Origin of the sequence: Gordonia amicalis NBRC 100051 = JCM 11271 (assembly GCF_000332995.1) — a bacterium.
Classification (GTDB): domain Bacteria; phylum Actinomycetota; class Actinomycetes; order Mycobacteriales; family Mycobacteriaceae; genus Gordonia; species Gordonia amicalis.
Genome location: NZ_BANS01000040.1, coordinates 1 through 56464, shown reverse-complemented (window position 1 = coordinate 56464; position 56464 = coordinate 1). Strand labels below are relative to the sequence as shown.

The 56464-nt window shown below is 67.2% G+C and carries 52 protein-coding genes and 4 pseudogenes (1 of these 56 cut by a window edge); 28 read left to right on the top strand and 28 right to left on the bottom strand.

The annotated features are described in order from the left end of the window. Window positions 1–272 carry the beginning of a siderophore-interacting protein gene (locus tag GOAMI_RS18145; protein ID WP_006438039.1) on the bottom strand. 613 nt of this gene lie to the left of the window's left edge, so only the first 272 of its 885 coding nucleotides appear in the window; its start codon is at window positions 270–272; the stop codon falls past the left edge of the window. Window positions 273–378: 106 nt separating this feature from the next. Here GOAMI_RS18145 and GOAMI_RS18140 point away from each other — a divergent pair, with 106 nt between their 5' ends. Together GOAMI_RS18140 and GOAMI_RS18135 are read left to right on the top strand one after the other, a co-directional pair. Beyond that, on the top strand, window positions 379–1452 hold the full coding sequence (locus GOAMI_RS18140) for an enoyl-CoA hydratase/isomerase family protein (protein ID WP_006438038.1): 1074 nt from the start codon (window positions 379–381) through the stop codon (window positions 1450–1452). A gap of 30 nt (window positions 1453–1482) precedes the next feature. Next, on the top strand, window positions 1483–2259 hold the full coding sequence (locus GOAMI_RS18135) for an enoyl-CoA hydratase (RefSeq protein WP_006438037.1): 777 nt from the start codon (window positions 1483–1485) through the stop codon (window positions 2257–2259). 92 nt (window positions 2260–2351) lie between these two features. Here the strand turns inward: GOAMI_RS18135 and GOAMI_RS18130 are convergent, their stop codons facing one another. After that, complete coding sequence (locus GOAMI_RS18130) at window positions 2352–3242, bottom strand: LysR substrate-binding domain-containing protein (protein ID WP_006438036.1); 891 nt, start codon at window positions 3240–3242, stop codon at window positions 2352–2354. Between the two features lie 90 nt (window positions 3243–3332). Between GOAMI_RS18130 and GOAMI_RS18125 the strand changes: the two genes are divergently transcribed. The 4 genes from GOAMI_RS18125 to GOAMI_RS18110 are packed head-to-tail and all read left to right on the top strand — an operon-like array spanning window position 3333 to window position 6822. Further along, complete coding sequence (locus tag GOAMI_RS18125; RefSeq protein WP_006438035.1) at window positions 3333–4568, top strand: acetyl-CoA C-acetyltransferase; 1236 nt, start codon at window positions 3333–3335, stop codon at window positions 4566–4568. Then, window positions 4565–5350, top strand: a complete 786-nt coding sequence (gene pcaD / locus GOAMI_RS18120) for a 3-oxoadipate enol-lactonase (RefSeq protein WP_006438034.1) — start codon at window positions 4565–4567, stop codon at window positions 5348–5350. Before GOAMI_RS18125 ends, pcaD begins: the two co-directional genes overlap by 4 nt. Further along, window positions 5347–6153 carry a CoA transferase subunit A gene (locus GOAMI_RS18115; protein WP_006438033.1) on the top strand — a complete coding sequence of 269 codons (807 nt, stop codon included), beginning with the start codon at window positions 5347–5349 and terminating at the stop codon, window positions 6151–6153. Before pcaD ends, GOAMI_RS18115 begins: the two co-directional genes overlap by 4 nt. Window positions 6154–6168: 15 nt before the next feature. After that, the gene (locus tag GOAMI_RS18110) at window positions 6169–6822 is read left to right on the top strand and encodes a 3-oxoacid CoA-transferase subunit B (RefSeq protein WP_006438032.1); all 654 of its coding nucleotides are present in this window, start codon (window positions 6169–6171) and stop codon (window positions 6820–6822) included. 12 nt (window positions 6823–6834) lie between these two features. On the opposite strand, the gene GOAMI_RS18105 is transcribed toward GOAMI_RS18110, so the two are convergent. The 4 genes and pseudogenes from GOAMI_RS18105 to benA form a co-directional block, all read right to left on the bottom strand. After that, the gene (locus GOAMI_RS18105) at window positions 6835–9540 is read right to left on the bottom strand and encodes a helix-turn-helix transcriptional regulator (RefSeq protein WP_040004959.1); all 2706 of its coding nucleotides are present in this window, start codon (window positions 9538–9540) and stop codon (window positions 6835–6837) included. Between the two features lie 72 nt (window positions 9541–9612). Beyond that, window positions 9613–12432 carry a benzoate 1,2-dioxygenase electron transfer component BenC gene (benC, locus tag GOAMI_RS18100; RefSeq protein ID WP_006438030.1) on the bottom strand — a complete coding sequence of 940 codons (2820 nt, stop codon included), beginning with the start codon at window positions 12430–12432 and terminating at the stop codon, window positions 9613–9615. A 61-nt stretch (window positions 12433–12493) separates the two neighbouring features. Further along, on the bottom strand, window positions 12494–13051 hold the full coding sequence (benB, locus tag GOAMI_RS18095) for a benzoate 1,2-dioxygenase small subunit (protein WP_006438029.1): 558 nt from the start codon (window positions 13049–13051) through the stop codon (window positions 12494–12496). Window positions 13052–13082: 31 nt separating this feature from the next. Beyond that, a pseudogene (benA, locus tag GOAMI_RS18090) lies at window positions 13083–14473 on the bottom strand (benzoate 1,2-dioxygenase large subunit). Between the two features lie 226 nt (window positions 14474–14699). On the opposite strand from benA, the gene GOAMI_RS18085 reads away from it, so the two are divergent. From GOAMI_RS18085 to catC, 4 genes are all read left to right on the top strand, one after another. Then, window positions 14700–15632, top strand: coding sequence for a LysR family transcriptional regulator (locus tag GOAMI_RS18085; protein WP_006438026.1), 933 nt, complete (start codon window positions 14700–14702; stop codon window positions 15630–15632). Beyond that, a complete protein-coding gene (locus tag GOAMI_RS18080) occupies window positions 15629–16732 on the top strand; it encodes a mandelate racemase/muconate lactonizing enzyme family protein (RefSeq protein WP_006438025.1) in 1104 nt (367 codons plus the stop codon). The genes GOAMI_RS18085 and GOAMI_RS18080 overlap by 4 nt, the downstream gene beginning before the upstream one ends. 62 nt (window positions 16733–16794) lie before the next feature. Further along, on the top strand, window positions 16795–17661 hold the full coding sequence (gene catA / locus GOAMI_RS18075) for a catechol 1,2-dioxygenase (RefSeq protein WP_006438024.1): 867 nt from the start codon (window positions 16795–16797) through the stop codon (window positions 17659–17661). Continuing rightward, window positions 17661–17942, top strand: coding sequence for a muconolactone Delta-isomerase (gene catC / locus GOAMI_RS18070; protein ID WP_006438023.1), 282 nt, complete (start codon window positions 17661–17663; stop codon window positions 17940–17942). Before catA ends, catC begins: the two co-directional genes overlap by 1 nt. 74 nt (window positions 17943–18016) lie before the next feature. Here the strand turns inward: catC and GOAMI_RS18065 are convergent, their stop codons facing one another. Together GOAMI_RS18065 and GOAMI_RS18060 are read right to left on the bottom strand one after the other, a co-directional pair. Beyond that, a complete protein-coding gene (locus GOAMI_RS18065; protein ID WP_006438022.1) occupies window positions 18017–18892 on the bottom strand; it encodes an alpha/beta fold hydrolase in 876 nt (291 codons plus the stop codon). A 22-nt stretch (window positions 18893–18914) separates the two neighbouring features. Continuing rightward, window positions 18915–20075, bottom strand: a complete 1161-nt coding sequence (locus GOAMI_RS18060; protein ID WP_006438021.1) for a metallophosphoesterase — start codon at window positions 20073–20075, stop codon at window positions 18915–18917. Between the two features lie 32 nt (window positions 20076–20107). On the opposite strand from GOAMI_RS18060, the gene GOAMI_RS18055 reads away from it, so the two are divergent. Further along, the gene (locus GOAMI_RS18055; protein WP_006438020.1) at window positions 20108–20950 is read left to right on the top strand and encodes a sulfurtransferase; all 843 of its coding nucleotides are present in this window, start codon (window positions 20108–20110) and stop codon (window positions 20948–20950) included. 26 nt (window positions 20951–20976) lie between these two features. Here the strand turns inward: GOAMI_RS18055 and GOAMI_RS18050 are convergent, their stop codons facing one another. The 3 genes and pseudogenes from GOAMI_RS18050 to GOAMI_RS18040 form a co-directional block, all read right to left on the bottom strand. After that, on the bottom strand, window positions 20977–22017 hold the full coding sequence (locus tag GOAMI_RS18050; RefSeq protein WP_006438019.1) for a spirocyclase AveC family protein: 1041 nt from the start codon (window positions 22015–22017) through the stop codon (window positions 20977–20979). A 35-nt stretch (window positions 22018–22052) separates the two neighbouring features. Next, on the bottom strand, window positions 22053–22241 hold the full coding sequence (locus GOAMI_RS18045; RefSeq protein ID WP_006438018.1) for a ferredoxin: 189 nt from the start codon (window positions 22239–22241) through the stop codon (window positions 22053–22055). Beyond that, a pseudogene (locus GOAMI_RS18040) lies at window positions 22238–23720 on the bottom strand (aldehyde dehydrogenase family protein). Before GOAMI_RS18040 ends, GOAMI_RS18045 begins: the two are co-directional and overlap by 4 nt. Before the next feature lie 162 nt (window positions 23721–23882). Here GOAMI_RS18040 and GOAMI_RS18035 point away from each other — a divergent pair. From GOAMI_RS18035 to GOAMI_RS18000, 8 genes are read left to right on the top strand one after another with little or no spacing between them, the layout of a single operon-like run. Then, window positions 23883–24689 carry a FadR/GntR family transcriptional regulator gene (locus GOAMI_RS18035; RefSeq protein ID WP_006438015.1) on the top strand — a complete coding sequence of 269 codons (807 nt, stop codon included), beginning with the start codon at window positions 23883–23885 and terminating at the stop codon, window positions 24687–24689. A 41-nt stretch (window positions 24690–24730) separates the two neighbouring features. Continuing rightward, window positions 24731–25981: a class I adenylate-forming enzyme family protein gene (locus GOAMI_RS18030; protein ID WP_247603117.1), complete on the top strand. Its 1251-nt coding sequence runs from the start codon at window positions 24731–24733 to the stop codon at window positions 25979–25981. 25 nt (window positions 25982–26006) lie between these two features. Continuing rightward, window positions 26007–26324, top strand: a complete 318-nt coding sequence (locus GOAMI_RS18025; RefSeq protein ID WP_006438013.1) for a hypothetical protein — start codon at window positions 26007–26009, stop codon at window positions 26322–26324. Window positions 26325–26344: 20 nt separating this feature from the next. After that, complete coding sequence (locus GOAMI_RS18020; protein WP_006438011.1) at window positions 26345–27373, top strand: MCE family protein; 1029 nt, start codon at window positions 26345–26347, stop codon at window positions 27371–27373. Then, window positions 27370–28476, top strand: coding sequence for an MCE family protein (locus GOAMI_RS18015; protein ID WP_247603118.1), 1107 nt, complete (start codon window positions 27370–27372; stop codon window positions 28474–28476). Before GOAMI_RS18020 ends, GOAMI_RS18015 begins: the two co-directional genes overlap by 4 nt. Then, complete coding sequence (locus GOAMI_RS18010) at window positions 28473–29591, top strand: MlaD family protein (RefSeq protein ID WP_006438009.1); 1119 nt, start codon at window positions 28473–28475, stop codon at window positions 29589–29591. The genes GOAMI_RS18015 and GOAMI_RS18010 overlap by 4 nt, the downstream gene beginning before the upstream one ends. Beyond that, window positions 29588–30376, top strand: coding sequence for an MlaD family protein (locus GOAMI_RS18005; protein ID WP_040004958.1), 789 nt, complete (start codon window positions 29588–29590; stop codon window positions 30374–30376). Before GOAMI_RS18010 ends, GOAMI_RS18005 begins: the two co-directional genes overlap by 4 nt. 31 nt (window positions 30377–30407) lie before the next feature. Beyond that, window positions 30408–31142, top strand: a complete 735-nt coding sequence (locus GOAMI_RS18000; protein ID WP_006438007.1) for an Rv1363c family protein — start codon at window positions 30408–30410, stop codon at window positions 31140–31142. A gap of 12 nt (window positions 31143–31154) precedes the next feature. On the opposite strand, the gene GOAMI_RS17995 is transcribed toward GOAMI_RS18000, so the two are convergent. Both GOAMI_RS17995 and GOAMI_RS17990 read right to left on the bottom strand, forming a co-directional pair. Further along, on the bottom strand, window positions 31155–31472 hold the full coding sequence (locus GOAMI_RS17995) for a hypothetical protein (protein WP_006438006.1): 318 nt from the start codon (window positions 31470–31472) through the stop codon (window positions 31155–31157). A gap of 288 nt (window positions 31473–31760) precedes the next feature. Further along, window positions 31761–33014 (bottom strand): HNH endonuclease, encoded by a 1254-nt coding sequence (locus GOAMI_RS17990; protein ID WP_006438005.1) that lies wholly within the window; start codon window positions 33012–33014, stop codon window positions 31761–31763. Window positions 33015–33278: 264 nt separating this feature from the next. Between GOAMI_RS17990 and GOAMI_RS17985 the strand changes: the two genes are divergently transcribed. The 5 genes from GOAMI_RS17985 to GOAMI_RS17970 all read left to right on the top strand — a co-directional run bounded on the left by GOAMI_RS17985 (window position 33279) and on the right by GOAMI_RS17970 (window position 37354). Next, a complete protein-coding gene (locus tag GOAMI_RS17985; RefSeq protein ID WP_006438004.1) occupies window positions 33279–34352 on the top strand; it encodes an ADP-ribosylglycohydrolase family protein in 1074 nt (357 codons plus the stop codon). Between the two features lie 253 nt (window positions 34353–34605). After that, the gene (locus tag GOAMI_RS17980; RefSeq protein WP_006438003.1) at window positions 34606–35901 is read left to right on the top strand and encodes a hypothetical protein; all 1296 of its coding nucleotides are present in this window, start codon (window positions 34606–34608) and stop codon (window positions 35899–35901) included. A gap of 79 nt (window positions 35902–35980) precedes the next feature. Next, on the top strand, window positions 35981–36274 hold the full coding sequence (locus GOAMI_RS23585; protein WP_006438002.1) for a TspO-related membrane protein: 294 nt from the start codon (window positions 35981–35983) through the stop codon (window positions 36272–36274). Window positions 36275–36438: 164 nt separating this feature from the next. After that, a complete protein-coding gene (locus tag GOAMI_RS23580; protein ID WP_006438001.1) occupies window positions 36439–36759 on the top strand; it encodes a hypothetical protein in 321 nt (106 codons plus the stop codon). Between the two features lie 97 nt (window positions 36760–36856). Then, the gene (locus GOAMI_RS17970; RefSeq protein WP_006438000.1) at window positions 36857–37354 is read left to right on the top strand and encodes an NADPH-dependent FMN reductase; all 498 of its coding nucleotides are present in this window, start codon (window positions 36857–36859) and stop codon (window positions 37352–37354) included. 18 nt (window positions 37355–37372) lie between these two features. Here the strand turns inward: GOAMI_RS17970 and GOAMI_RS17965 are convergent, their stop codons facing one another. The 8 genes from GOAMI_RS17965 to GOAMI_RS17930 all read right to left on the bottom strand — a co-directional run bounded on the left by GOAMI_RS17965 (window position 37373) and on the right by GOAMI_RS17930 (window position 47533). Continuing rightward, a complete protein-coding gene (locus tag GOAMI_RS17965) occupies window positions 37373–38173 on the bottom strand; it encodes an SDR family NAD(P)-dependent oxidoreductase (protein ID WP_006437999.1) in 801 nt (266 codons plus the stop codon). Window positions 38174–38226: 53 nt separating this feature from the next. Continuing rightward, window positions 38227–38958 (bottom strand): mycothiol-dependent nitroreductase Rv2466c family protein, encoded by a 732-nt coding sequence (locus GOAMI_RS17960; protein WP_006437998.1) that lies wholly within the window; start codon window positions 38956–38958, stop codon window positions 38227–38229. 81 nt (window positions 38959–39039) lie between these two features. After that, entirely contained in the window at window positions 39040–41280 is a 2241-nt protein-coding gene (locus GOAMI_RS17955; RefSeq protein WP_006437997.1) for an NADP-dependent isocitrate dehydrogenase, read from the bottom strand. A 221-nt stretch (window positions 41281–41501) separates the two neighbouring features. After that, complete coding sequence (locus tag GOAMI_RS17950) at window positions 41502–43163, bottom strand: SulP family inorganic anion transporter (RefSeq protein WP_006437996.1); 1662 nt, start codon at window positions 43161–43163, stop codon at window positions 41502–41504. Continuing rightward, window positions 43160–43525 carry an ArsR/SmtB family transcription factor gene (locus GOAMI_RS17945; protein WP_006437995.1) on the bottom strand — a complete coding sequence of 122 codons (366 nt, stop codon included), beginning with the start codon at window positions 43523–43525 and terminating at the stop codon, window positions 43160–43162. Before GOAMI_RS17945 ends, GOAMI_RS17950 begins: the two co-directional genes overlap by 4 nt. A gap of 152 nt (window positions 43526–43677) precedes the next feature. Then, a complete protein-coding gene (gene katG / locus GOAMI_RS17940) occupies window positions 43678–45903 on the bottom strand; it encodes a catalase/peroxidase HPI (RefSeq protein WP_006437994.1) in 2226 nt (741 codons plus the stop codon). Window positions 45904–45952: 49 nt separating this feature from the next. Continuing rightward, window positions 45953–46384, bottom strand: coding sequence for a Fur family transcriptional regulator (locus GOAMI_RS17935; RefSeq protein ID WP_157228340.1), 432 nt, complete (start codon window positions 46382–46384; stop codon window positions 45953–45955). 87 nt (window positions 46385–46471) lie between these two features. Beyond that, entirely contained in the window at window positions 46472–47533 is a 1062-nt protein-coding gene (locus GOAMI_RS17930) for an MBL fold metallo-hydrolase (RefSeq protein ID WP_006437992.1), read from the bottom strand. A 154-nt stretch (window positions 47534–47687) separates the two neighbouring features. Here GOAMI_RS17930 and GOAMI_RS17925 point away from each other — a divergent pair, with 154 nt between their 5' ends. Next, the gene (locus tag GOAMI_RS17925) at window positions 47688–48431 is read left to right on the top strand and encodes an alpha/beta fold hydrolase (RefSeq protein WP_006437991.1); all 744 of its coding nucleotides are present in this window, start codon (window positions 47688–47690) and stop codon (window positions 48429–48431) included. Between the two features lie 20 nt (window positions 48432–48451). Here the strand turns inward: GOAMI_RS17925 and GOAMI_RS17920 are convergent, their stop codons facing one another. From GOAMI_RS17920 to GOAMI_RS17900, 5 genes are all read right to left on the bottom strand, one after another. Continuing rightward, complete coding sequence (locus tag GOAMI_RS17920) at window positions 48452–48922, bottom strand: cupin domain-containing protein (protein WP_006437990.1); 471 nt, start codon at window positions 48920–48922, stop codon at window positions 48452–48454. Between the two features lie 157 nt (window positions 48923–49079). Further along, window positions 49080–49913, bottom strand: coding sequence for an oxygenase MpaB family protein (locus tag GOAMI_RS17915; protein ID WP_247603119.1), 834 nt, complete (start codon window positions 49911–49913; stop codon window positions 49080–49082). A gap of 186 nt (window positions 49914–50099) precedes the next feature. Continuing rightward, window positions 50100–51116 carry a hypothetical protein gene (locus GOAMI_RS17910; RefSeq protein WP_006437988.1) on the bottom strand — a complete coding sequence of 339 codons (1017 nt, stop codon included), beginning with the start codon at window positions 51114–51116 and terminating at the stop codon, window positions 50100–50102. 254 nt (window positions 51117–51370) lie between these two features. Further along, window positions 51371–52216 (bottom strand): 3-hydroxybutyryl-CoA dehydrogenase, encoded by an 846-nt coding sequence (locus tag GOAMI_RS17905; RefSeq protein ID WP_006437987.1) that lies wholly within the window; start codon window positions 52214–52216, stop codon window positions 51371–51373. Window positions 52217–52391: 175 nt separating this feature from the next. Next, window positions 52392–53288 carry an MBL fold metallo-hydrolase gene (locus GOAMI_RS17900; protein WP_006437986.1) on the bottom strand — a complete coding sequence of 299 codons (897 nt, stop codon included), beginning with the start codon at window positions 53286–53288 and terminating at the stop codon, window positions 52392–52394. A gap of 332 nt (window positions 53289–53620) precedes the next feature. Here GOAMI_RS17900 and GOAMI_RS17890 point away from each other — a divergent pair, with 332 nt between their 5' ends. Then, window positions 53621–54394 carry a DUF427 domain-containing protein gene (locus GOAMI_RS17890; RefSeq protein ID WP_006437985.1) on the top strand — a complete coding sequence of 258 codons (774 nt, stop codon included), beginning with the start codon at window positions 53621–53623 and terminating at the stop codon, window positions 54392–54394. 1 nt (window position 54395) lies between these two features. Here the strand turns inward: GOAMI_RS17890 and GOAMI_RS17885 are convergent, their stop codons facing one another. Together GOAMI_RS17885 and GOAMI_RS17880 are read right to left on the bottom strand one after the other, a co-directional pair. Further along, window positions 54396–54995 (bottom strand): mycothiol-dependent nitroreductase Rv2466c family protein, encoded by a 600-nt coding sequence (locus tag GOAMI_RS17885; protein WP_006437984.1) that lies wholly within the window; start codon window positions 54993–54995, stop codon window positions 54396–54398. A gap of 43 nt (window positions 54996–55038) precedes the next feature. Then, window positions 55039–55643: pseudogene (locus tag GOAMI_RS17880) on the bottom strand (cytochrome P450); the annotation flags it as partial. Between GOAMI_RS17880 and GOAMI_RS23820 the strand changes: the two are divergent. Next, window positions 55612–55821 (top strand): annotated as a pseudogene (locus tag GOAMI_RS23820) (hypothetical protein); the annotation flags it as partial. The pseudogenes GOAMI_RS17880 and GOAMI_RS23820 overlap by 32 nt on opposite strands. Window positions 55822–55861: 40 nt before the next feature. Continuing rightward, window positions 55862–56431 carry a WS/DGAT domain-containing protein gene (locus tag GOAMI_RS22360; protein ID WP_081598268.1) on the top strand — a complete coding sequence of 190 codons (570 nt, stop codon included), beginning with the start codon at window positions 55862–55864 and terminating at the stop codon, window positions 56429–56431. The last annotated feature ends 33 nt before the right edge of the window (window positions 56432–56464 follow it).

The following is a 56464-nucleotide window of genomic DNA, read 5'->3' as shown; positions in this document are numbered from 1 at the left end:
ACGACGACGGTGCCGGCCGTGGGGTCGGATGCGCGGATCGAGTAGTTGCGCCCGGCCGGTGCGGGATCGGTGTCGTAGTAGGCCCAGGTCCCGTCCCGGCACTCCATGTCCGGGGTCGAGCGGTGCGACTCGAAGGGGAAGTAGATGCCCACCGCCTCGTCGGCGACGCCGGGCAGTCCCAGGCCGGTCAGGTCATCGACGTCGAACGTCAGACGGCGCAGGTTGGGCGTCAGGTCGTCGACCCCGCGGACGCATGCTCTCGAGTAGCCCATGAGGCCACCCTAACCTCATAACGGACGGGCACCCGGGGTCTGGCCTCTGTTACTAGGATATGCAACCATCTGAGGAGGCCTGTCGGTGTGGAGAGGAGTTTCGGTCGTGTCGGAACAATCAGTGCTGGTCCCGTCTGTCCTGACGGAGGAGAACGGGTCGGCGCGGTCGCTGATCCTCAACCGTCCGAAGTCGATCAACGCGATCGACCACGAGATGGTCACCGAGATCGCGGAACGCCTCGACGCCTGGTCCGGTGACGACGCCGTCGAGGCCGTCGTTCTCTACGGTGCCGGCGAGCGCGGCCTGTGTGCGGGTGGCGACATCGTCGCGATCCATCGCGACGCCTCCGCTCTCAGCGGGAACCCGGACTCGACCGATGTCGACGCGGAGAACTCGCCGTCGGCGAAGTTCTGGTTCGACGAGTACCGCCTCAACGCCGCGATCTCCCGCTACCCGAAGAGCTACGTCGCGATCATGGACGGCATCGTCATGGGCGGCGGTGTCGGCGTCTCCGCACACGGCAACATCCGCATCGTGACCGACCGCACCCGCCTCGCCATGCCCGAGGTCGGCATCGGATTCGTCCCCGATGTCGGTGGCACACATCTGCTCTCGCGTGTTCCCGACGGGCTCGGCCTCTACGCCGGCCTCACCGCGGCTCACCTCCGCGGCGCCGACGCACTGGCCATGGGACTCGCCGACCACTTCGTCCCCTCGGACTCGCTGCCCGCGTTCATCGAGGTCATCGGGACCTCCGGGGTCGACGCGGCGATCAAGCAGTACGCCACCGACGCTCCCGCGTCGGAGCTCGCCGCGCAGCGTGACTGGATCGCCGAAGCCTTTGCTGCCGAAACGATCTCGGAGATCATCGACCGTTGCCGCGCCGTCGGCACCGAGGCGGCGGCCAAGACTGCCGACACTATCGCGGCCAAGAGCCCCACCGCACTCGCGGTCACGCTGCGCTCGCTGCGCGAGGCCGCGGCCGACGCGACCCTGGAGGACACGTTGGTGCGCGAATACCGCGTATCCCTCCGGTGCCTCCTGCATCCCGACATGGCCGAGGGCATCCGCGCACAGGTCATCGACAAGGACCGCAACCCGAGTTGGGCAGAATTCTCGGAGGCGGGCGTCGACGCGTTCTTCGCGCCGCTGCCGCACGACCTGACGTTCCCTGCCTGACCGACCACCACAACCGGAAGAAGGAAACACGTGACCGAATACCAGACCATCCTCGTCGAACGCCGCGGCCGGGTCGGCATCATCACCCTCAACCGACCGAAGGCGCTCAACGCCCTCAACTCCGAGCTCATGAACGAAGTCGTCGGCGTCGTGAAGGAACTCGACGTCGACCAGGGCATCGGTGCCATCGTGATCACCGGCTCGGAGAAGGCCTTCGCCGCCGGCGCCGACATCAAGGAGATGTCCTCCAAGACCTACGCCGACGTCGTCAACGAGCAGTTCTTCGGCGCCTGGGACGAGCTGGCGCGTGCGCGCACCCCGATCATCGCCGCGGTCACCGGCTACGCTCTCGGCGGCGGCTGTGAGCTCGCGATGCTGTGCGACACCATCATCGCCGGCGACAACGCCGTCTTCGGTCAGCCGGAGATCAACCTCGGTGTCATCCCCGGCATCGGCGGCTCGCAGCGCCTGACCCGCGCCGTCGGCAAGGCCAAGGCGATGGACATGGTCCTGACCGGTCGTCAGATGAAGGTCGACGAGGCCGAGCGTGCGGGCCTGGTCTCGCGTGTGGTGCCCAAGGAGGACGCCCTGGCCACCGCGATCGAGGTGGCCGAGGTCATCGCCTCCAAGTCGCTCATCGCGTCCGCGCTCGCCAAGGACGCGGTCAACCGCGCCTTCGAGTCGAGCCTGGCCGAGGGTGTCCACGCCGAGCGGGTCCTGTTCTACTCGACCTTCGCCACCGACGATCAGACCGAGGGCATGGCCGCCTTCGTCGAGAAGCGGGATCCGAACTTCACGCACCGCTGATCTCTGAAACACCGGCAAACCCACCCCTTTTTCGGCATTTCCACCCCCTTCGCGGGTGGTGGATCTGCCGAAAAGGGGTGGGTTTGTGGGTTTCAGGAGAGGCTGCGCAGGACCGCCACGGCCCGGTCGACCAGCGGGGTGCGCCGCGCGGCCGCATATGCCGCCACCAGGTCGACGTGGGCGATCGGTGCGGCCAACGGCCGGTAGACGACGCCGGCCACTCCGAGTGCGGAGGTCGGCTCGGGCACGATGGCCACTCCGAGCCCGGCCGCGACCAGCGTCACCAGCGTCGACGTCTCCTCGACCTCGTGACGGATTCGCGGCACGAAGCCCGCGCGCTCCGCTGCAGCGGCGAGAACCCCGCTGAGGACCGATCTTCCGCCGCCCACATGGGAGATGAAGTCCTCGCCGCGGAGTGCGGCGAGTTCCACGAACTGCTCCTCGGGGGTGTCGGCGAGCGGATGGTCGGCGGGGAGTGCGACGATCAGCCGGTCCTTCCGGATCGATTCGACGATGAGACCGTGTGTCTCCACGGGCATGCGCAGCAACGCCAGGTCGATGTCGCCCGACGCCAGCGCGCCGATCTGTTCGGGTGCCAGCATCTCGCCGCGGACGCTCACGTCCACGTCGGGCAACTCGTCGCGCAGCGCGCGCACGAAGCGGGGCAGCAGTGAGTAGGTCGCCGACCCCACGCAGCCGATCGCCAGATTGCCCTGCCGGCCGTCGGCGATGCGCTGTGCGCGACGGGCCGCGGCATCCACGGAGTCGAGGATCGCCTCGACCTGACGCAGATAGTCCTCACCCGCGGCGGTCAGCTCGACGCGGCGCGTCGACCGGACCAGCAGGGGGACCCCGAGTTCGTCCTCGAGTTGCCGGATCTGCTGGGACAGCGGCGGCTGGGCGATGTGGAGCCGTTGGGCCGCACGGCCGAAGTGCAGTTCCTCGGCGACCGCGCGGAAGTACCGCAGGTGGCGTAGTTCCATGCACCCACTCTACCGATTGATATGTGTGAGATATCAAAACTCGACAAATGGATACTTCTCCATATCGCTGCAGGTCCTTACGCTGGTGGCATGGCATCCTCTGGCACCTCGGACACCGACATCGTGATCTGTTCGCCCCTGCGTACGCCCGTCGGCCGCATGGGCGGAGCGCTGTCCACCGTGCCGGTGACCCGATTGGCGACCGATCTGCTGCGGGAACTGACCGCGCGCACCGGGCTGGGTGAGGGAGACATCGACGACGTGATCCTCGGGCAGGGTTACGCGAGCGGGGAGTCGCCGGCGATCGGCCGGATCGCCGCTCTCGATGCCGGGCTCGGTGTCGGCGTCCCGGGCATGCAGGTCGACCGCCGGTGCGGATCGGGTCTGCAGGCCGTCCTCACCGCCGCGTCCTCGGTGGCGACCGGCGGAGCGCGACTCGTGGTCGCCGGCGGCGCCGAATCGATGTCGACGGTCGAACACTACGCACTCGGACTCCGCTCGGGGATCAAGCAGGGCGGCGTCGAGTTGATGGACCGGCTCGACCGCGGTCGTCTCACCGCCGGTGGGGAATCCCACCCCGTCCCCGGCGGGATGATCGAGACCGCCGAGAACCTCCGCGCGAAGTACGGCATCTCCCGTGCCGACCAGGACGAGTACGCCGCACGGTCGCACCACCGTGCCGTCGCCGCCCATGAGGAAGGCCGCTTCGCCGACGAACTCGTCCCGGTCGCGATTCCCGGACGCCGCGGGAAACCCGCCACGGTCGTCGACCGGGATGAGCATCCGCGCGCCGACACCACCGCGGACTCGCTCGCGAAGCTGCGTCCCATCCGGCTCAAGGTCGACGCGGAGTCCACGGTCACCGCCGGTAATGCCTCCGGCCAGAACGACGGCGCGGCGATGTGTGTCGTGACCACGCGTGCACACGCACGACGCAGCGGTCTGGACCCCCTTCTCGCACTGCGCTCCTGGGCGGTCACCGGGTGCGCGCCGGAGACCATGGGTCTCGGTCCGGTCAGTGCGACCGCCGTCGTGCTCGCACGGGCCGGGCTGACCCTCGACGACATCGACCTGATCGAACTCAACGAGGCCTTTGCCGCGCAGGTCCTCGCCTGCCTGGACGAGTGGAAGATCGACGCGAGCGATGAACGCCTGAACCCCAACGGTTCCGGCATCTCCCTGGGGCATCCGATCGGTGCCACCGGTGCGCGAATCCTGGCCACCGCCGCCCATGAGGCGCGCCGTCGTGAGGCGCGCCACGTCCTGGAGACCATGTGCATCGGCGGCGGCCAGGGACTCGCCGCGATCTTCGAGGCGACCCGATGAGCGGGCGCGAGACCGGCGCGGTCGAGGTGCACGCCGTCGTCACCGGTCGCGAGGACGGCCCCGCGGTGATCCTGTCGAACTCGCTGGGTTCGACGCACCGGATGTGGGACGCGCAGCTCGCCGCACTCGAGGACCGCTTCCGCGTCGTCCGGTACGACACCCGCGGGCACGGCGAATCCCCGGTTCCGCAGGGCCCCTACACGATCGACGATCTGGCCGATGACGTCATCGGGCTACTCGACCGCCTCGAGATCGATCGTGCCCACCTGGTGGGCCTGTCACTCGGCGGCATGACCATGATGCGCGTCGCCGCTCGGAACCCCGAACGGGTACGACGTCTCGCCGTCCTCTGCACCGGCGCGCAACTCCCCCCGGCACAGGCCTGGCTCGATCGGGCCGCCACCGTGCGGGAGAACGGAACCGGGGTCGTAGCCGAATCCGTCGTCCAGCGCTGGTTCACGCCGGAACACCTGAGTACCTACGGCAGTTCGCGGAAGTTCCACGAGGACATGGTGGCCGCGACCCCGGCCGAGGGGTATGCCGCGTGCTGCGAGGTGATCGCGGCCATGGATCTGCGGGACGACCTGCCGTCCATCGTCGCGCCGACTCTCGCCATCGCCGGCGCCGACGACCCGGCCACCCCACCGGCGAAACTCGAAGAGATCGCCGACAACGTGCAGCAGGGCCGTCTGCTCGTGGTGCCGGACTCGGCGCACCTGGCCAACGCTCAGCAGCCCGACATCATCAACCCCGCGCTGATCGAACACCTGGAGCAGCCATGACCATCGACGAGACCGCCGCCACCGGTGCGGTGAGCAAACTGGCCGCGTCGCCGGCGGACGCGGTCGCCGACATCCCCGACGGCGCGAGCCTCGCAGTCGGCGGTTTCGGCCTGGCCGGCATCCCCGGGTTCCTGATCGACGCCCTCCTCGAGCAGGGTGCGAAGAACCTGACGATCGTCTCCAACAACTGCGGTGTCGACGGCGCCGGCCTCGGTCTGCTGCTCGAGGCCCGCCGGATCGACAAGGTGATCGCCTCCTATATCGGCGAGAACAAGGAGTTCGGCCGCCAGTTCCTCGCGGGCGAGGTCACCGTGGAACTCACCCCGCAGGGCACTCTGGCCGAGCGCATGCGCGCCGGCGGCAGCGGAATCGGTGCGTTCTTCACCCCGACCGGCGTGGGCACCCTCGTCGCGGAGGGGGGTCTGCCGTGGCGGTACAACCCCGACGGTTCGGTGGCCGAAGCGTCCCCGCCCAAGGAGGTCCGCACCTTCAACGGGGTGGACATGGTCCTCGAAGAAGCCATCGTCACCGACTACGCCCTGATCCGCGCGGCGGTCGTCGACACCGCCGGCAACTGCCGATTCCACGCGGCCGCACGCAACTTCAACCCGCCCGCGGCGATGTCGGGGCGGATCACCATCGTCGAGGCGGAACGGGTCGTAGAGGTCGGCGAGCTCGGTCCCGACGAGATCCACCTGCCGGGGATCTTCGTGAAGCGGATCGTCGAGCTGACCCCCGAGCAGGCCGCTCGCAAGGGCATCGAGAAGCGCACCATCCGCGAGCGTCCCGTCGCGGCGCACTGAGCCAGGAGAATTCAGATGACTTGGACCCGTACCGAGATGGCCGCCCGCGCGGCCCGGGAACTGACCCGCGGTGACTACGTCAACCTGGGGATCGGTCTGCCGACGATGATCCCCGACCAGTTGCCGGACGACTCGGGGATCTACCTGCACGCCGAGAACGGCATCCTCGGCGTCGGCCCCTTCCCGTACGACGACGAGGTCGATCCCGACCTGATCAACGCGGGCAAGCAGACCGTGTCGGTGTTGCCGGGGGCGTCGTACTTCGACTCGGCGACCAGCTTCGCGATGATCCGCGGCGGCCACGTGGACGTCGCCGTCCTCGGCGGCATGCAGGTCGCGATGAACGGCGACCTCGCGAACTGGATGGTTCCCGGCGCACTCGTCAAGGGGATCGGCGGTGCCATGGACCTGGTCAACGGGGCGGGCAAGGTCATCGTCCTGATGGAGCATGTCACCAAGGCGGGTGAGCCGAAGCTCCTCGAGGCGTGTTCGTTACCGCTCACCGGTCGCGGCGTGGTGAGCCGGGTGATCACCGATCACGGTGTGTTCGACGTCGCGGGAACAGGTTTCGAGGTCGTGGAGTTCGCTCCCGGTGTCGATCTCGAGATCGTCGAGGCCAAGACCGGTGCGCCGGTCACCGATCGCACCGCGGTGCACGCCGCGGTCTGAGACGGCGGCCTCTCAACGGCGCGAGGCCGCCAGCTCCGACCGCGACCGCAGGCCGAGTTTCGCGTAGATCCGGGTCAGGTGGTACTGCACGGTCTTGGGCGAGATGAACAGCTCCGCCGCCACCTCGCGGTTGGACAGCCCGCGCGCCACCAGTGCGGTGACGGCCTCCTCCTGCGGGGTGAGTTCGCCGGCGTCTCTCGACGAGCCCCGGCTCTCGGTTCGCGACCCGGCCAGTCCGCCTGCCTTGAGTTCACGGTCGCAACGGTCGACGAAATTGGTCGCCCCGAGCGAGAGGTACAGGTCTCGCGCGGTACCGATGACGGCATCGGCGGCGCGGCGCTTACCCGCGCGTCGCAGTGTCTGTCCGTAGGCGAAGTTCACCCGTGCCTGGTCGTAACGCAACCCCAGTCCGTCGAGGAGTTCGAGTCCTTCCTCGAACGCCCTCCTAGCACCGTGGATGTCTCCGGTGGCACCGAGGTGGCGGCCCCGCGCGTACTTCATCCGGGCGACCGACGACCGGTGGCCGCGTTCGGCGGAACGGGTTTCGTAGGTGCGCAGCAACCGGTCGGCCTCGTCGAACTGGCCCTCGAGAACCTGCGCGTTGGCCAGGACGTCGACCCACGGCCACAGGCCGGGTTCGGCGAGGGCGGGGACGGATTCGGCCATCGTCACCAGCGGTGTGAGAATTCGACGCACCTTGCCGTAATCGGCTGCGGCCTCGGCGAGTTGCGCCCGCGCCAGTAATTCCGGTATCCGCATGATCTCGTAGTCGCCGATCGACGTGGCCGATGCGGCGATGCTGCGATGCGCCTCCTCCCAGTCGCCGCGAAGCGAATGAATCTGCGTCGCAGTCCAGTTCAGCAGCGGTGTGGTGAGTGCGATTCCGCTGCTACGGGCGAGCGCCCGGCCGGCCTCGACGCTGCGCATCGCCTCGTCCCAGTCCCCGGTGAGGAACTGCACGCGCGCCAGCCAGGCCAGCGCCCACAACGAGATCCGCGTCGAACCGCCCAGCTGCGCCATCGAGACCGCAGCCTCGAGATTCGTACGCGCGGCGTCGATCTCGTCGAGTCCGAGCTGCAGCCAGCCGCGACCCATGACGGCTCGCTGTGCCTGCGCGCCGTAGCGGATGGTCGCCGAGACCGACTCGTACTCGGCGCGTGCGGCCTCCGGCTGACCCGACCACGCCAGGCCGAGACCACGGATGACGGCCGCCTCGACCCGTGCCGCCGAATGGCTCCCGGCCATCTCCATCGCACGATCTGCCCAGGCGACGAGCTCGGAACCCTGGCAACGCACCAGATTGTGCAGCACGTGGCGTTGCGCGATGAGGGCCGCGACGTCGGGTTCTCGTTCGACGTTGACGATTCCCCAGGCGCGGTCGAGGCGGAGCTGTGCCTCCGCGGAACGTCCGCGCAGGATCGCCAGGTAGGCGAGGGTCGCGTTGCGCAGCGGTGTCTCTCGCAGGCTCTCGACGGTCGGGACCAGTGCGCCGGCGCCCGTGCAATCACCCGCGGCCAGAAGCGAATCCACCGCGAGTGTCACCCGTGTGTCGCGTTCGAGCGGGTCGGGGGTCAGCCGACCGGACTGGCGGTAGAGGCCAGCCGCCTCGGCCCACGCCCCGTCGGCGCCGCGGGCGCGCGCGAGTTCGGCGAGGTCGTCGGCGAGTGCGGCATCGGCGGTCGGCGTCGCGGCAACTCGATGGTGGAGTCGTCGGGCGGGGTCGGCGACGATCTGCGCGGCACGACGATGGGCCTCGCCGACCGCTCCCATCCCGAGGACCTCGAGCACTGCCGCACGGACGAGGGGCGTGACGATCCGAGGTCGGGCCTCGGCCGGTGTCAGCGCCCCGTCACAGGTGACGAGTCCGGTGCGTCGCGCCTCGTCGATGGCGTCCAAGGGGTCGGTGATCTCGGCGAGTTCCACTGCGGTGGAGAGCGGTTCGGCGTCGTCGAGGATGGCGAGCGCCTCGATGAGCGAGCGCGCGGGTACGCCGGTGTCGGGCAACCGGTCGCGGACCTGCGCGACGACGTATCGGGGGGCCGGTAGCTGGGCGCCGCTGCGCGACCACGTACCGGCGGGCACCTCGTCGAGGAGAGCGACGATGTCGCGCGGGTTGCCCGCGGTGTGACGGGTCAACTCCTCCCGCATCGCGGGGTGCAGCACGATGCCCCGCCGGCCCGCGATCTCGGCGGTGCCCTGTGGGTCGATGCCCTCGAGCCGCAGTTCGTCGAGGGGTTGCCCCACCAGACGCGCCCCGGGCCGGGATGTCGTGGCGACGACGAGGACCCGGCAGGCGCGATGGTCGCGGGTGAGCGTGAGCAATGCCTGTAGTGACATCTCGTCCGCGAGATCGGCGTCGTCGATGGCGATGAGCGACGGGGTGTCGGCGGCCGGGCCGAGTGCGGCGAGCAGGCCGCCGACCAGTGTTTCGACATCGGTTGTGCCGGCGGGTGAGTGATCCTGCAGCAGTTGCCGGACCAGGGCACCCGGCGTCGACGCCTGCCACGGTGACACGCGCGCCCACAGGGTCGCCCCGGTGTCGTCGGTACCGTGCGACTCGGCGCGGTGTCGCGCGACCAGATGGGTGAGCAGGGTCGACTTCCCGCTCCCGGGGTCACCGGAGACGGCGAGGAACTCCGCGCCCGTCGCGTGCCGCAGCCGCGACCACAGCGCATCGACCTCACGGTCCCGCCCGACGCACGCGGCAGTGACCATCATCGCTCCATACTAGGACCCAGGTCACAGACCCCGGGTCGTACCGACTCGCCCGCGTCTTCCCGACGTGGGTGGTCAGCCCTGGTCGCCGCCGGCGACCGGCAGGACGCTGCCCGTGATGTAGGCCGCCTCGTCCGAGGCGAGGAAGCAGATCGCCGCGGCCTGTTCGTCGAGCGTCCCGTATCGGTTCAGCAGCGACGAGGACAACGTCTGATCGATGTGGGCCCGGAACCACCCGGCCTCCACCTCGTTGCGGGGTTCGGGGGTACCGCGGGAGATCCGACGCGGTGGGGCCTCCGTCCCACCCGGGGCGGTCGCGACCACGCGGATGCCGTACTCGGCGTACTCCATGGCCAGCGAGGCGGTCATCGCGTTGACGGCGCCCTTGGCCGCCGAGTACGGGATGCGGTGGATGCCACGCGTCGCCGCGGAGGAGACGTTGACGATCACCCCGCCGCCGCGTTCGACCATCGACGGCAGCACCGCGCGGCACGCGTAGAGCGTCGTCATCAGTGAGCGGTCGATCTCGGCCCGGATCTGTTCGTGGGTGAACTCGGTGAACGGTTTGAAGTTGATCGCCCCGCCGACGTTGTTGATGAGCACGTCCACCCGGCCGTAGGTGTCGACCGCGCGCCGGATCACCGATTCGGCACCGTCGTAGGTCTCGAGGTCGGCGATCGCCGCCACCGCACCGGGACCGGCGGTCTCGAGGTCTCGGGCGACCTCCTCCACCAGATCTGAACGATCGGCGAGGACGACCCGACCGCCTTCCGCACTGATCCGTCGTGCCGTCTGCTCGCCGATCCCCTGTGCGGCACCGGTGATCACGACGACCTTGTTCGCGAAGCGTCCCGGGGTGATGAAACGCGGCCGGCGCGAGGCCATCTCGTCGGCCATCGCCCGGCGCATGGTCTGCTTGGACCGGTCGGCGTGTGCCGAAATGAGCGCGCGGGCGGCATCGTGGTCGCCGGACTCGAACGCCGAGACGATGTCGAGGTGGTCCTGTGCGCACAGCGGGTGGCACCAGCTCGCGTTGCGCAGCACCTCGGTCATGCGGCCCTTCACGCCGAGGGCCTTGTAGGCCTCGAGGAGATGGTCGTTGCCGGTCTGGCTGAACAGGTAGTCGTGGAAGGCAGCGTTCGTCTCGGTGTACTGCGCGGCGTCGACGAAGCGGTCGCCGTCCACGTAGGGGACCGTGGCCTCGGCGAGCAGCCGATAGCCGGTGAGCTGCTGATGGGTCATCCGGCCGAAGGTGAGCTCCAGAGCGCCGAGTTCGAGCGCGGCGCGTGCCTCGAAAAGTGCGTCGGACTCGTGGATCTCGTGGTGTTCCTCGCCGATCTGATAACCCTGTGAGCCGACGACGGTGGGCAGCGGCGGTGCCTCGACGGAGTCGGGTTCGGTTGTGCTGGGCGCACTCTCGTGGAGTTGCGAGATGCCGTCGGGCGCGAAGAGTTCCTGCCCGGCGATCGACCGTGCGGTCCCGGCGGGACGCAGCGTACCCGCGTCGACGTCGAGTCCGGCATCGCCGGTCCGTCCGTCCCACATCCGTTGCCCACCGATGCGGGCCAGCGAGTCATCCTCGCGCGGTGCGGGTCTCGAGCCGGACCAGGTGTCGAGACCGGTCGGCGGGAAGGCGATCCGGCCGGCGATGGCGCGGGCGTTGGCGACCTCGAGGATGGGGTCGTCACCGTCCCGACCGACCGGGGTCGGGGCAGCAGGAGCAGCGGCCTCGTCGCTGATGGCCTCGGTTTCGGTGACGCTGCCCGCCTCCGGTTCGGGCTCGACCGCCGGCATCGCCGTGCGATCACGGTCAGTCGCCGGCTTCGCGGCGAGCGCGAACTTCTCGTAGTAGAAGCCGGTGGGTTCGATCCCGACCTCTGCCACGTGCTTGCGCACGGCCTCGACCATGGGCGGCGGACCGCAGAGGTAGATGGCGACGTCGCCGTCATAGAGGTGTTCGGGCCGGATCAGGCTCATCACATAGCCCTTGTTCGCCGCGGTGCCGGCCGGATCGGACACGCAGTGGTCCCAGGTGAAGCCCGGCAGCTTGTCGGCGAAGTACTCGATCTCGTCGGTGGCGACCAGGTCGGTGTCGCTGGACACGCCGTAGATCAGGTGGACCTTGCGAAGGCTCTTGTCGGCGTGCATCTTCCGCAACATCGACAGGATCGGCGCCAGCCCGGTGCCACCGGCGAGCAGCAGTACCGGACGGGTGGCCTCCCGCAGGAAGAACGACCCGTGCGGACCGGTGAAGGAGATTTCCTCGCCGCGTGTCGCACGGTCGGTGAGATAGGTCGACATCGCGCCGCCGGGGGTGAGCTTGATCAGGAAGATCAGCCGGTCCTCGTGAGGGCCGTTGGCGAACGAGTACGAGCGGCTAACCGGTTCACCGTCGCCACGATCGCTGCCGGGGATCTCGATGTTCACATACTGGCCCGGCAGGAACGCCAGCTCGCCGCGGTTCTCGATGCGGATCTCCAGGCGCATCGTCGAGTCGGAGAGCCGGTCGAGCCCGGCGATCGTCCCGGTGAACCTCGCCGCCTGGGTCTTCGCCACATCCGACGTGGACGCGATCTGCAGCACGAGGTCGGATTTCGGCTTCATACAGCAGGGGAGTGCATAGCCCTCCGACGACTCGGCGTCGGACAGCGCGTCCTCGATGTAGATGCCACCGTCGTAATCTCCGGACTCGCAGAACGCCTTACACGTTCCGCATGCACCGTCGCGGCAGTCCAGAGGGATGTTGATGCGCTGCCGGTACGACGCGTCGGCGACGGTCTGGTCCTCGCGGCAGGTGATGAAGCGCGTGACCCCGTCCTCGAAGGACAGCGCCACCTGGTGGCTGGTGGCGGTGCCGGCGCCAATGCCGGTGTCCGCGTCGGTGGTGACAGTCATGGAGAGGTTCCTCGAAGTGGGGTCGGGTCAGAAGTGGGCTCGGGTCAGAATTGAGCTCGGGTCAGAAGTGGTACACGTCCACCACGTGGTGGATGTAGTCGTTCTTCAGCACGATCGTCTTGCGCCGGATGAGCGGCTGTTCCCCGGAGAAGTCGATCGTGTAGAACGAGGTCCCGTAGTACGGATCGACGGCGTTGTACCGGAAATACATCGTGTGCCAGTTGAACCGGACGTCCACGAGTTCGCCGCGCCGCTCGATGACCTCGACGTTGGAGATGTTGTGACTGGTCCGCGGTTCGGGTAGCGACGTCGCCGACGAGCGTTCGGTCCGGATCCGGAAGACCCGGTCCTCCAGGCCGCCCTTGTTGGCGTAGTAGATCAGCGAGATCTCTCGTTGCGGGTCCTCGGTGAGCCGGTCGGCGTCGTCCCACGACGGCATCCAGTAGACGACGTCGTCGGCATAGCAGTCGAGCCATTTCTCGAACTCGCGGTCGTCGAGGTAACGCGCCTCGCGATAGAGGAACTGTTCGATCATGTTCTGGGTGATCAGTTTTCCGCCGTCCGCCCGGCTGCTCGCGGGTGTGCCGGTGGCGCCGGATGTGGTCTCTGAGGTGGTCATCGTGTGTTCCCCGTAATCGCTTGTGGCCGGTTCACCGTCGGCCGTTGGTCTGGGCGGCTGCTGCCTCTTCGGCGGCGACTGCGGCGCGCATGGTCTCGAGCCAGTAGCCGTGCTGGACGGGGTAGAGACCCTCGTCCTCGTTCTTCACGCCGGCCGAGATGACGCCGGTCATGCCGAGTGAATCGGCGACCTCGTCGGGACCCGTCAGCCAGTGCTGCGCGCCGCGACTCATGTCGTTCCACGGTGCCGCCTGGGCCCGGAAGGTGAGCTGGCAGCTGCGGAACTCCTCGAGGTCGTCCGGCGTCGCCATCCCGGATGCGTTGAAGAAGTCCTCGTACTGGCGGATGCGGTGCGCGCGTGCGGTATCGCTCTCACCCTTGGGGGCGATGCAGTAGATGGTCACCTCGGTCTTGTCCGGGGCGATCGGCCGGAAGTGGCGGATCTGCGTCGAGAACTGGTCCATGAGATAGACATTCGGATACAGGCAGAGGTTGCGCGAACCCTTCACCATGAACTCGCCCTTGGCGTCGCCGTGGGTCTTCTTCAGGTCGTCCATCTTGTCCCACAGCGGGCGATCCTGCGGATTGGCCGCCCAGGTCCAGAGGCACAGGTGGCCGTTGGGGTACGACCAGTAGCCGCCCCCGGACTTGCCCCAGCCGCCGGCGTCGAGCGCCTTGGTGTCGTTCTTGGACTCGCCGGTGCCGCGGCGGGAAGTGGTTGCGGCATAGTTCCAGTGGGTCGCGGTGACGTGGTAGCCGTCGGCACCGTTCTCGGCCTGGACCTTCCAGTTGCCGTCGTAGGTGTAGGTCGACGCACCGCGAAGCACCTCGAGGCCGTCGGGCGACTGGTCGACGAGCATGTCGATGACTAGACGCGTGTCGCCGAGATGATCGTCGAGCGAGGCCACGTCGTCGTTGAGGCTGCCGAACAGGAATCCGCGGTAGGAGTCGAAACGTGCGACCTTGGTCAGGTTGTGGGAACCGTCGACGTCGAACGTGTCCGGGTATCCGGCGCCCTCGGGATCCTTGACCTTGAGCAGGGTGCCGTCGTTGCGGAACGTCCACCCGTGGAACGGGCACGTGAGCGTCATCCGGTTGTCGGTCTTGCGGCGGCAGATCATCGCGCCGCGGTGGGCGCAGGCGTTGATCAGGCAGTGCAGCTCACCGCTCTTGTCCCGGGTGATCACGACCGGCTGCCGTCCGATGTAGGTGGTGAAGTAGTCACCGGGGTTCGCCACCTGGCTCTCGTGGGCGAGGTAGATCCAGTTGCCTCGAAAATGTGCTTCATCTCCAGTTCGAAGATGTCCTCGTCGGTGAATATCCGCCGGTTGGCCCGGTAGATGCCGGCCTCGCGGTCGTCGACGACCGCGTCGCCGAGAACCGAGTTCACGTGGTGCAGATGTTCCGTTACGGACGCGGTCATGTCGTGTTCCTCCAGATGTGGGCTGTATGTGCACTGTGGCACCACGTGGTGCCGATCACACTGGGGTAATGACCAGTCCTGACCCAGGCCCAGATTGATAAACAAAAGACATCAATAAATGGAAAACGGGTCATTGTCTGTATCTAAGCGAGGTCCTACCGTGGAGACGTGTTCCCGGTCACAGCACCGGGGCCGACATCCACCGAGATCGAGATAAGGCCAGGTCATGGAGCTACGGCACTTGCGCTACTTCGCCGCAGTGGCCGACACCTGTCACTTCGGTCAGGCCGCTGCGTCGCTGCACGTCGCGCAGCCGGCCCTCTCCTACGCCATCCGTCAGCTCGAGAACGAACTCGACGTCACGCTTTTCACCAGGACCACCCGCCAGGTGGCGCTGACCCCGGCCGGGGCCTACCTGAAGGGTCAGGCGGAGCGAATCCTCGCGGGCGTGGACGATGCGGTCGACGGCGTGCGTCGGATCGCTGCCGGGCGGAGCGGTCTGGTTCGGGTGGGACTGACCGGTATCGCCGCGTTCTCGCATCTGCCACGGATCGCGCGGGTGGTCAAGCGTGAGCTGCCGGACGTCGACCTGCACATCCAGTCGGACATGCTCACCCCGAGCCAGTGCGACGCATTACGCGCCGGCGCACTCGACCTCGGCGTCCTGCGGCCGCCGGCGGTCGGCGAGGGCATCGAGACACGGGTCATCGACGTCGAGCCGATGGTGCTCGCCGTGTCGATCGACCACCGCCTGGCGGTCGAGCCGGTCGTCTCGGTCACCGACCTGCGCAACGAACCCTTCGTGATGTACGACAGCCGCGACTCCGCCGTCAACGACGCGGCGATGAGGACCTGCCGCGCAGCCGGTTTCGTGCCCCATCGCGCCCATGAGGCGCCGGGAACCGCGGTACTCCTCGCTCTCGTCGCGGCCGGTCTGGGTGTCTCGGTGCTGCCGGCGTCCGTGCGCTCGCTGCCGCTCGACGGACTCGTCGTCCGGGACCTGGTCGACGCCGACACCGTCGAGGTCGCACTGGCCTGGCGCGCCGGCAACAACGACCCCGTCACGGCCGCGGTGGCCGACGTCATCGCCGCCGCCTTCGCCGTCGAACCAACCCAAGCCGGCGCTCACGCGAGCGCTCGATACGGAGATGAACCATGAAGATCACTCGGGTGGAAGCGATTCCATTCGCGATTCCCTACGTGAAGCCGCTGAAGTTCGCGTCGGGCGAGGTGCAGGTCGCCAATCACGTGCTCGTGCGCGTGCACACCGACGTCGGTGTCATCGGGGTGGCCGAGGCCCCACCACGCCCGTTCACCTACGGTGAGACGCAGGACGGCATCATCGCCGTGATCAACACGATCTTCGCGCCGGCAGTCGTCGGTCTCACCTTGCTCGAACGTGAGGTCGTGGCGGCGCGCCTGGCCAAGACGATCGGCAACCCGGCCGCCAAATCCGCAGTGGACATGGCGATCTGGGATGCCTTGGGAAAGATCCAGGGACTTCCCGTCGGCGACATGCTCGGTGGCTTCACCGACCGTATGCGGGTCAGCCACATGCTCGGTTTCGCCGAACCGGCGGCGATGGTCGCCGAGGCCGAGAAGATGGTCGACACGTACGGCATCCGGACCTTCAAGGTGAAGGTCGGCCGCCATCCGGTGACCCTCGACACGGCGGTCGTGCGCGCCTTGCGGGAGCGGTTCGGCGACGAGATCGAACTGTATGTCGACGGCAACCGCGGCTGGACCGCCGCCGAGTCGGCGCGGGCGATGAAGGAGATGGCCGATCTCGATCTGCTGTTCGCCGAAGAGCTCTGCGACGCAGCGGATGTGCTCGGTCGCCGATGGCTCGTCGAGCGTCTCGACGTACCGTTCATCGCCGACGAGTCGGTGCCCACTCCCGCCGACGTGACCCGGGAGATCCTCGGTCGTTCGGCCACCGCGATCAGCATCAAGACCGCCCGAACCGGCTTCACCACCTCACGCCGGACACATCACCTCGCCGAGGGACTCGGCGTCCCGGTGGTCATGGGCAATCAGATCGACGGCCAGGTCGGCACCGCCTGTGCGCTCGCCTTCGGCAGTGCCTTCGAACTGACGTCGCGGTACGCGGGCGAACTGTCGAACTTCCTCGACATGAGCGACGATCTGCTCGCCGAACCGCTCCAGATCCGCGACGGCCATCTGCATCGGTCGACCGCACCCGGCATCGGCTTCGAGATCGATCCGGCCAAACTCGACCGCTACCGCACCGACAACTGAAAGAGCTTTCCCACAAAGCGTTTCGTGGCAGCCCCACGAGCAGTGAGTACAAGGAGAAGATCATGACCACCACCGAGCACCCGAACGAGGTCGCGACCGCAGCAGCCTCCGGAGCCTCCGCAACCGAACGGTTCCACGCCGACAAGTCGCCCTTCGAGGCCGTCAGGGACACCCCGCCGGAGCGCGTGGCCACGCTGATCAACGAGGTACTCGCCGCCGTGCACGCGACGATCCGCGAGCACAAGGTCACCTACGACGAGTACAACGCCCTCAAGGCGTGGCTCATCAATGTCGGTGAGGACGGCGAGTGGCCGCTGTTCCTCGACGTCTGGGTCGAGCACGTCGTCGAGGATGTCGCCACCGAGCACCGCGAGGGCAACAAGGGCAGCATCGAGGGCCCGTACTACGTGCCGAATGCGCCGGACCAGGGCTCCACGGGCTCGGTGCCGATGCGCGAAGACGAGAAGGGCGATCCGCTGCTGTGGAACGGCCAGGTCCGTTCGTGCGACGGCACCCCGCTCGCCGGGGCCAAGGTCGAGCTGTGGCACGCCGACGACGACGGCTTCTACTCCCAGTTCGCGCCCGGCATCCCGGAATGGAATCTGCGGGCCACCTTCACCACCGACGACGAGGGTCGCTTCGAGATCACCACGATCCGTCCGGCGCCGTACATGATCCCGACCGACGGTTCATGCGGGAAGATGATCGCCGCCGCCGGCTGGCACCCGTGGCGTCCCGCGCACCTGCACCTCAAGGTGTCGGCGCCCGGTCACGAGCAGCTGACCGCGCAGCTCTACTTCCCCGGTGACCCGCACAACGACGACGATGTCGCCAGCGCGGTCAAGCCCGAACTCGTGCTCGACCCGAAGGAAGACGGCAAGGGTGGCTTCACGGTGGCCTACGACTTCGTGCTCGATCCGGAGAAGTGATGCTGTTCCACGTCCGTATGGATGTCAAGATCCCCGACGACCTCGACCCGGACGTCCGGGCCGACACGGTCGCCCGGGAGAAGGCGTACTCGCAGGATCTCCAGCGATCCGGCAAATGGCCCCACATCTGGCGGATCGTCGGCGAATACTCCAACTACTCGATCTTCGACGTCGACTCCAACGATGAGCTGCACACGCTGTTGTCGGGTCTGCCGCTGTTCCCGTACATGGACATCAAGGTGACGCCGCTGGCGACGCATCCGTCGGACATCAACAGCTGACGCACACGCGTCACATGCCCCGCCGACCGCACCGTGTCGCCGGGGCATGTCGCGTTCCGGTCCGGGTACGGTCCTCACTCGGCGATCAACGCGGAAAGCATTGCGTCCCAGTGTCTCAGCGGGAGCAGATGACCTTCACCCGGGAAGACGGTGAGATCGGCGTCGGGTAGGTGGCGGGCCAGCCATTCGCCGTTCGGCAGGGGCGTCATCGTGTCGTCGGCGCCGTACCACAGACACACCGACGCCGAGACGTCGGCGAGCCGGAAATCCCACGGACCGACGAATGCGACGTTGTCCCATGCGATGGCACCCGGACCCCTTTTCATCGCTTCGGAAAAGGATTCGAAGAGCGTCTGTCTTGCCGAGGGGTCCGCGATGACCGCGGCGTCGCTGGTGCCCCACATCCAGTCGATCCAGGGCGCTGTCGGGTCGGTCCGAACGGACATCATCGCATCGAGCATGTCCCGGTTGCCCGCGAGGAAGACCTCGGCCGCCCGAGCTGGATCTGCCGGCAGGTGCGAAAGTGCCAGCCGGTCGTTGTCGGTCAGCAGCTCACGCGCCCCGGGCACGTCGAGCGCGGGTCCGGGGCCGCCGGACACACCGACGCAGGTCACCCGGTCGGGCATCAGTGCTGCGGCGGCAAGCGCGAAGGGCCCACCGCCCGACCATCCGAAGACGGCGAACCGGTCCAGTCCGAGGTGGTCGGCCAGGGCCTCGGCATCGCGGGCGACCGGCGTGAGACCGATCGGCGCAGGGTCCGACCCGCCGTACCCGGGGCGATCGAAACTCACCACCCGGATCCCGGCGCGCTGGGCGATCTGATCGCCGAAGGCGGCCTCGAGGCGGGATCCCGGAGTGCCGTGAAAGTGTACGACGGTAGGTCCGGACGACTCTCCGGCTTCCCGAACCGCTATCAGTCGTCCCCCGATGTCCAACGTGAACTCCGTCATCGTGTGGAGCCTACGTGGAACGTCACGACTTCGTCCGTAGCGTCAGCACCGTGATCTCCGGCGGGGCGAGCACGCGGACAGGCGACCCCCAAGCGCCGGCTCCCTGGGTCGTGTAGATGACGGTCTCGCCGACCGTGTCCAGACCGGTGACCGTGGGTTGTTGAGCCGGGACCAGGTAGCGGACCGGCCACAGCTGCCCGCCGTGGGTGTGCCCGGAGAACTGCAGATCGACTCCGAGACCGGAGGCCTCCACGGCCTGATTGGGCTGGTGTGCCAGAAGGAGCACGAAGTCATCGGGAGACGAGCCCGCCAGGGCGGCAGGGAGATCGGGCTCATAGGGTTCGGGAGCGGTGGCGTCGTGGACGCCGGCGAGCTGGATGGTCTGGCCGTCGACCGTCAGCGGTACCCGCGCGTTCCGAAGCGTGCGCACGCCGAGTTCCTCCCACACATCCAGCCAGCGTCCGCCGTCGTCGGAGTAGTACTCGTGGTTTCCGCTGACGCCGTACACGCCGAGCTGGGCTCGTAGTCCGGCAATGGGCTCGAGGGTGTCGCGGACGTGGGGGATCGTGCCGTCGGTGAGGTCACCGACCAGTACCACCAGATCAGGGTTCTGCGCGTTGACCTGGTCGACGACGCCGCGGGTGAAGTCGGCGTCGCGCGCCGGGCCGACGTGCAGGTCGGCGACGACCGCCACCCGCAGGCCGTCGAACCGCGCGGGCAGATTCGCGAGCGTGGCGTCGACGTCGATCACCTGCGGCCGGAACGCCTCGACGACCCCGTACCCGGTGACCCCGACGGCGGCGGCGACCACCGCGGCGGTCGCGATCCGCATCCGGCGCAACCGGCGCGCGGCCGACTGCGGGGTGTCCGGTGCACCCGCGAGACGGCGTCGCGCCCACCGGATGACGCGCGCCCCGAACGAGAGCAGGCCGATGATCGTCAGGCCGAGGAACAGGTAGAAGAAGGTCGCGAGCCAGATCAGCCCGATCGTGCCGATGGGACGCGCCCACGACGGATCCAGTGATCGTCCGCTCTCGAACCCGACGACCGCCAGCGCCCACAGCACCACCAGCGCACCATCGGCGACGATCGACCAGGGCCGGGCAAGTGCGGTCGCGCGGACGATCCGGCGGTGTAACCAGAAGGTGAGCAGGCCGAACAAGACCGCGGGGATGAGCGCCACCGGACCATTCTGCCGATCGGTATCCTCGCGCCATGCACGAGTACCTCATCACCCCGCTCGACCTGGCCGAACATCTTCTGAGCACGCCTCCGGTCGTCCTCGACGTGCGCTGGCGGCTCGGCGATCCCGACGGTCGCGAGCACTACCGGCAGGGCCACATTCCGGGCGCGGTGTACGTCGACCTCGACACCGAGTTGGCCGCCCCGCCGTCCGGGCCGGTCGGCGGCCGGCATCCGCTCCCCGCGATCGAGGATCTGCAGGCAGCCGCTCGTCGGTGGGGGATCAACGACGGCGTGCCCGTGGTCGTCTACGACGATTCGGGCAACCTCGCGGCCGCGCGGGCATGGTGGTTGCTCCGCTGGGCGGGGCACGCCGACGTCCGCCTGCTCGACGGTGGTCTCGCCGCCTGGTGTGCCGAGGGCCTGCGCACGACGACGGGAGACGGTGGGCGACCGCGCGCCGGCACGGTCACGCTGACCGCCGGGAACCTCCCGGTCGCCACGATCGACGACGTAGCGGACGGTGACGCGCTGCTCGTCGATGCTCGTGCGGGAGAACGGTATCGCGGTGACGTCGAGCCGGTCGATCCACGGGCCGGACACATCCCGGGTGCGGTCAACGCCCCGACGGTCGACAACATCGACGAGACGGGGCGCTTCCGTTCGGCCGACGAACTGCGGCGCCGATTCGCCGAGGTCGGCGTCGTACCCGGTGACGAGCGCGAGGTGGTGGTCTACTGCGGCTCCGGGGTCAACGCGACCCACGGGATCGCCGCCCTGGCGGTCGCCGGCATCGACGCGACCCTGTTTCCCGGGTCGTTCTCGCAGTGGTCGTCGGACCCGGATCGGCCGGTCGCGCCGGGCGTGCAGCGCTGACGGTCACCCCGTGATTCGGCGTTCGGCTACTTGAGGTGCGGACAGGGCGGGTTCTCGGCCAGTCCGCACATGTTCTGGTGCAGGTAGCTCGGTACGTCGGTGGGCGCGACGTCGGCGTGCATGTTGACCAGGTTGTAGCCGAGGAAGACCGCGAGGATCACGTTCATCACCGCCGAGAACGCGAGGATGCGCACGACGGCGACGCCGCGGGTGATCTTGAGCCGTTCGATGCCGGCGTCGGTGATCAGCCGGTCGCCGTCGCGGCGGAACAGGTAGAAGCACATCGACGCCACCATGACGACCGAACCGAAGACGATGCCCTCGTACAGCGGGAACTGGTTGAGCGTGCCGGTGAAGATGGACCAGGTCTCGTTCACCCGCAGGTACGACCACAGCCCCTGGCGCTGCAGGATCTGCTCGCTCATGGTGTCCAGCACGAGGAAGATCAGCAGCAGGGCCGCGATGATTCCGGCCTTGTTGAGCCGTGGCCAGCGTGCTCGCGCGGCCTTCACGGCCTTGTCGATGCCGACGACGGCCAGCGGGAGGAAGAGCATGTAGTCGGCCAGCTCGTACAGGATCGGCGCGGGGGTCTCGGGTCCCTTGCTGACCCAACCCGGAACGAACTCGCCCCATGTGCCCATGTTGAGGAAGGCCGAGTTGTAGGAGAAGACGGGTACCACCGCGTTGACGCCGACGTCCTGCCAGCAGGTGAGCAGCCAGCCCATCATGAAGACGCCGATGGTGGGGAACTGTCCGTCGCGTCGTGTCCGGCGCACCAGCCAGATGATCGAGGCGATCACGCCGACGACGCAGATGACCTCCGACGCCCGGATGATGACCAGCGTGTGGGTCGGTACATCGTCGGGGCCGGTCGGAATGGGGGTGAAGGAGTCGGAGAAGATCCACCGGATGTAGACGTAGGCCTGGATGGCGACGAAGACCGCCCCCAGCCGGGCGAGCCACACGATCGGCGGCGACTCCTTGGCCACCGGCGCGGCGACCGGGTCATCCGGTGAGGTCTGCCCGACCGCACCCGAATCGGGTTTCTCCCCAAGTGAACTCGACATTGCTTGTTCAGTCCTCCCGATGACCGGTAACGGTCTCATTCGATGCGGATCGCGCTCTGCGGACAGTTGGCGATGGCCTCCTTGGCCGCTGCTTCCTGATCGGTCCCGATCTCTTCGGTGATCGGGAAACTCACCCCGTCGTCGTCGAGATCGAAGAGATCGGGTGCGACGGCGATGCAACGACCGTGACCGCCGCACCTGTCCTGGTCGACGACGACCCTCATCGACCGGCTGCCCACTGAATCGTCTTGTGCTGCAAGTACTCCGACAGTCCATGCGCGCCGAACTCGCGGCCGATGCCGCTGTGCTTGTAGCCGCCGAACGGTCCGTCGGGCATCAATCCGCCTCCGCCGCCGTTGACGACGACCATGCCGGTGCGGAGTTGGCGGGCAATGCCGTGTGCGCGTACGGGGTCGGCCGACCAGACGCCGCCGGAGAGTCCGTACGGACTGTCGTTGGCGATCCGGACGGCCTCGGCATCGTCGGAGAAGGGGGTGACCACACCGACGGGGCCGAAGATCTCGCTCTGGGCGATCTTCATACCGTTGTCCACACCCACGAAGAGGGTGGGCTCGACGAAGAACCCCTTGTCGAGTCCGGCGGGTCGTCCACCGCCGTAGGCGATCTGGGCGCCTTCCTGCTGGCCGACCCGGATCAGTTCCTCCACCCGGGCGCGCTGGGCCTCACGGATGAGCGGACCCATCACCACGTTGGGATCGGCCGGATCGCCCACCGGGACGTAGTCGAGCGCCATCTTGACGCGGCCGACGAGCTCGTCGTGCAGCGATTCGTGCACGAGGATGCGGGTCATCAGTGCGCATCCCTGTCCGGCATGGGTGATGAAGCCCCCGAGCACGCTCTGCATCACCTTGTCCAGATCGGTGTCCTCGAGGAGGATGTTCGCCGACTTGCCGCCGAGCTCGAGCACCACCTTCTTCAGCGACTGCCCCCTGCCCATACACTTTCGTGCCCACCGTGTCACTGCCGGTGAAGCTGATGATGTCGACGCCGGGATGGGTGGTCAGCGCTTCGCCCGCCTCGACGTCGCCGGTGATGATGTTCAGGACGCCCGGCGGCAGTCCCGCGGCCTCGGCGATCTCGCCGACCACGAGGGCCTCGAACGGCGTGTACGGCGAGCATTTGAGAACAACCGTGCAGCCCGCGGCCAGTGCCGGCGCGACCTTGCAGAGGTTCAGGAACAGCGGGAAGTTGAACGGCGTGATCAGGGCGGCGACACCGAAGGGCTCGCGGACCACCACACCCTGACCGATGCCGTTGCCGATCATCGGCGGCAGCGGGGTCTCGAACTCGAAGCCGGGGAGTATGCGGTCGACGAGGTCGAAGAAGTGGTCGATCGGGGTGCCGACCTGCAGGAACTCCGCCAGCGCACGGGTGGATCCCGCTTCGGCGACGGAGAGGTCCACCAGCTCGGCGCGGCGGTCGGCGAAACCCTCGGCCATCCGGCGCAACACCGCGCCTCGCTCGCGCACGGACATCCGCGGCCACGGGCCCTCGTCGAACGCAGCTCGTGCGGCGCCGACCGCGTCCTCGACGTCGGCGACAGTTGCCTGCGGCACCGTCCCGATCACCGCCTCGGTCGCGGGGTTGATCACGGTGATCGTCTCGGCGCCGCGGCCGTCGACCCATTTGCCGTTGATGAAGAGCTGCCCGGTACGTGTGCTCTGGGTTGATGCATCCGACATGCTGTGGGTACCTCCCCTGCGTCCCGCAGGATCACTAGATGAGTTAGATGATTGAACCGTACAATGGGTGTGATCATCTTCATGTCGGTTTGGTCAAAACCGGGGTGTTATTCGGCCGGGTGCTAGGCTGAATCCCGCTCGGCAGTCGCCGGCTTCCGGAAGGTGTGGGAATTGGCCAACAGCTCGTTCGACGAGAACGGATTGCCCAAGCGGATTCAGGTCCCCAAGACCGCTGAACTCATCGCTCAACAGCTGCGCGGTCAGATCGTGCGCGGGGTGCTGAAGCCGGGTGACATGTTGCCGCCGGAAACCGTGCTGGGACAACGGTTCGATGTCTCGCGGCCCACGCTACGCGAAGCATTCCGCATCTTGGAGAACGAATCGCTCATCGTCGTCCGCCGCGGCTCGCGCGGTGGCGTGCAGGTGGTTTCGCCCGATGTGTCCGTTGCCGCCCGCTATATCGGGCTGCTGCTGCAGATCCAGAACACCACGCTCTCCGATCTGTACGAGGCCCGGATGGTCCTCGAGCCGGCCGCGGTTCGGATGCTCGCCGCACGCCGGACCGACGACGACCTCAAGGCTCTCGTCGTGGTGATCGACGAACTCGCGGACCTGGTCGACGCCGGGGCCGATGCCGCCGACCTCGACCAGTGGTCGCGGACCGCGTTCCGCTTCCACGATCTGATCCTGGAGCGCGCGGGCAACCAGGCGATCGGACTCATCGGTCAGGTTCTCGCCGACGTGGTCGCGACGCACATGTCGCGTGTCGTATCCCGATCCACGGACACCGGCGAGGTCGCCGCGCAGTTCAAGAAGACGATCCGGGCATTCCGCAAGCTCATCACGCTGGTCGAGGCCCGCGACGCCGAAGCGGCCGAGGCTCACTGGCGCCGGCATATGAAGACGGCTGCCAAGAAGATGCTGTGGGGTCGGTTCGCGACGGAATCCGTGGTCGACCTCTTCAACTGAGGGACGCAAAACGGTGAACTGATTACACTTAATCATCGACGATGAGCGGTGTGCGCTGCTCGACGCTGCGCACCATTCGTGAGCTCACGTGGATTGGCGGAAACATGGGTGTCGGCCTTCTTCTGGACATGGTGGAATCCGGGCTCGGTGATCGAGTCGCGCTCGGCGACCGTGCCTCGGGTCTCACCCATGGCGACGTGGTCGCCACCGTCCGTGGCGGTGCGGCGGTCATCTCCGGGTCTTCCCCCTCCGATGGCGCTGTCGGGCGTCCGCCCTCGGAAGTCATCTATCTCGGCCGCAACGGCCCCGGATATCCGCAGGTGTTCTTCGCCGCGGCGATGGCCGGCGTGCCCTTCGTCCCGGTCAACTACCGTCTGGGCGACGAGGTGCTCGGCGATCTCGTCGACGACTTCGACCATCCTCTGATCGTCGTCGAGGAGCGATACCGTGACCGGGTCGCCGGGCGGGACCAGGTGGTCGGCCTCGACGACTTCCTGGCTGCGGCGCGAGCGGCGGAACCGATGCCGCCCATCGATGTTCCCGACGACGCGCCCGCGGTCCTGCTCCACACGAGCGGTACCACGTCGAAACCCAAGGTCGTACCGCTGCGGCACGAGAACCTCCAGGCCTACGTGTTCGCGACCGTCGACTTCGCCGGCGCCGGAGAAGAAGAGGCGGCCCTCATCACCGTGTCGCCGTACCATGTGGCGGCGGTCGGGGCCACGCTCACCAACTTCTACGGCGGCCGTCGAGTCGTGCACCTTCCCGACTTCGATGCCGGCGATTGGCTGGACCTGGTTGCACGAGAGTCGATTTCATCGGCGACCGTGGTTCCGACCATGCTCGCCCGTGTCGTCGACGCTCTCGGTGGCGAGGTCGCGGAGGCGCCGGCACTGCGATTGATCTCCTACGGCGGTGCGCGACTACCGCTTCCGGTTCTCGAACGTGCGATGCGCGCGTTCCCCGACGCCGGCTTCTGCAACGCGTACGGACTCACCGAGACGAGTTCGACACTCGCACTGCTGGGTCCGGACGATCATGCCCGGGCCATCGCCTCTGACGACCCGCGCATCCGACGGCGGCTCGAGAGCGTGGGGCGCCCCATACCGGGCATGGAGATCGAGATCCGCGATGCCGACGGGAAACCCGTCGGTCCGGGCGAGACCGGCTCGCTGTTCGTCCGCGGTGCACAGGTGTCGGGTTCCTACCTGGGGAAGGGCTCGGTTCTCGACGACGAGGGCTGGTTCCCCACCAACGACCAGGCCTGGGTCGACGACGAGGGTTACCTCTGAGGACCTCGTCGGAACCGCCGACGTCATGACAGAAGTCGGTGGACGCCTCGCGGAGATCGCCTCCGACACCGCACCGTCCTTCGACGCCTTCCTCACCCGACAGCCGGGCTTCCTCGCCCACTTCGCCGAGAAGAAGTCCGAATTCGAGTACCTGGGCGCCAACGTCCCACTGCTCCTGAAGGGGATGGCCCGCGTCAGCCAGGAGGGCAGCTTCCTCAGCGCCTACGTGTGTGACCTCAATCCCGCCGACTTCGTTCCGTTCCTCACCCCGCTGGCACCGGCCATCGTCGCCGCGGCCACGCCTGGCGGGAAGCCGAAGTACTCGCCGATCTGTCAGCCATGAAAACGTCAGGGACCCGCCGAATGACCGATCGATCGCCCCGGAAGCCGATCGCCGAATGGAACTCGCTCTACCTGGGCCTCGGCGGCGTGGGCGTCCTCGTCCTCGTCGTCGCACTCGTCGTCGGGATCAGTGCGATCGACGTCGGCCGGAAGAACATCGAAGCCGAGTTCGCACAGGCCGGTGAGATCCGGAACGGTGATCAGGTGACTCTCGCCGGTGTGCCGGTGGGTGAGGTCAAGGGATCACGTCTCGACGGGAATCGGGTCATCATCTCGATGAACATCGACCGCGGAATCCGGCTAGGCAACGAGACCAAGGCGGAGATCAAACTCACCACGATCCTCGGCTCGCGCTACATCGCGATCACCCCGGCGGGATCGGGATCACTGGAAGATGATCGGGTTCCATTGCGCAACACCCGGGTTCCCGACCTGCAGGAGACGATCGAGGATGCGACCACCAACTTCGAGCAGGTCGACGCCGGTGGGCTCGCCGACGCCATGACGACACTGTCGACACAACTCGAGGGGGCGCCGGAGGTTGTACCGGAGGCCATCTCCACCGCACACACCCTCTCGGAGATCATCGCGACCCGGCGCACCCAGCTGGGCGAACTGATCACCGGTGCCGAACGTGTCACCACGGTCATCCGCAACCAGGAGTCCAACATCGGATCGCTGATGGTCCAAGGACGGAACCTGATGGTCGAGTTGACCCGACGCCGGGACGCCGTCCACGGGATGTTCAACGCCACCACGGCTCTCGTCGCGCAGTTGCATCGCATCACCGTCGTGAACCGGCCGGCGCTCGATGCACTCATCGAGGACCTGAACGGGATGCTGGGTGCGCTCGCCCGTCACGACGACCTGCTGCGCAACACGCTCCAGGCCCTGCCGCTGCCGGTGCGCAACTTCACCAATGCGACCGGCGCCGGCAACTACGTCGACTTCACCGGGCCCGCAGGCTTTCTCATCGACTCATGGATGTGTGCGCTGAGCGGACGAGCCGAACAGGTCGGACGCGCACAGTATTTCGAGGACTGCCGATGAGACGACCACGTATGCGCACTCTGGTGGTGGTGACGGCGATCGCGGTTGCGGTGGCGGCGACGATCGTCGCGATCTGGAACCCGTCGTCCGGCTCCCACCGGATCGTCGCACAGTTCGACAGTGCCGCAGGCCTCTACGACGGCAACAAGGTGTCGGTCCTGGGAATCACGGTCGGCCACATCACCGACATCAGTCCGCGCGGCACCGTCGTCGACGTCACCATGGAGGTCGACGAGGAGGTGACCCTGCCGGTCGACGTGACGGCGGTGGCGGTGTCGTCGTCGGTGCTCACCGACCGCCACGTCGAACTCACCCCCGCCTACTCCGGCGGACCGAAGCTGGCCGCGGACGCGTTCCTGCCGCTCGACCGGACCCGGACGCCCATCGAGTTCGACCGCCTGCTCACGATGACCGACAACCTGGCCGGTGAGCTCGGCGGGGACGGAAAGGGCGGGGGACCGATCGCCGACATGCTGTCGGTGACCTCCGAGTCCCTGGACGGCAACGGCCCGGCCCTGCGCGACGCACTCGGGCAACTGTCGAAGGCCCTGCGCACCGGAGCCGACCCGAGCGCCACCCGGGAGGCGATCGTCAAGCTCGTGGACAACCTCGACATCCTCACCGAGGCCGCCGCGAACAACGACAAGACGATTCGCGAATTCGGCGGCAGCCTGCGGGCGATGAGCCAGGTCATCGCGGATCAGCAACTGGGCGAGGGAGACACCGGCGCCAAGCTCAACCAGATTCTCGCCAAGACCTCGGAACTGCTCAAAGAGAACAGGATTCCGCTACGGAACGCGGCCCGCGACGCGACCACCGTCACCCGCACGCTCGCCGACTACCAACGTGAACTCTCCGAGTTCCTGAACCTGACGCCGACGCTGATGAACAACGCCTACAACGCGATCGACCAGATCAACGGCACAATCCGGGTGCACACCTTCGCCGACCGGATTCTCTTCGACCAGCAGGTCCTCAAAGAGGTCTGCAATCTCGCGAACCTGAAGGACCTCGGGTGCAACACCGGTAAGCCACAGGACTTCGGCCCGGATTTCGTAGTGACGGCGATGCTGGCCGCGATGGCGGGGGTCGGACAGAAATGAACGCGGCGAGGCGAATTCACCGGCAGGCCGTCACCGCGGTCGTAACAGTGCTGATCTGCGTACTCAGCGGGTGTTCGGTGGGTCTGGGACAACTTCCGCTTCCGGCGCCCGGCACCAGCGGCGACGGGTTCGAGCTGAAAGCGCAGTTCGACAACGCGCTGAACCTCCCGGCCAAGGCGAAGGTGCGGCTCCTGGGCGCCGACGTGGGATTCGTGGAGTCGATGGAGGTCGACGATTATCTCGCCGATGTCGGTATGCGGATCGCCGACGGGACCCGCCTTCCGGAGGGAACCCGTGCCGAACTACGTTCCGCCACACCGCTCGGCGACGTGTTCGTCGCCCTCGAACCACCTGCCGAACCGGAGCCGGGCGCGGTCCTCCTCGGTGACGGCGACGTCATCCCGCTGGACCGCACGTCGGCCGGAGCCACGGTGGAGGAAGTGCTGTCGACGGCCGCCATGCTGGTCAACGGCGGTGCCATCCGCAACCTCACCGACATCGTCAACGGTCTGGGCGAATCGCTCGGCGACGACGGGCACCAACTCGGCAAGCTCGTCAGTCAGTCGACGGTCCTGGTGTCCTCGCTGTCGGCACGGACCGAGGAGATCGAGGCCGTCCTCGGTTCCGCGAGCCGGCTGGCGTCGACGGTGTCTGCACGGCAGCAGACCATCGACTCGGCCCTCGCGGCAGCCGGACCCGCGCTGTGGACGGTGGCCGACAACACGCAATCGATCCTGACGACCGTCGAGCAGGTGGACCGGATCATCCGGCAACTCGGCGCGTTCCCGTCGGTGAAGGGGACCGCCGCCGGTGGGATGATGGACGACATCAACCGGATCGCCGCGTCGCTCAACGCAGCTGCCACGGCACCGGGAGCCAGCCTCGACGCGGTCAACCGCATCCTCGGGCCCATCGTCAAACTGACCGACGCGACGTCGGGACACACGGACGTCGCGATCTCCCAGTTCGCGATCGGCGCCCTCGACGACCCGAATCACCGGGCTGATCCGGGAATGCGACTGCCGGACGTCACCGACTGGCAGCAGTTCATCGGATCGTTGTCGGTCACGTTGATGCGATTGCGTCAGCACGTCGAACCGGGAGCGCCGCGATGAGCGCGCGGCCCGACCTCGTGGAGACCGGAGCCCGAGGCGTCGTTGCGGCCGTGCGATGGGGGCGTCGGCGTCGGAACTGTTTGTCGGTGCTGGGACTTCTGACGATCCTCGTCGTCGGAGTGGCGTACCTGCTGCTCGACACCCTGCAGCGGGATCCGACCGCATCGAACATCCGCGTCGAGGTCGAACTCGCGCAATCCGGTGGGCTGCTGCCGAATCAGGACGTCACGCTGCGCGGCGTCCCGGTCGGCCGGGTCGATTCGGTGCGTATCGACGACGAGGGGGTGCGCGTGGTCGCCACCATCGACGCCGGCATCAGGATCCCGGCCGACGGAGAAGTCAGGGTGTCGAGCCTGTCGCCGGCCGGTGAACAGTTCCTCGACTTCCGGCCGGCCGGCGATTCCGCGCCGTTCCTCCGCGTCCCGGCATTGCGCGAGTTCTTCTTCCCGACGCAACGCTCCGGGTCGACACTCGACGCGATCGGTACCGCCTTCCGCGACGGTGGCCTGTGGGGCAGCGTCGACGTCTACCCGCGCGTCCCCTGCGACTACGACCTTCCCCGGGCGGCAGCGTCGCGGCCGGATTTCCCGGAGCCGTTCATCAACACGCACTGCAAGAACACCGAACTCCTGGTTCGTGGTGCGGGCGCTGTGCCACGGCCGCCCGGCGACGACACCAACCTGCCGGCACCGGGGAGCGATCCCCAGGCCCGGACCGACCCGACACCGCGTGGACCGAAGACCATTCCGACGCCGTTCGGCGGCCCCGACATCCACTACAACTAGACCACCCGTATCCGAGGCGAGAGGCGAGACCATGAGCGCGGCCACGACGAACAAGACGACCGGGACCACGACTCCGAAGGGCAAGGACGTCGTGAAGAAGTCCCCCGTGCGGGGAGGCAGGTCGCGGCGATCCCACAACGAGTCGGTGGTGGACGAGGTCTCGTCCGACGCGACCACGGAGACCACCGAGATCGAGGTCGGGGACGCAGATGTGGTCGATTCACCCGCGGCCCCCGAGCAGGAGACTTCGGCGCGTCGTCGTCCCGTGATCCGGGCGGGACGGCTGGCCGGTCTCCTGCGGCCGCGCCGGGTCGTTGCGGTCCTCGCGATCCTCGCGCTGCTCGCCGGTGGGGGATATGCGGGTTGGAAGCTCTACGAGAACCATGCGGTCGACCAGGCCGAGCAGCAGGCGGTGGCCACCGCCAAGGACTACGCGGTCACGCTGACCAGTATCGACTCCGGCAGCATCGACCAGAACTTCACCGAGGTCCTCGGTGGCGCGACCGGCGAGTTCAAGGACATGTACTCGCGGTCGAGCAGTCAGCTCAAGCAGATGCTCGTCGACAACAAAGCCACCAGCAAGGGTGTCGTCATCGACGCGGGCGTGAAGTCGGCGACGACCGATCGCGTCGTGGTGATGCTGTTCGTCGACCAGTCGATCACCAACACCGCGAGCCCGGAACCGCGCGTCGACCGCAGCCGGGTGCTGATGACCATGGAGAAGGTCGACGGTCGCTGGCTGGCGAGCAAGGTGGATCTGCCATGATCCTCGGATGACTCAGCGCCGAGACTTCGGCGGGTCCCCGGCCGGGCGCAGCGCCCAGGACGGCACCCAGTGCGTCACCTTCTCCTGGCGGTCCTTGGCAGTGATCGTGTAGGTCACCTTGCCGTACCAGGCGCCCCACTCGTCGCGTCCCCACTCGGTGAGCACGCCCAGGTGGACCGACCGTATCTGCAGGCCTTCGGGGTTGTATTCGCCGGTGAAGTGGGGTGCGTTGGGGTAGAGGGCGCCCAGGTCGATGAGCACCGCCTTGTGGCCTACCCGCACGAACGCCGGCCGGTGTGGTTGGCCGTTGTCCCCGCCAATCCACTTCATGCTCACGTCAGAATTATCGCACGTATGTTCGAGTAGTGAACGGTGGTGGCTGGTCATCTCGCCCGCCGCGATAGTGCACGTCGGCACGGCGGAGCGTGCCGCCTCTCACCCCATCCGTTCCCGCCGACGAGGATGCGCGAGCGGGAACGGATGGGTGTGCGGACCCGGGTGAGCTTGGATTTCACACTGTGGAGTTGTCAAAGAACGAGTGCGGATCGACGGACCGAACCGCCCGCTGGTTGAGGGGGTGAGTGGCTTGCGACGGGGCTATCGAAACCGGGCTGTCTGTCAGGCGGCGTCGTCGAGTCGCATGGTGCGTCGGTTGTGGGCGGGTAGGGCGCGGCGTTGCGGGTCGATGTCGGCGGGTGGGATGAGCCAGGGGTGGCGGTCGTAGCCGAGGAGGATGTCCCAGCCGTGGTGGTGGACCTGGGTGTGGCAGCGTTGGCAGAGCAGGCAGCCGTTGTCGAGGTCGGTGTTGCCGTCGTCGGTCCAGTGTTGGATGTGGTGGACCTGGGTATGGGATGGCGGCGCACCGCATTTGATGCAGGTCTCGTCACGCAGGATGATCGCCTTGCGCAGGTGTGCCGGGAACAGTCGTCGTTCGCGGCCCATCTGCAAGGGCACGGTCTCGCCGTCGATGATGATCTCGGTCAAGGAACCGTCACACGACAGTTGTTTGGCGATGACGTGGGTGACCGGGCCCGTCCAAGGGAGTGTGGCGGGGTCGCCGGTGGCGGGAATGGTCAACGCCACTTGGGTTCTGGGGGTGCCAATGGTGTCCATGGCCGCTCCAACGGCAGCTTGATCCAACAGCACCTCCAGCGCGTCGGCTCGGATCTGGGCGGCTGAGCGTCGATCGGGGGAGCCGTCGGGTTCGGGTCGGGGCACGCCGCGTTCGTCGATCATGGCGATGAATTTCTCGCCGACGACTTGGGTCACGTTGGCATGGATCTCGACGCGACTGTCTTCGGTCGTGTGGTGGGAGAGGGTGTCGAGGGTCCGGTCGTCGCTGGCGGGGATTCCGTTGTCGGAGGTGTCGGCGATGGTGTTGCCGATCATCTGGGCGTGCTTCTGTATCTCGGGGGGTGTGGCTCCCGACAGGGCTTGGGTGACGAGCTCGGTTTCGTGGATGGCGTGGTCTTCGTCGGAAAGCGCTGTGGGGGAACGTCTCTCGATGGTCGTGATTCCGCGCACGATGGCGTCGACGACCTCGGCGGAGAGGCGTCCGTCGGCCGCGCAGGCCTCGGCCTTGCTCAATGTGCCCATCGCGTCGGCGATGCGGGTGGCGCGTGTGGAGACCGCGGGTGCGAAGCCCATCTCGATCAGCAGCTTCTTGGTGGTGGACCCGGCCTTCTCGGCGACGCGTAGTTCATCGAGTTGTGCTGTGTGGGAGACGATCTGGTGATCGACGGTGTTGCGGATCAGGCGTAGGAGATTGAGCTGCTCGCACGTCGTGCGGCCAGTGGGGTCGTCGGTGGGTGGGGTGATCTCGATGAGGTGGTCGAGGATTGCGTCGATTGAAGTCGTGGCGGTGTCGATCATGACGGAGCCGTCTCTCTCGTGGAGGCCTACATGCGGTTGGGTGGGACCGTCGTTGACTACTGCTCCGTCGTCAATTCTCTGTGTCTTCAGTTCTACCTCGGGGGTCTGACAAGAACTGCGGACCGGCTGCCCCGACCGATGTGATCGACGAAGCGGTCCACTCACAGCACGACGAGGCGTAGGCCTCGTCGAACTGTCGTCGTGCGAATGTCGTCCCTGCATGTGAACATGGTTGGAACACCGTGGAAAGTGCAGGTGACACCGATGAAGGATCAGTTTGTTGGTTGCCTGATCGGGGGTGCGGTCGGGGACGCGCTCGGGGGATCGGTCGAGTTCATGTCACGAGCGGCGATCGTCGATCGATTCGGTCCGGCCGGGATCACCTCCTATGCTCCCGCGTACGGCGGGATCGGCACCATCACCGACGACACCCAGATGACGCTGTTCACTGCCGAGGGACTTCTGCGCGCGTGGGTGCGGGACTGCGACGGCGGCATCTCGTGCTTCGCCGCGACGACGGCCCGCGCCTACCTTCGCTGGTTCATCACGCAGGGTGAACACCCGCGTCACGGCGTGCTGCCGATGACCGAACGAGCCACCTGGCTGATGAGCCACCGGGAACTCCATGATCAGCGCGCACCCGGCACCACTTGCCTGAGTGCTCTGCGCGCGACGACACGACCGGGTGCGCCGGCATCCAACAACAGCAAGGGCTGCGGCGGCGTCATGCGAGTCGCCCCCGTCGGGTTGTTCGCATCGCGCGCCGAATGGTCGGCGGTCGGAACCTTCGACCTCGCAACCTCGCTCGCGGCACTGACGCACGGTCATCCGTCGGGATCATTGAGCGGAGGCGTACTCGCGGTGATGATCCGCGACCTCGTCGAAGGTGCGACGCTCGACGAGTCGCTCGCCGGCGCGAAGGACATCCTGCGAACCAAACCGGAGCACGACGAGACCCTTGCTGCCGTCGAACTCGCCGAGCAGATCGCTGCCGAGAACGTCGCGCCGGAGGAAGCCATTGCCCGCCTCGGCGAGGGGTGGGTGGCCGAGGAGGCGCTCGCGATCTCGATCTACTGCGCGCTCGTCGCACGCGACTTCGAACACGGCGTGGTGATCGCGGTCAATCACGACGGCGACTCGGATTCGACCGGGGCGATCACCGGCAACCTGCTCGGGGCCCGTGACGGCATCGGGGCGATCGGTGAGCAGTGGCTCGGACCGCTCGAACTACGCGACGTCATCACCGAGGTGGCCGTCGACCTCTACGAGTTCATCGACTGGGAACTCGACGCCCCGGGCGTCGCGGAGAAGTACGTCGGACTTCAGCCGACGGGCTGACCGATCCCGGTGGAACTGCACGCCCAGATCTCCCAACCGGATCAGGGCATGGCGGCAATCGGCGTGGTTCGCACGACGTCCGCCATCCGGGCAGGTCAGCGCGTCGTGCTCACGTGTCCGAGGTGCGCAATACGGCCGCCACGATCAGGTTCCCGATCGGTTACAGCTGTCCTATTGAGTACTCCTGCACGGTGATTCCGGTGGTGCCGTCCGGCGCCTTCACGGCCACCGGTGGCATGAGGAGGCACGACATATGACAGTGAAGGTCGCGGCGGGCACAGGTGACGCCGGAACCCGTTTGCTCGCAGGAGCATCGGGTGTGGGTTTCATCCTCGCGATCTGCGGCTCGAATGCGATGACGCCGCTGCTGCCCGGCTACATGGATCGCCACGGTTTCGGTCCGGCCGCGGCCGCGGTGTTGTTCGCCACCTACTTCGTCGCGCTCATCGTCATCCTGCTGATCTCCGCACGCGGCCCGCTCATCCGGCACACGCGCAAGGTGCTGCCGATCGCGTTCCTCACGGCCATCGTCGGCGACCTGGTGGAGATCGTCGGCGCCTGGTATCCGCTGGTGCTGTTCCCCGGGCGGTTGATGACAGGCGCGTCGGTGGCGCTCAGCACCGGTGCGGCGGCGGCGATGATGGTGGCGGCCCGCGGCGAGAAGGGTCGTGCGTTCATGGCGACCGGTTCTCTCATCGGTGCCGGGTCCGGACTCATCGCCGCGATCCTGATCGCGGTGTACCTGCCCTGGCAGCTGGTGACGGTCTACGCCATCCACGCGGTCGCGATGACGATCTGTCTCGGCTTCCTGGTCGCGGGACTCCGGGCGGCCCCGGATCTGCTTGCGCCAGGACGTGATCCGGAGCCGGTCGGCGAGCAGGAGATCGCGGACGTACCCTCGGCGCACACCGGAGATCTCGACGTGGTGGTCGACTCGTCCCGGTCCCGCGACCCCGGTGCGTTCCTCGTCGGGGCGCTGGCATGGGCGATCGGCGCGCTCGCGGTGGGAGCCATGCCGAATGCGATTCTTGCGACAGGCATCAGCGAGTCGTTGCTCGTCGCGCAATGTGTCGGCGGCGCATGCCTGATCGTCTCGATGCTGGCGAACTTCGTCGGCGTGGGTCTCCGCGTCATCACCACGCTGCCGTCGGTGGGATTGCTCCTGGCGTTCGGCTGGTCGATCGCGATCGCAGGTCTCGCGGTGGGCCGGCTCGAGGTGATCCTGTTGGGTACCGTCATCGGCGGCATCGGCCAAGCCGGTGGCTACCGGGTCGCGCTGGCGTACATCACCGTCGGGCTCACGCCCATCCAGCAGGGCCGGGTGGCGGCCACGTTCTCCGCCTTCGCCTACAGCGGGGCCGGGGTGATGGTGGTACTCGACGGCATCGCCGGGCAGCTGGCCGGAACAATCGGCGGGGCCGTCGCGATCGGTGTGGTCTATGCGGTCATCTCGGCGATCGCGATCGCGCTGGTGCTCCGGCGTACACGGGTGGCGACGCCGACCGTGACCCGGGCGGCGGATCGCCAGACGGCGGACACGACTTCCTGACCGCTGCCGGCTGTCGGTGATGTTGCAGTTCAGCGGCTTCCACATGGTCGGAGTCGAACCTGTGCCTACGGTGGGAGCCATGGCATCTGTCGCACGCGTCTCCGGTCCGATCACCTGGCTCGCGGTGTTTCTCGCAGTGGCGCAGGTGGTGGCGCCCGTTGTGCCGTTCTCCGGGATCGGTGCCTCACCCGATGAGTCGACGACCGATCTGCTCATCACGCCGGCAGGCTGGACGTTCTCCATCTGGAGCCTGATCTACCTGCTGTCGCTCGTCGTCGCGCTCGCGGTGGTCTGGAAGGGATCGACAGGGACCGCCGATCCACGTCGCCTGCTCATCGACCTCGAGATCGCGTTCGCCGGTGCGGCCATCTGAATTCTGGTGTCCGCCGCGGAATGGACGTGGATCACCCCGATCGTGCTGACCGTCATGACGGTGGTGCTGCTCGACGCAGCACGGATCGCGGCGCGCCCTGCCGACTACGCGGCACCCGGCTGGTTGCGAGTGCTCACCCGCGTCCTGGTCGGCGTCTACGCCGCATGGGCCACAGCCGCGGTCTTCAGAACTGGGCGGCCGCCATCGGCGCCGAGCTCGCCGACCCGCAGTCCCTCGGCTGGCAGCTGACGGTCCTGATCCTGTGCGCCCTGTTCGGGCTCGCCGTGACCGCGGTGGTCGGCTCCGTGCTGGTCGCCTATCCGCTCACTCTGGTCTGGGCGTTCCTCGGAATCCTGGCCACGGCGCAGGGCGAGACGACCGCCGTCGTCGGAGTCGCGATCGGCACGATCGTCGCACTGGTGATCACGACGGGCGTCGTGTTCGTGGTGCGGCGTCGTGGTGGTGCGGTTCTGGCGTCGGCGTGACGTCAGCCCGCGTGATCGGTATCCCCGTTGGGTGGTGCGGCCGCGACGGTGCCCGGATAGCATCCAGCACGGTTCATTCCGACCGAGAGGCACCGCCATGACCACCACCGTCGTCGCAGGCAATCCGAAACCCGGCTCGCGGACGCTCGACGCGGCCAACCGGCTCGCCGAAGCGCTGACCGGATCCGCACCCGACCATGTGGTCGACGTCATCGAACTCGGCCCTGGTCTCCTCGGCTGGGGCGACGAGAAGGTCAAGGCGGCCGTCGAGACCGTTGCGTCGTCGGATCTCGTCATCGTCGCGAGCCCGACGTTCAAGTCGACCTACACCGGTGTTCTGAAGCTCTTGCTCGACCAGTTCGCGACCGGCGACGGTCTGCGCGGAGTCACCGCGGTGCCGCTCATGCTGGGGGCGGGTCCGGCGCACGCCATGGCACCCGACCTGCTGCTCAAGCCGGTGCTCGTGGAACTCGGCGCCGTGTGCCCGTTGCCCGGTCTCTACCTGATCGACTCCACCTACACCACCGACACCCGCATCGCCGATTACACCGATCGGTGGGCATCGGCGTTGCAGCCCAAGGTTTCCGATGCCTGATCCGACGGCGCCCCTCGTTCAGCTCGTGGAACCGGACCCCGGCGCGGAGAGAACGCGATGGAGCGCGGCTTTCACCGCATCGGGGGTGATCATGCTCGCGCCGGCCATGATTCGCGTCTTTGTCGACGCCGCCACGGATCGGGCTTTGCCGCTCATCATCGCGTGGTAGCCCTGTCTGGCGACCTCGGCCGGATCGTCCTTGGACATTTGGCCGATGCGGGTGTCGTCCATCTCGGCGCGATGGAAGAAGTTGGTCTCGGTGGGACCGGGCATCAGTGAGGTGACGGTGACCGCCGAATCCTTCAGCTCGTTCTGCAGCGCCTCCGCGAAGGACTGCAGAAACGACTTCGACGCGTTGTAGGTGGCCTGGAAACTACCCGGCATCATCGACGCGATCGACGACGTGATCAGCAACTTTCCCGAATCACGCTCGACCATGTCGCGCAGTACGAGCTTGGCGAGGTGGACGGTGGACCGCACGTTGAGATCGATGATCGACAAGTCCTCGGCGAGGTCGGTGTCGACGAATGCGCCGCCGTGCCCGATGCCGGCATTGAGAGCCACCGAGTTGAGGGGCCGCCCGGTGTTCCGAACGGCGGTGTAGAGCGCTTCGACGCCGTCGGCGGTGCGAAGATCCGCGCGGACCGCCGTGACCTCACGGCCCCGCTTTCGCAGCCGAACGGCGACGTCTTCGATTCCGGCGTCCTCAGCGCAGATGATCAGGTCGAACGCGTCGTCGACGAACAGTTCGGCCAGTTCGCGTCCGATGCCGCTCGATGCGCCGGTGACCAGTCCCAGACGTGCTTGTGGGTGTGCCATTCACAGCGGGTACCCGCAAGCTCTCGAATCATGCGGGAAGCCGCCGGGAACTCTCAGCCCTTCTGGGTCCGGCGGCTGCCGCCGTGCCAGTCCTCCTGCTCACCCGCCTCCGCGTCGGTCACGCCGAAGGCGCGGAGCTGTGGCTTCTCGCGCAGGCTGCGCTTGAGTTCGGCGAAACCGGGGAAACTCGCCAGCCCGATCACGTGATCCCACAACGTGAGCGCGTCCTCGTCACTCGGCAGGCGACTGATGACGGGGCCGAAGAACGCCACGCCCTCCGGCGGCCGGAAGTGGATGATCGGTGTCCCGACGTCGCGGCCGGTCAGCGCGAGCGCCTCGTCGGTCTCGGCCTGGATCTCCGCATCGAGGTCGGTGTTCTCCAGCGCGTCGACGTGGTGGGCGGGAAGTCCGAGTTCTTCCAGTACCGGATCGAGGAAGCCGACGGTACCTCGGTAGTCGGTGTTGTCGACCGTGTAGGTGCCGGTGTGTTCCTCGAAGATCCGTGTGCCGAGAGCGGTGTAGAGCGGAGCGATCGCGTCGCGACCGTGTTCCCGACGGACGCTCGCGGCCACGCGCAGCAACCGGAGTCCGGCGGTGTGTCCGGCCTCGTACTCGGGTGGGAAGTGCGCGGCGTAGTCGATGTGCGCGTTCAGCAGTCGCAGCGAGATGAACCGCCAGTCGACGCGGTAGTCGCGCTGCGCCTGGACCTTTCGCACCCATTTGCTCGTCATCCAGGCGAACGGACACACGGGATCGAAGTAGAAATGGATGTCGGCGTCGGCCATGACATCGACGGTAGTCGTCGAGCACGAAGAACGCCCCGGGTGATCAGATCACCCGGGGCGCCTCGATCCGTGATTCGTGGATCAGAACTCGACGGAAGCGAGAGCCTCGTTGAAGGTCTTGCTCGGACGCATCACCGCAGCGGTCCTGTCCCAGTCCGGGTAGTAGTAGCCGCCGAGGTCGACCTGCTGACCCTGAGCCGAGTTCAGCTCCTCGACGATCTGCTCCTCGTTCTCGGCGAGGGTCTCGGCCAGCGGCGCGAACTGCTTGGCCAGGTCGGTGTCCTCGGTCTGACCGGCCAGTTCCTGGGCCCAGTACAGGGCGAGGTAGAACTGGCTGCCGCGGTTGTCGAGCTCGCCGGTCTTGCGCGACGGACCCTTGTCGTTCTCGAGCAGCTTGCCGGTCGCCGCATCGAGTGCCTTGGCCAGGATCACCGCGCGCTGGTCGTCGAACTTCTTGCCCACGTCCTCGAGGCTGGCCCCGAGGGCCAGGAACTCACCCAGCGAATCCCAGCGGAGATGGTTCTCCTCGATGAGCTGCTTGACGTGCTTGGGCGCCGAACCGCCGGCACCCGTCTCGTACAGGCCGCCACCGGCCATCAGCGGCACGATCGACAGCATCTTCGCGCTGGTGCCGAGCTCCAGGATGGGGAAGAGATCGGTGAGGTAGTCGCGCAGGATGTTGCCGGTCGCCGAGATGGTGTCGAGGCCGCGGACCACGCGTTCGAGGGTGTACCGCATGGCACGGACCTGCGACATGATCTGGATGTCCAGACCCTCGGTGTCGTGCTCGGGAAGGTACTTGTGGACCTTCTTGATCAGCTCGTTCTCGTGCGGACGGTACGGGTCGAGCCAGAAGAGAACAGGCATGCCCGAGTCGCGGCAGCGGTTCACGGCCAGCTTGATCCAGTCCTGGATCGGGGCGTCCTTGACGATGCACAGACGCCAGATGTCGCCCTCTTCGACGGTCTGGGTCAGCAGGACCTCACCGGTCTCGATGTCGGTGATGTTGGCGGTGCCGCCGACCGGGACCTCGAAGGTCTTGTCGTGCGAGCCGTACTCCTCGGCCTTCTGCGCCATCAGGCCGACGTTGGGGACGGTGCCCATCGTGGTGGGGTCGAACTGCCCGTTGGTCTTACAGAAGTTGATCATCTCCTGGTAGATGCGGGAGAAGGTCGACTCCGGGTTGACCGCCTTGGTGTCCTTGAGGCGACCGTCGGCGCCGTACATCTTGCCGCCGGCACGGATCATCGCGGGCATCGAGGCGTCGACGATGACGTCGCTGGGGGAGTGGAAGTTGGTGATTCCGCGGGCCGAGTCGACCATCGCCAGCTCGGGACGGTGCTCGTGGCACTTGTGCAGGTCGTCGACGATCTCCTCACGCTGGGCGCTCGGCAGCGACTCGATCTTGCTGTAGAGATCCGACAGGCCGTTGTTCACGTTGACGCCGAGCTCGTCGAACAGGTCGCCGTGCTTCTCGAAGGCGTCGCGGTAGAAGACCTTCACGGCGTGGCCGAAGACGATCGGGTGCGAGACGCGCATCATCGTCGCCTTGACGTGGAGCGAGAACATGACGCCGGTCTTGTAGGCGTCCTCGATCTGCTCTTCGTAGAACTTGATGAGCGCCTTCTTGCTCATGAACATGCTGTCGATGACGTCGCCGTCGGTGAGCTCGACCTCGGGCTTGAGGACCAGGGTCTCGCTGCCGTCGTCGGGGATGAGTTCCATCTTGACCTTGCGGTCGCCGTCGACGGTCATCGACTTCTCGCCGTGGTAGAAGTCGCCTTCGCGCATGTGCGCGACGTGGGTGCGCGATGCCATCGACCACTCGCCCATGCTGTGCGGGTGCTTGCGCGCGTACTCCTTGACGGCCTTGGGGGCACGACGATCGGAGTTGCCCTCACGCAGGATCGGGTTGACCGCGCTGCCGAGGCACTTGGTGTACCGGTCGCGGATCGCCTGCTCTTCCTCGTTCTTCGGACTGCCCGGGAAATCGGGCAGGTCGTAGCCCTTCTCCTGGAGTTCCTTGATGGCGGCGTGGAGCTGCGGGACCGACGCGCTGATGTTGGGCAGCTTGATGATGTTGGTGTCGGGCTCCTGGGTGAGCTTGCCCAGTTCGCCGAGGTTGTCCGGAACCCTCTGGTCTTCGGGCAGGAGATCGGAGAACTCGGCGAGGATTCGCGCCGCGACCGAGATGTCGCTGGTTTCGACTTCGATGCCGGCCGCGCCGGCGAACGTACGCACCACCGGAAGAAACGCGTGGGTGGCGAGCATGGGAGCTTCGTCGGTCAACGTGTAGATGATGGTCGGCTTTTGGGTGCTCATGCCTGATGTTCTCGATTCTGTCTGTATTAACCGGTGTCGCCGGCGACCTTGTGAGTCAGGCTTCACCGATACCACGCTTGCGGTGTGCTCGTGTGACAACTACCCCCCGATTCTGCCCCCTGTGATCAGCCTCGCGTTCAGGGGCCTCGGGTCTTGTGGTTCGATGCCGCCGGAGGCGGGGCGGCGCGATACCTCGGGGGGTCGGCGTCGATGCAGGTAGTTCATATTCTCTCGCGTTCGACGTGACTCCGCGCGTGGGCGATGGCCTCGTCGAGGGTGTCGACGAGGTGGTTGTCATGACGCAGGGAGTCGAAGACCCCGACACCCTCGAGGAGTTCGAGGTGGTCGGGCTGTACGCCCTTGATGATGACGGTGATCCCGCGGTTCTCGAGTTCGGTGACGATCTCGGCCAGCGAGTGCGCGCCCGTCGCGTCGAGCATGCCGAGCCGCGACATCCGGATGATGACGACCGACACCGATTCGTCAGGGTGGTCGGCGATCGTGGTCGAGATCCGCTCGGCCGCGCCGAAGAACATCGCACCGTCGAGGCTCAGCAGCGCGATCCGCTCGTCGCCGGGTCGAGGGTCGCCGGGCAGCGGCTCGCGGGTCACGCTGGACCGTTGCGCCACCTGGCGCAGGGCGAAGAACGCGGCCACGACGATGCCGATCTGGACGGCCTCGATGAGGTCCAGCGTGACGGTGATGATCGCGGTGACGACGAAGATCAGCGCGTCCGACCGGGTGGATTTGAGGATCGCGCGGACGGTACCGACGGACACCATGCGGAACGAGGTCACCATCAGCACCCCGGCCAGCGCGGCAAGGGGGATCGCCGAGACCGGACCGGTCGCCAGGTAGACGACCCCGAGCAGCAGTAGTGAGTGCACTATCGCGGCGACGCGCGTACGTGCGCCGGAACGCACGTTGACCGCGGTACGGGCGATGGCCCCGGTCGCCGGCATGCCGCCGAACATCCCCGACGCGACCGAGGCCAGACCCTGACCGGCGAGCTCGCGGTCGGGGTCATAGGGGCCCGTCGGCGACATGGTGGCCGCGACGCGCGCCGACAGCAGCGACTCGATCGCGGCGAGGGCCGCGATGGCGACCGCGGCGCCGAGGACCGACTTCACCATCGCCGGGTCGACGTGCGGGATCGACGGGGCGGGCAGCGAGGACGGCAGCTCACCGATGCTGGCGACGTCGAAGAGGCCGGTGAAGTGGACGATCAGGGTGACGACGATGACGGCGGTGAGTGACTCGGGGATGCTGCGGTGGATGCGCGGTAACACGAGCATGATCACGGCGACCATCGCGACGACGGCCAGCGCGGGCCAGGCGGTCGACCAGTCGGCGTTCACGACGACGTCGACGGCTGCGTTGAGGGTGCGTGCTCCGGACGGTGCGACGGTGCCGAACGCGGCCGGCACCTGCTGCAGGAAGATGATCGCCGCGATGCCGAGGGTGAAACCCTCGATGACCGGCCAGGGGATGAAGGTGACGGCGCGGCCGAGGCCGAGGACACCGGCCACCAGCACCAGGACGCCGGCCAGGACGGTGACGACCGCGATGCTGCTCAGACCATGCTCGGCGACGATCGGCGCGAGGATGACGGCCATCGCGCCGGTGGGCCCGGACACCTGGACGTGTGAGCCGCCGAAGATCGCGGCGACGAGCCCGGCGACGACGGCGGTGATCAGGCCGGCGGCGGCGCCGACACCCGAGCTGATGCCGAACGCCAGCGCCAACGGAAGCGCGACGACGCCGACGGTGACACCTGCGACGATGTCGGCGCGCCAGCTGCGTTTCAGCCCCGCGTAGTCGCTGCGCCGGGGGACAAATCTGGCCGTTCGAGACAGGGCACCGGTGAGGGCGTTGGTGCTCATCGGGGTGTCACCGGTGGTAGCGACGAGATGGCATCGAACTGTTCGCGCTGTGCGCCGAGGGTGTCGATCAAGAAGGTCCGGGCGATGACCAGGAGGTCGGAGATCTTCGGGTGCGCGAGTTCGTAGAACACGGCGTTGCCGGTGCGGTTGCCGGTGACGACATGGTGACGCTTGAGTACGCCGAGATGCTGAGACAACAACGTCGGCTCGAGTTCGGTCGCCGTGAGCAGCTCGCTCACCGCAGTCGGTTCACCGTTGGTGCTCAGGATCTCGAGGACGCGGATGCGCGCCGGGTGCGCGAGCGCCTTGAACAGGTTGGCCTTGATCTCGTACAGCGGCTGCTCGGGGCTGGGATCGGGCACGGGTCACTCCAGGGGAAGGCACTAGTTGATGGATTGATGGATTGATGGATTGAAGGATTGAAGGATTGCTCAATCCATACTATAGCGCGTGCCGACACGAAAGCACCCCGCGGCCCTGGTCCGCGGGGTGCCTCCCGATCGACGAGCCGGAATCAGCTCACATCGAAACGATCATTGTTCGACACCTTCACCCACGCCTTGACGAAGTCGTTGACGAATCGCCCGGCCGAATCATCCTGGGCATAGACCTCGGAGAGTGCGCGGAGTTGCGAGTGCGAGCCGAACACCAGATCGGCCGTGGTCGCCGTCCACTTGGTCTCGCCGGACGCACGGTCGATGACCTCGTAGACGTTCTCCTCCGAACCCGACTTCCACTCGAAGCCCATGTCGACCACGTTGCGGAAGAAGTCGGTCGACAGGACTCCCGGACGGTCGGTGAACACGCCGTGCTTCGAGCCGCCGTGGTTGACGTCGAGGACACGGAGGCCGCCGATGAGCACCGTCAACTCAGGAGCGGTGAGATCGAGCATGTAGGCACGCTCGAGGAGCAGCTCCTCCAGCGGCGCCTTCTCTCCGCCACGGCTGTAGTTGCGGAACCCGTCCGCGCGGGGTTCGAGCACCTCGAACGAGTCGACGTCGGTGCTCTCCTGCGAGGCATCGGTGCGTCCCGGTGTGAACGGCACGGTGACCGGGAATCCCGCTGCCTCCGCGGCCTTTTCCACGGCGGCGGCACCGCCGAGGATGATGAGGTCGGCCAAGGACACCTTCTTGCCGCCGGACGCCGAGTCGTTGAAGTCCTTCTGGACCTGCTCGTACACCGGCAGCACCTTGGCGAGCTCACCGGGCTCGTTGATCTCCCAGTTCTTCTGGGGCTCGAGGCGGATGCGTGCGCCGTTGGCACCACCGCGCTTGTCGGTGCTGCGGAAGCTGGCCGCCGACGCCCACGAGGTCTTGATCAGCTGCGTCGGCGAAAGTGCTTCGAGCAGTTTGCTCTTCAGGGACGCGATGTCGGCGTCGTCGATCAGCTCGTGGTCGACGGCGGGCACGGGGTCCTGCCAGATCTGCGGCTCGGGAACCCACGGGCCGAGGTAGCGGCTGACCGGACCGAGGTCGCGGTGGAGCAGTTTGTACCAGGCCTTGGCGAAGGCCTCCTCCAGCTCCTCGGGGTGGTCGAGCCAGCGGCGGGTGATGTCGGCGTAGATCGGCGACTCCCGCATCGACACGTCGGTGACCAGCATGGTGGGCGCGCGTCCCGGGCCGCCGAAGGGATCGGGAATGGTGCCTGCGCCCGCACCGTCCTTGGCGACGTACTGCCACGCACCGGCGGGGCTCTTCTGCAGCTCCCACTCGTAGCCGTAGAGGATCTCGAGGAAGCTGTTGTCCCACTGGGTCGGCGTGTTGGTCCAGACCACCTCGAGGCCGGAGGTGATGGCGTCCTCCGCCTTGCCGCTGCCGTAGCTGGACTTCCAGCCCAGGCCCTGCTGCTCGATCGGTGCAGCCTCGGGCTCGGGACCGACCAGGCCCGCGTCCCCGGCGCCGTGGGTCTTGCCGAAGGTGTGGCCACCGATGATGAGGGCCGCGGTCTCCTCGTCGTTCATGGCCATCCGGGCGAAGGTCTCTTGGATGTCGTAGGCCGCGGCGACCGGATCCGGCTTGCCCTCGGGGCCTTCCGGATTGACGTAGATGAGACCCATCGTGGTGGCGCCCAGCGGCTTGGCGAGGTCACGCTCACCGGAGTACCGCTTGTCGGTGCCGCCCCACGTGTCCTCGGGACCCCAGTACACCTCTTCGGGCTCCCAGATGTCCTCGCGACCGAAACCGAAGCCAAACGTCTTGAATCCCATGGACTCCAGGGCGACGTTGCCGGCGAAGACCAGCAGGTCGGCCCACGACAGCTTGGTGCCGTACTTCTGCTTCACCGGCCACAGCAGACGACGTGCCTTGTCGAGGTTTGCGTTGTCGGGCCAGCTGTTCAGCGGGGCGAAGCGCTGTGCGCCCTGCCCGCCGCCGCCGCGGCCGTCGTAGATGCGGTAGGTGCCGGCCGCGTGCCAGCTCATGCGGATGAACAGGCCTCCGTAGTGGCCGTAGTCGGCGGGCCACCAGTCCTGTGACTGGGTCATGATCGAGACGAGGTCGGCCTTGAGCGCCTCGACGTCGAGCTTCGCGAATTCCTTCTTGTAGTCGAAGTCCTCGCCGAGCGGGTTGGACAGCGAAGAATGCGCGTGCAGCTTGGACAGGTCGATCTGCTCGGGCCACCAGTCCTTGTTGGTCAGCGGCGCATGCGCTTTCGGCTCCGGCGAGGGGATGGCCGGATTCTCGCTCTCGCTGGTGCTGCGAGTCTCTTCGGCGGGATTGGGTGGGCGGCTGTCGGAGGTCACGACATTCCTTTCGATGGTGGAACCGGTTGGGCTGCGATCACGGATGTGATCAGGTCGGGGCTGGGCTGACGCAGTCCGGGCAGAGTCCCCAGTAGATGACCTCGGCCTCGTCGAGAACGAAACCGTGGTCGTGGGACGCGGTGAGGCACGGTGCCTCGCCGATTGCGCAATCGACGTCCGCCACGGTTCCGCACGCGCGGCAGACGACGTGGTGATGGTTGTCGCCGGTGCGGAATTCGTAGAGCGACACCGAACCCGACGGCTGGAACCGCCGGATGAGACCGGTTTCGGTCAGTGCCCGGAGGACGTCGTAGACGGCTTGACGGGACACATTCGGCAGCATCTGTCGGACGATGCCGTAGATGGTGTCGGTGTCGGTGTGGGGGTGTTCGTCGACGGCACGCATGACCGCCACCCGTGGTTGGGTGACTCTAAGGTCTGCGGCCCGGAGTTGCTGGGCATAGTCAGATGTCGATGCCACGTGACCCACCATAGGCACGTTCCCTACGGCTGTACGGCGTTTTTCTGGATCTGATCAAAACTCCGCGAGAACAACGGGTTGGGCGTATCAGCGCAGCTCGAGCGTCACGCGGTCGGGGCGCAGGTAGTCCTCCGGGTCGCGGAGATAGCGCACCTCGGGCCGGGCGTCGATGGTTGCCAGCGCGTCGAAGAACGCTCGTTCGCGGTTGACGGCGGGGGTTGCGATCACCGGGAACCAGTCGTCGTGATGGTTGGGCACAAAGACTTTCGGACGGAGTGCATCGATGTAGCGCAGCGGATCGCCCAGGCCGTTGGTGATCTCGTTGAAGCCCTGGATGGACCCGACGTGGAGGTCGACCGGGCCGAGCTCGCGAAGCGTCGCGAGGATGGCCCGCCCGCCGGGGACCTGGCTCACCGGGCCGACCGAGTCGTTCCACACGATTCGCCGTCCACCGACCTCGAACGCATAGAGGACGGCGCCGCCCTCCGGATCGTCGAGGTGCCCGGCGAGCCGGCCGAGTTCGTCCGCGTGCGGCGGATTGGTGACCAGGCGGTCGCTCGGCGGAATGGGCAGCAACGGGGGATGTTCGCCCTCAGGCGCTTTCAGCGTCGAATGGATGTTGCTCATCGCGGTGATCGCGATCCCGGGAATGCCCCGGTAGGGCCGGGTGCTGCCCGGACGGGCGCCGGCGGCAGCCACCACGTCGCAGGCGACGCGCGGCGCGGACCGGTGCAAGAACGCGCAGTGGCTCGCCGAGCCGACGAGGCGCGCACCGGAGGCGCGAACGATGTCGACGGCGTCGGCCGCGTGGTCGAAATGACCGTGCCCGATCAGGATGTGCGAGGGCTTGATCGCGGCGATCTGAGCCCGGGTCGTCGGGACGTGGCCGCGGTAGGCGTTGGGCACCCAGGCGTCGGTGAGAAAGACCTTGCCCGCCATGGCGACCGCGAAGCTCGAGACGCCGAACCAGGAGAAGAGAACGCGGTCGTCGCGTACCGCACCCGTGGTCTGGTCGACGTTGTGGGCGCCGAACACCGCGGAGCGGGCCGCGACGAGCGCGGAATCCGCTCGAGCAGTACTGGCCTGGGGCACAGCGAGACCCGCGACGACAAGCAGCACGGACAGGGTCAGGACGACGCGGCGGCACATGAACCGGCAGTCTACGACCGAACGCGCCAGGGATGGTCGAGGTGTACCGACCGGGAAACGTCTGGGCGTCGTGCCGGGGTGCTCCACATGGGAGACGCAGGATCGTGTCCAAATGGGGACAGGAGTTGTCCTAGAGGCCTGACAGCATCGAGACGTGACGACGAACGCGAACAACTCACCCATCATCCTGATCGCTGGGCATTGGCTGGGGGCGTGGGCATGGGACGAGGTGTGTGAACACCTGACCGCCGATGGTCGGCGACCCATTCCGATGACGCTTCCCGGCCTCGATGAGCGGGACTCCGGGCGTGCCTCCAGGACGCTCGACGACCAGGCGACGGCGATCAGACAGACCATCATCGGAGCTGGGGCTTCCGAGGCCGAGCCGGTGGTCATCGTGGCGCACAGCGGGGCCAACGCGCCGGTGAGTCTGGTGCTCGACCAGCGACCCGAACTCGTTCGCCACGTGGTGTGGGTCGACAGCGGGCCCGTCGCGTCCGGGAGCGTCTTCGCTCCGGATGCACCCGAGGACCTGGACGAGTTCCCGCTGCCGCCCTTCGACGTACTCGGGGAGCAGGCCAGTCTCGAGGGCCTGAACACCGAGACGCTCCAGCGTTTTCGGGCCAGGGCCGTTCCGGAACCCGGTCCCGTGCTCCGGCACCGGGTGGAGCTCACGAACGATGCGCGACGTGCCGTCCCGACCACACTGGTGTGCTGCTCGATTCCGAGCGCGCAGATAACCGAGCTGGCCGACGCGGGTCACCCCATGTTCGCCGAGGTGTCACGCCTCGACCATGTCGACCTCGTCGACCTCCCGACCGGGCATTGGCCGATGTGGAGCCGCCCCGGCGACCTCGCGCACATCATCGCCGAAGCGGCCACGACGCCGGTCGGCTGAAAGCCGGAGCGCCGGTACATCTACGACTGCGCACAGGGTGGTGCGACGGCGTCCTCCGACAACGGCTTGCCGGGCGGCATCAGGTAGAGGACGTCGAGGATCACCGGGACGGTGCCGAGATTGGTGCCCTCGTGGGTGTTGACCTTCCCGGCGGGTTCCTCGATGACCTCGCCGGCCCGGTAGACGACCGGTTTGCAGTCCGCGCCCGGGTGGGTGAGCGTGCCCTGCCGGACGAAGGCGTAGATCTGGGCGTCGTGGTAGTGCCAGCCGGTGGTGCCGCCGGGTGCGATGGTGATCTCGCGGACCTCCACGTGCACGCCTTGCGGAACGAACGGCAGCAGTCCGGCGGGGATGTCGGTCTCGGCGAGGGTGACCGCCGAGACCCCTGAGGAGGGAGTCGCATTCGCGGTGACCGGGCCCAGGAGAGCGGGCGTGAGGAGTGCGGCTGCGGCGATGGCGGTGATGGCCGTGGTGCGGAAGCGGAGTGTCATCGGGTGACCGTACGTTGCCGCGACGCCGTTGACCTGCCGTTTCGGCGATCCGGTCACTGACCCTTCGAGGCTCGTCGCTATCGCTCCTCGCACCTCAGGGAGCGAGGAGGCTCGTCGCTATCGCTCCTCGCACACCGCACGCGTGTGTCGGACGGCGTCAGACGAGCGGACGGCCGAGCCGGCAACGCAGGCGGACGTCGCGCAGAAGAATGTGAAAAGCGATCTGCGACAACCAGAGTGGCTTCTTGCGTTCGGCCTCGACCAGCTTGCCGACGTACTCGTCGAACCACTTCTGGTCTTCGTCGGTCCACTCCACCCGCAGGGCCTTCCGGAACGGTTCGGGGAGGTAGCCGATCGTCCGCCGGAGCTTGACCGGACCGTAGCGGTCCTGGATCGCCTTGGGGGCGTAGCCGAAGTTGGCGATGTCGAGGAGGAAGTCCCGGATCTCGTCGCTGATCTCGATGCGGGCGACCTGTGAGTCCCAGTACTCGTCGAAGGCATCGCGGCTCTCCGGCCAGGCCTCGGCGGGCATCTGCAACGTTGTACCGCACACCTTGCCCTGCTGGTAGAACTCCTCACGTTCGGCGCCGTGCAGCGGACCGTGCACGCGCTCGTAGATGGCCTCCCACCCGAAGTAGAGGCAGGCGGCGACCCAGAGCTGGAGGTCGGGGTTCATCGCGTTGTACTCCACCGGGCTGTCGGCGTCCGAGCGCACCTGGGCGTGCTGTCCGTTGACCGCCTGGCGGTAGCGTCGCCGGTCGTCGGCGTTGCCCATCGCGGCGACCGCCAGGTACGACGCGGTGGTGCGGGCACGTTTCACCGGGTGCTTGTCGAGGCGCCCGTTCTCGACCTTGCTGCGTGCGACGCCGTAGCCGACGGCGGGGTTGGCGAGCTGCATGATCACGTTTGTCGTACTCATGGTCTGCCCCATCGACAGCAGGGATCGCGCGAAGAAACTGCTGTCGACGTTGTCCATCTCGACTCGCGTCATCGTGCGTTTCTGCTGAGACATCTGACCCCCGGATCGGCTCGGCCCGCGGTCCTGATGTGACAACGGGTGTGATCAAAAATGTCAGAACCGTGGGTTCGTGTCAACGGCCCCGCGTACCGGTCACAGCACGCGACGACGGCCGCCACCCGCTGGGATGGCGGCCGTCGTGTTGGCCGGTAGGGCAGATCAGCTGTCGATGCCGACCAGTTCCTTGGCGAGTTCGGCGAATCGGATCTCGATGGCCGAGACGACCCGCTGACGGTTCTTGTGGGTCTCCTCGTAGGCGAGGGTCACGCGGAGTTCGGCCGGTTCCGTCAGTTCCTTGACGGCGGCGACGGCATCACCGACGTTGAGGTCGGCGTAACCGTCGATCGGCAGATCCGCGGAGTCGACGGTGCCGGTGAACTCGCGGAGCTGGTGGAGCGCGTTCGCTGCGCCGACGGCGCCGTTGTCGCGGGCACTGTCCTCGACTGCCTCCAGGGCTGCGTCGCGGCCGGCGGCCACCGTCTTCGAGACCGCGGCACCGGCGTTCTCGATCGCGTCACCGGCACGCGAGGCGGCGTCGGCCGCGTCGTCGACGGCGCTCGCGAAACGGCTGCGTACCACGGCGATCGGGTCCGGGATCTGGCGCGCGAAGTCCGCGGTGCGGTCAATGGCCCACGATGCGCCGTTCGCCGGTGCGGTGAGCGCGCGTGCCGCGAGTCCGCTCACCCACTGGGTCGGGCCCCGGCGCAGTGCCGTCGGTCCGCCCAGCGCCTCTTCGGCGAGGACCGTGGTCAGCCAGTTGACCGTCGCGGTGTGGGCCACGACCAGCCGTTCGGCCAGGTCGACGAGCTCCGTGTCCTCCTGGCCGGTCGCGAGGGCCTTGAGATACGTCGAGCGTGCGAGGAGCCGCTGCTCCAGGGCGAGGTCGTCGAGGAGTGCCTCGTCGAGCGGTTGGGCCTGCTCCACAAGGGTCTTGGCCATCGCGCCGACGCGGCCGAGAACGGGTCGGACGACATCGACGAGTCCGCCGCGGTCGCGAAGAGCGGCCTCGATCGCCTCGGCACGCTTCCGCGCCTTCTCGGCGTTCTCGGAGAGTTCCTTGCGGATCGCGTCGGTCCGGGCCTGGGCCTGGCGCGTCTCGGCGATCTGGATCTCGGTGTGGGTCATCGCGAGGATTGCACGAAGTTGCTGGTGGATGGTGGTGGTGGAAACTGTCATCGGTCTCGCTCCCTTCTCATCCGCTGTGGGATGCGTACACCCCGAGTGTTGCCACCAGGTCCTCGTCTGTAACCCGTGATCGTGAATTGACCGTCGGCGGGACCACTAATTCGTTGCGCGACAACAGGTCTCGGGTGCAGTGAGGTGGGTCACACCCCTCGTGCGCAATCCGGCGAACCTCGTCATGACGACAAAACGCCCCCGGTGACGCGGGGCGTCGTCGGGGGCGTTTTGTCGGGTTCGTCGGAAAGTGGTCAGTAGCTGTAGAAGCCACGTCCGGACTTGCGTCCCAGGTGACCCGCGTCGACCATGCGCCGCAGCAGTGCCGGAGGCGCGAAGTGCGGCTCGGCGAACTCGTCGTACAACGATTCGGCGGCGGCGAGGGTGATGTCGAGGCCGATGGTGTCGACGAGCGTCAGCGGTCCCATCGGATATCCGCATCCGCCCTTCATGGCGGTGTCGATGTCCTCGGCCGAGGCGTAGCCGGAGTCGTACATCCGGATCGCCTGGCAGAGGTACGGGATGAGCAGGGCGTTGACGATGAAGCCCGAACGGTCACCGGCATTGACCGGATTCTTGCCGAGGACGTCCTTGACGTAGGCGCTGACGGCGTCGGCGGTCTCCGGAGTGGTGACCAGGGTCGAGATGATCTCGACCAGTGGCATCACCGGCACCGGATTGAAGAAGTGGACGCCCACGACGCGCTCGGGACGCTTGGTGGCGGTCGCGACCTTGATGATCGGGATCGACGACGTGTTGGTGGCGAGGATGGTGTTCTCGCCGACGGCCTCGTCGAGGCGTGCGAAGATGTCGCGCTTGAGCTGCTCGTTCTCGGGTGCGGCCTCGATGACCAGATCGCGGTCGGCGAGGTCGGCGTAGTCGAGGCTGACGCGCAGCCGGCCGAGGGCGGCGTCGGCATCTTCCTGACTGAGCTTGCCCTTGCTGACGGCGCGGGCCAGGGACTTCTCGACACGCGCACGTGCGGCGTCGGCGAATTCCTGTTTGACCTCGATGATGACGACATCGCTGCCGGACTTCGCGCACACCTCCGCGATGCCCGCTCCCATGGTGCCGCCGCCGATGACGCCGATGTTCTGCACAGTGAAACCTCCGAGTCGAGTTACACGACAAACGGTAGTACGTCGGTTCGGTGCGACCCAGGCGAGGTCGGGCGAACTCGCGCCATCACGGCGGGGGATCTGACGCCCCTCGCAGTACGCGAGTCACTCGTCGGGTTGCGCATGGGCACCTGTACGTCGTCAAAGAACCGGACGTTCACGGTCGATAGAAGGTTCCCTGGTCGGTCGTCGCGGTCTGGCCGTGGCGGGCGAGACGTTCGAGGTGGAGCTGGGCGGTACGTCGTTCGACGGCATCGACGAAGGGCATCTGTACGTGAGGTCGGTATACGAGCCGGTGCTCGACGATCTCGTCGAGTCGCCGGGGCCGGTCCAGGAATTCCAGCAACCGTTCCTCGCGGCGGTGGATGACACCCTCGTACGCTTTCAGGCGTTCACGAAGAACTCTCGCGCCCTCCACGACTCCCTTCTGGTGGAAGGTGCCGTACCACCGGGCCTCGACCTCGCGGACGCGCGCGATGGAGGCGAGGTAGTCGTCGACGCTGCTGCCGACGTCGCCGTACATCGGGCCGAAGCGGGTGAGGTCGATATCGGCGATGTAGAAAAAGCCGGTCGGTTCGACGAGAACACCGCAGTGTCCACGGGTGTGGCCGGGGAGGTGGACGACCGTCGCGGTGATGTCCCCGAGATCGAAGACGTGCCCGTCGCCGACGCCGCGCGCCTCCGGAAATCCGGGCGTGAGTGCGAAGGTGTCACCGATCTGGGCGTCGACCGCGGCGCGTTCCTCGGGCGTGAGTCCGTATCCGTCGAGAAGGACCTGGAGTGAACGAACTCTGCCGACTTCGTCGTGATGCGCATACTTCGCGGTGTCGAAGTGGCGCAGGCCGGCTATGTGGTCCTCATGCGCGTGGCTGATCATGACGGCATCGGCACCGACGGGGTCGTGGTCGACGTCGAGGGACGGGTCGAGGACCAGCGTCGCCTCGGAACCGTGCACGACGACGGTGTTTCCGTACGGGAACGCTCCGCCGTGCGTGGATGCGAGCACGGTCACCTCGTCGAAGCGGGTTTCGGTGAAGCGCGCCGCTGTGGTCATCTGGTCTGCCTACCCGCGCGGAGAGCGAGATGTCAATGACCGCGGTCGCGCCGGGGTCGCATCGTCGTCGGGCGGGTCCGTCATGCCACGCGCGGTCAGGGGCAGGACGATCCACGCCATCGAGAACACGACGAACGTGCAGCACCCCGCCACGACTGCCGGTACCGGACCCGCGGTCGCACCGAACACCACGGTGATCGCGCCGTCCGAGGAGTGTCGGGCCGGCGAAGGCCATGTAGTGCGCGAGGGCGACGATCAGCGCGAGCTGGTTGCAGTGCGATTACTTGCCGTGATCCCTGGCAAAAGCCCACGAGGCGGAGGACCATCGGTCCATGGCCACGTCCCTGGATGAAGTCACGAAGTCTCAGGTGGGTTTGCTGCGGTGGACGGACATGCACCGACGTGTCCGCGCGTTTGTCGACGGTCAGGTGGTCGTCGACTCTGCCGAACCCATCCAGGTGTGGGAGCCGTATCGGGTGGTCGGGTCCTACGCGGTGCGAACCGCTGACATCGCCGCCCCACTCGAGCACCACGTACCGACGATGCCGGGCTCTGATCACCCCGCGATCCTGACGCCGGCGCATCCGTTTTCGATGCACACCGCGCCCGGCGCGACCTACGACATCGGGGCCGACGCGCGGACGCTGGTCGGAGCCGGGTTTCGGCTCGACGACCCGGATCTCGCCGACTACGTACTCCTCGACTGGGACGCGTTCGACGAATGGCGCGAGGAAGAACAGATCGCGATGGGGCATGCGCACGACCCGTACAAACGAATCGACTGCCTCGCCACCAGCAGGCACATCGTCGTGCGCATCGGGGACACCGTGCTGGCGGAGAGTCACAACCCGACGCTGCTGCTGGAAACACACCTCCCGGCGCGGCACTACATCCCGCGCGAGGACGTCCGGATGGATGTCCTGCAACGCTCCGACACCGTCACCGTGTGTGCGTACAAGGGTCAGGCGACGTACTGGTCGGCGGTGGTCGGCGACGAGGTCGTTCCCGACGTCGCCTGGACCTACACCGATCCGCTGCCCGACGCCGAACCGGTGCGGGATCTGATCTGCTTCTACGACGAGTGGGTCGACGTGCAGATCGACTGACTCACGCGGTGAAGGTCGGCGGATTGGCTGGCCGCTTCATCTGCGCGAACGCCGTGCCGGCGATGGCGACGAGCGAGGTGTACAGGGCCTCGGCCTCATCGCCGGTCGGGATGCCGGCGAGCACCGGTCCGAAGAAGTAGGTGCCGTCGATGCCGAGAATCGGGCTGCCCCCGTCCTCGCCGAGCGCTTCTTGGCTGCGTTCGTGGGACGCGCGCACCGCGTCGTCGAAGGAGGCGTCGTCCATGGCGTCGGCCAGCTCGGCCGGGAGTCCGGCCTCGGCCAGCGCCTCGGCGACGACCGTCGAGGTCACCTCGTCGCCCGCGAAGTGGATACGCCTGCCGAGCGCGGAGTAGAGCGGCTCGATCGCGTCGGCGCCGGCCTTGTCGGTGGCGGCCGCGAGGACGCGTCCCAGCCGGCGTGCCGTGTCGAGCCGGCGGCGCTGTTCGTCGGAATCCGGCTCCTCGTCCTCGTTCAGGATCGCGAGACTCATGAGGTGCCAGTCGACATCGGCATCGTGGGCGTTCGCGCGGTCGAGGAGCCAACGCGACGCGGCCCAGGCGAAGGGGCACACGGGATCGAAGTAGAAGTCGAAGTGGGTCATGGGGGCGGCGTACCCAATTCGGCCGAGTTCGATACGTGAGGCGTCAGCGGATCGAGTACCGGATCGGCAGGTGCTTGAGCCCGCCGACGAACACCGTCGCGGCCAGTTCGGGTTCGCCGGCCAGCTCGATCGAGTTCAATCGCGGGATCAGTGCGCTGAACAGACTTCGCATCTCCATCCGCGCCAGCGCTGCGCCCAGGCAGAAGTGCACGCCGTAACCGAACGCGAGGTGCTTGTTCGGGAAGCGTCCGACGTCGAAGGTGAACGGGTCGTCGAAGATCTCTTCGTCCCGGTTTCGGAAGTGTAAGCGAGATAGACGGATTCGCCCTTGGCGATCGGTACGCCACGCACCGAGGTGTCCGCGGCGGCCGTGCGCATGAATTCCTTGACGGGTGTGCTCCAGCGGATCATCTCTTCGACCGCGGTGCCGATGAGTTCGGGGTCGCGGCGGAGACGGTCGAGTTCGTGGGGGTTCTCGATGAGTGCGCGCAGGCCTCCGGAGATCGCGTCCTTGGTGGTGTCGTGGCCGGCGCTGGCGACGATCACGTAGTAGGAGGCGGTGTCGACGTCGGACAGCGGCTCGCCGTCGATCCGGCCGTTGGCGATCGCCGACGCCATGTCGCCGGTGGGATTCGCGCGCCGGGAAGCGAGCGTTGTCGGCGCGCAACGCGATCTGCTGGTCGGGGCCCTGCAGGGTAGGGTCGGCCTGCCGTTGAGTGCACCGTTCGTCCGGTTCAACGGCCGACTGGGCCCGGACCGGGCGGTCGTCGGCGCCACATTCGAGCTCAGTCGGGTACGGGCGATCCGCGTGGCAGCCGACGTCACCGTCAACGATGTGCTGACCGCGGTCATCTCCGGGGTGCTACGTGATTGGCTCGCCGAGCGGGGCGAACTCCCGAGGCGCTCGCTCGTCGGTCTGTGCCCGATCTCGGTGCGGGTGCTCGACGATCCGGGACAGGCCGCGCGCAGCAACGCCTTCGGATTGGAAAACATGCTCCCTGGCAACCGATGTCGACGATCCGGTCGAGCGGCTCGCGAAGATCCATCTGGCCATGGACTTCGCGAAGAAACAGGTCGCAGCCCACGGCGGGGCTGCATCGTTGGCCTTGGTGGTGCCGAATGTCGCGCAGAGCGTCGTGACCGCGTTGCTGCCTTTCGGTCCCAAACGGCGCACCGGATACAACCTGCCGATATCCACCCTCCGAGGTCCCGTTGAAGAGATGTACTACAACGGCGCCCGCCTGGACTCGCTGTTCCCGATCTCGACGGTGTTCGCCGGTCTGGGTCTCAACATCACCGTCTACTCGCACGGGGACAAGGTGTCGTTCGGCTGTGTCGCCGGCCGCGAGATGCTGCCACAGGTAGAACCGCTCATCCCGCTGGCGGAGCGTGTGCTGGCCGAACTCGAGGCCGCTTACGGGCTCGCGTCGGGCTAGGTGTACTAACCACGGACGTTAGGTACGGCGTGA

Coding starts and splice junctions, on each gene's coding strand:
- GOAMI_RS17915 (WP_247603119.1), bottom strand. CDS start 49,913: ATGACGCGAGTCGAGATGGACAACGTCGACAGCAGTTTCTTCGCGCGA.
- GOAMI_RS17930 (WP_006437992.1), bottom strand. CDS start 47,533: ATGTGCCGCCGCGTCGTCCTGACCCTGTCCGTGCTGCTTGTCGTCGCG.
- GOAMI_RS17950 (WP_006437996.1), bottom strand. CDS start 43,163: ATGAGCACCAACGCCCTCACCGGTGCCCTGTCTCGAACGGCCAGATTT.
- GOAMI_RS18045 (WP_006438018.1), bottom strand. CDS start 22,241: ATGAGGGTCGTCGTCGACCAGGACAGGTGCGGCGGTCACGGTCGTTGC.
- catA (WP_006438024.1), top strand. CDS start 16,795: ATGACCACCACCGAGCACCCGAACGAGGTCGCGACCGCAGCAGCCTCC.
- GOAMI_RS23580 (WP_006438001.1), top strand. CDS start 36,439: ATGGGCCACAGCCGCGGTCTTCAGAACTGGGCGGCCGCCATCGGCGCC.
- GOAMI_RS23585 (WP_006438002.1), top strand. CDS start 35,981: ATGGCATCTGTCGCACGCGTCTCCGGTCCGATCACCTGGCTCGCGGTG.
- GOAMI_RS17995 (WP_006438006.1), bottom strand. CDS start 31,472: ATGAAGTGGATTGGCGGGGACAACGGCCAACCACACCGGCCGGCGTTC.
- GOAMI_RS17990 (WP_006438005.1), bottom strand. CDS start 33,014: ATGATCGACACCGCCACGACTTCAATCGACGCAATCCTCGACCACCTC.
- catC (WP_006438023.1), top strand. CDS start 17,661: ATGCTGTTCCACGTCCGTATGGATGTCAAGATCCCCGACGACCTCGAC.
- GOAMI_RS17955 (WP_006437997.1), bottom strand. CDS start 41,280: ATGAGCACCCAAAAGCCGACCATCATCTACACGTTGACCGACGAAGCT.
- GOAMI_RS17885 (WP_006437984.1), bottom strand. CDS start 54,995: ATGACCCACTTCGACTTCTACTTCGATCCCGTGTGCCCCTTCGCCTGG.
- GOAMI_RS18015 (WP_247603118.1), top strand. CDS start 27,370: ATGAGACGACCACGTATGCGCACTCTGGTGGTGGTGACGGCGATCGCG.
- GOAMI_RS18000 (WP_006438007.1), top strand. CDS start 30,408: ATGAGCGCGGCCACGACGAACAAGACGACCGGGACCACGACTCCGAAG.
- GOAMI_RS18030 (WP_247603117.1), top strand. CDS start 24,731: ATGAGCGGTGTGCGCTGCTCGACGCTGCGCACCATTCGTGAGCTCACG.
- GOAMI_RS18105 (WP_040004959.1), bottom strand. CDS start 9,540: ATGATGGTCACTGCCGCGTGCGTCGGGCGGGACCGTGAGGTCGATGCG.
- GOAMI_RS17960 (WP_006437998.1), bottom strand. CDS start 38,958: ATGGCCGACGCCGACATCCATTTCTACTTCGATCCCGTGTGTCCGTTC.
- GOAMI_RS18010 (WP_006438009.1), top strand. CDS start 28,473: ATGAACGCGGCGAGGCGAATTCACCGGCAGGCCGTCACCGCGGTCGTA.
- benC (WP_006438030.1), bottom strand. CDS start 12,432: ATGACTGTCACCACCGACGCGGACACCGGCATTGGCGCCGGCACCGCC.
- GOAMI_RS18125 (WP_006438035.1), top strand. CDS start 3,333: ATGGCATCCTCTGGCACCTCGGACACCGACATCGTGATCTGTTCGCCC.
- GOAMI_RS18055 (WP_006438020.1), top strand. CDS start 20,108: ATGCACGAGTACCTCATCACCCCGCTCGACCTGGCCGAACATCTTCTG.
- GOAMI_RS18085 (WP_006438026.1), top strand. CDS start 14,700: ATGGAGCTACGGCACTTGCGCTACTTCGCCGCAGTGGCCGACACCTGT.
- GOAMI_RS18020 (WP_006438011.1), top strand. CDS start 26,345: ATGACCGATCGATCGCCCCGGAAGCCGATCGCCGAATGGAACTCGCTC.
- GOAMI_RS17985 (WP_006438004.1), top strand. CDS start 33,279: ATGAAGGATCAGTTTGTTGGTTGCCTGATCGGGGGTGCGGTCGGGGAC.
- GOAMI_RS18115 (WP_006438033.1), top strand. CDS start 5,347: ATGACCATCGACGAGACCGCCGCCACCGGTGCGGTGAGCAAACTGGCC.
- GOAMI_RS17980 (WP_006438003.1), top strand. CDS start 34,606: ATGACAGTGAAGGTCGCGGCGGGCACAGGTGACGCCGGAACCCGTTTG.
- GOAMI_RS18110 (WP_006438032.1), top strand. CDS start 6,169: ATGACTTGGACCCGTACCGAGATGGCCGCCCGCGCGGCCCGGGAACTG.
- GOAMI_RS18005 (WP_040004958.1), top strand. CDS start 29,588: ATGAGCGCGCGGCCCGACCTCGTGGAGACCGGAGCCCGAGGCGTCGTT.
- benB (WP_006438029.1), bottom strand. CDS start 13,051: ATGACCACCTCAGAGACCACATCCGGCGCCACCGGCACACCCGCGAGC.
- GOAMI_RS17900 (WP_006437986.1), bottom strand. CDS start 53,288: ATGACCACAGCGGCGCGCTTCACCGAAACCCGCTTCGACGAGGTGACC.
- GOAMI_RS18025 (WP_006438013.1), top strand. CDS start 26,007: ATGACAGAAGTCGGTGGACGCCTCGCGGAGATCGCCTCCGACACCGCA.
- GOAMI_RS18080 (WP_006438025.1), top strand. CDS start 15,629: ATGAAGATCACTCGGGTGGAAGCGATTCCATTCGCGATTCCCTACGTG.
- GOAMI_RS17920 (WP_006437990.1), bottom strand. CDS start 48,922: ATGACACTCCGCTTCCGCACCACGGCCATCACCGCCATCGCCGCAGCC.
- GOAMI_RS17965 (WP_006437999.1), bottom strand. CDS start 38,173: ATGGCACACCCACAAGCACGTCTGGGACTGGTCACCGGCGCATCGAGC.
- GOAMI_RS18050 (WP_006438019.1), bottom strand. CDS start 22,017: ATGTCGAGTTCACTTGGGGAGAAACCCGATTCGGGTGCGGTCGGGCAG.
- GOAMI_RS17910 (WP_006437988.1), bottom strand. CDS start 51,116: ATGACAGTTTCCACCACCACCATCCACCAGCAACTTCGTGCAATCCTC.
- GOAMI_RS17890 (WP_006437985.1), top strand. CDS start 53,621: ATGGCCACGTCCCTGGATGAAGTCACGAAGTCTCAGGTGGGTTTGCTG.
- GOAMI_RS17970 (WP_006438000.1), top strand. CDS start 36,857: ATGACCACCACCGTCGTCGCAGGCAATCCGAAACCCGGCTCGCGGACG.
- pcaD (WP_006438034.1), top strand. CDS start 4,565: ATGAGCGGGCGCGAGACCGGCGCGGTCGAGGTGCACGCCGTCGTCACC.
- GOAMI_RS18130 (WP_006438036.1), bottom strand. CDS start 3,242: ATGGAACTACGCCACCTGCGGTACTTCCGCGCGGTCGCCGAGGAACTG.
- GOAMI_RS18065 (WP_006438022.1), bottom strand. CDS start 18,892: ATGACGGAGTTCACGTTGGACATCGGGGGACGACTGATAGCGGTTCGG.